Here is a 57,671-nt window from a genome sequence, read left to right on the forward strand (position 1 = left end):
TGTCGTCGTCGTAGTTGCCGTAGTCGTCGGAGACCGAGCCGTAGAGGAAGTTGGCGCCGAGCCACCACAGCCGTCCGTCCTGGAAGGCGACGTCGCGCGGGAACTCGCGCAGCGCCGACCATGCGCCCTCGCGCCAGTTCGCGGTGGCGATGGTGTCGCCGAGCTGGTCGACCACCTCGGCCGAGACCTGCGTCTTGCTCGTGAAGCCGGTGATGCGCACCACGCCCACGGTCGAGCCGTTGGCGTAGTCGAGCCCGACCTCGGCCGCCCCGGACGTGTAGTCGCCCGCCTTGAAGCCGATGCGCCAGTAGACGATGGCATTGTCGTTGGTGTCGTGCACGATCTCGACGGCGTTGGCCGCGAAGGCCTTGAAGTCGGCCCAGCCCTCGGGATTGCCGAAGGCGCGCTGCAGCCGGACCGTGCCGGTCCAGGTGCCGGAGACGCTGACGATGAAGGAGCGCTGGCCGGTATGGGCGTTGGAATTGTCCGTGCCCTGCTTGTCGACGCCGGTGACGCGGATCGGCTGGGTCCACTGGTCGGCGCCGGAGACCGTGGCGGTGACGGTCTGGCCGGTATGGGTCAGCTCCCACAGCGCCCCGACATGGCCGGGCTTGAACAGGGCGCGCGCCGCGGTGAGGGTGATGCCGCCGGTGCGGGCCGAGGGCGTGAGGCCCGGCGGGTTGCGGCCGGGCAGCTGGCGGAACGGACCCTTGACCGCCCGGTACTCCACCACCGACCAGGAGCGCCGGCCGCGGCTCTCGATGCGCTGCTGGGGATGGCCGCGGCAGGCGCAGAAGATCACGTCGCCCTGCTGGTCGAAGCGCAGGCGCGGCAGGTCCGCCTCCGCCCAGGGCGCCGGCACGCTGACCACGCCGGCCGGGTCGAACGAGACCGGGCCGACCTCGCGGCGATACTCGTCCGCCGCCGCGAACTCGAGATGCGCCGTGCCGGCCAGCGCCACGGCCAGCTTGTGCGTGCCGGTGCCGAGCGCGGTCTCGCCGACGATGTCGTCGTCGCCGGCTGAGGAGCCGATGCGCATGTAGACCGGGCCGTAGGGCACGACGATGGTGAGGCCGTGCTCGAGGCCGGCGGACGGGCCGGGCACCGTGACCGCCTGCGACAGGGTGGAGCGGGTGATGCCGTTGCCGGCGATCAGCGCCGTGCCCGCGCCGGAGGCCGCGACCGAGCCGCCGCCCGGCGCGGCGCCGGCCGTCCAGCCGGTGAGTCCGGCCGAGAAATCGCCGTTGGCGATGACGGTGCCGACGGCCGTGCGCCGCACCGGATCGCCGTCGTTCCAGATGCGCAGCGCCCGGTCCGTCACCTCGATCAGCGAGCATTGCGCCGCCGTGCCGACGAAGGGGATCAGCCGGGCCGGCCTGTCGGCCAGCGTCCGGCCGCAATACTCGGAACCGGGCCGGATGCCCATCCAGCCGAGCGTCGAGCACAGCCAGTTGCGCACGGTCTCGCCGCAGACGGCCAGCCGCGGCAGGTCGACGCGGCCGAGCGCCAGGCGCGAGACCTGGCCGCCGTTGAAGGCATAGACGGGGAAATTGCCGCGGCTCATCGGTCATACCCTCGTTCGCGGGAGTGGCCGCCGCGGGCGCGCGTCAGCCGCCCGGGTGCGTGCCAGGCGAAGGGCGTCTCGCTGGCGTCGGCGGTCCGGGCCTGGTCGAGCGCCGCCTCGAAGCCGAGGCGCAGCTCGTTGGCGTCGGCCGCCGGCCGCAGCCGCGCCCCGCGCCGCCAGGCGAGATAGGCCGCCACCGCCTTGGCGAAGAGCGGCGTCCAGGTCTCGGGCGGGCGGTACTGGTGCGAGACGTAGGAGGCGAACAGCCGCTCGGTGTTGGTGTGCCAGAACCCGTCCTGCAGCAGGAAATCGACCGGCAGGGCATCGGCCTGCGGCCGGTCGCGCAGCCAGTTGGTGCGCAGGTGGTCGGCGGGGATGGCGAAGGCGCGGGAATAGCCGGGCGCGGCGTAGAGGGCGGGATCGTCGCCCGAGCCCAGCCCTTCCGCCGTCAGGGCCTGCACCCGCGAGGCGAAGCGCCAGGCCGCCAGGGACAGGCAGGCGTCGACCGCGCCCGGCCAGGCCGAGGCCATGACGCGGGCCGGCTCGTTCGCGCCGGCGGCCAGTTCCTGCGCCGTGACCTCGCGCTCGGCCAGCAGCGCCAGGGCGTCGTTGACGACGAGGACCTGGTCGGGCATCAGGCGGCGTCCCGGAGCTCGCCGGCGAGGTAGCGGCGCAGCCACTCCATCGCCTCGCCCTTGTCGTCGAAGCCGTGCTTGAGCACGTCGCCGGCCGGGGTGATGACGCGGTGCTTGTGGGCCGGGCCGCCCCACGCGATGCTGTAGTCGCCGCGCGGCGGCAGCGGCTCGGCCGCCTCCTCCGGACGCTGCCAGGCGTAGAGCTCGCGGAACCAGACCTCGCCCGCGCCCTTGCGCACGACGCGGCCGTGCCATTCGAAGGAGCCGTCGTCGGCGATGATCTCGAGGACGTCGCGGATGCGGAAGGCCTTGGCGCACTGCACCCAGAAGGCCGGCTTCAGCACGGCCTCCAGGTCCTCGCCCTCGCCGGTCTTGGCGAGATAGACGCGCGTGACATAGGCGTGCTCGCGCAGCTGCACGTCGGCGGGCAGGGCATAGCGTTCGGTCATGGGGGGATCCTTTCGGGAAGGGAGGGGGCTCGGCCCGTCGCGGCAGGCTCGCCCATGCGCGCGAAGGCGGGGCGAGGCTGCGCGGTCGTGGGGACGGGACGGCGCCGGTCCGGCCGCCGCGCGGGGCGTGCGGCCTTGCGGCGGGAGCGGGGCGGGATGCCGACGGGCGGCGTTGCGCCGTCCGTCGGCCGTGTCCCGGTTCAGTCGGTGTTGGTCGCCGTGATGGCGAGGCCGTCGCTGAGGTCGGCCGAGCCGTTGGCGTTGATCGCCGAGACGATCAGGATCTGCGTGGCGATCGGGACGGCGTCGGTCTTGGTGTACTCGACGATGTCGCCCTTCTTCAGGCCGAGGTCGCGCGCATTCGCGACGTAGCCGGTGACGCGCACCGTGGTGACGGCGTCGGTGCCGCGCAGGAGCCAGCGGGCCGGTCCCTGGTTGCCGATGTCCTGGACGACGAGGGCCGGCGGGTTGGCGGGGGAGTAGGGCATGCTCGGATCCTCCTCAGTTCAGGCCGGTGTCGTCATGGACGACCTTGACCACGCCGGGACCCTGCAGCAGGGCGGCGCCGTGGTAGTAGGTCGTGCGCGCCCAGGAATAGTCGTCCTCCTCGTTGTAGCCGGAGAAGACCTGCATGCCCTTGGCGTCGATGGCGTGGCCCACGGCCGACTTGTGCCAGAGGAAGCAGGCGGCGCTCGCCGTGCCGACGCCCGGCAGTTCCGGCGACATCATCCAGGTGACGTTGAGCCAGCGCCGCTTCTCCGGGCCGACCACCAGCGGCTGGTCGCCGACATAGTCGCGCGAGGAGAAGCTGGTCACGTCGGAGAGGTAGAGCCAGGCCGCCGGGGTCAGGAGCCCGTAGACGTGGCCGTCATTCGGGATCTTGGCCTTCCACAGGGCGTTGAGCGCCTTGTTGATCAGCGTCTTGGACATCGCCGCCGCGGCGCCGGTGTTCACCGCCGTGGTGGCGAGGGTGGCCAGGATCATCAGGTCGATGTCGCGGTTGATCACGCCGATGGATTCCATCTGCATGATGCGCCGCTGGTCGGACTGGCCGGCGAAGATGTTGAAGTTGGTCTTCTGCGGCTTGTCATGCTTCTCCTGCAGCGTGACCTGCACCTGGGTGAGGTCCTCCACCGCGGAGGGGATGAGGCCGTTGGCGCCGCGCGTCACGGCGGTGCGGTTGGGCTTGGTGACGAGGAAGTAGGTCGAGCCTCCCTTCGTCATGGTCTCGGTGGTGACGGTGTCGCGCAGGATGGACTGCCGGGTTTCGAAGCCGGCAATGTACTCATCCCGGTACATCGTCTGCTGGGCGATTGTCGCCATGCGATGTGTCCTTTGGGAGCGTTGGGGGATCGTGCCGCGGAGCGGTAGGCCGGGGCGCCCCGCCGCCCGAGTGCTCGGGAGGCTGGCGGACCGGAGCGTCCTGCGGTTCGGGTGATCCGTCGCGGTGGATCAGGCCGATCGCCGAGTGCTCGGCGGAATGGGGTGTTGGGAGCCTGGCCGCGCGGCGAATGATCGTCCGCGGCGGCTTCTTCGGCTGGTTATGCCGAGCCCGTCGGCAAGGCCTGCGGCAGCGGTCATGAACGGTTTGGAGGCGGTCCGCGGTTCACCACGTCCGGGCACGGCGCCCCACGATCAGACCCTGCCGAAACGGTGCGGCGGGGTCACCGGGACGGGGCGAGGCGGAAAAGCAAGGCGTGGCGCAGCAACGATGCCCGCCGTCGTCCAGGGTGTTTCAATCCACGCCCGATCGCATCAGGCCGCGATGCCCGGAACTGTCGGGGTAGCATGAGGCGGCTCGCGTCATTCGATGTATCGAGATCGCTTGTTGGATAATAATCAGCGAAGAGAATTTTTACTTCATGAGAGTGTCTCTGTAAATAGATAAACTGCTTTCAAGCGATCTGTTTGATGGGAGAATGTATAAATCTCCACCATTCTTAGTAACTAAAATTGGACCATTCCCCGCAAGGGCTGTCAGGGGATCTCTTGTTCTCCAATACTCCAGTGTATTGTAAAAAAATACATATCCAATATCAATATTTCTGGTCTCTTTATGGTTTATTTCAATAATAAATCTTTCATCTTCTGGCAAATTGGAATTTTTGCTGTTAAGTTCGGATATGTACGTCTCTGCCAACGCTGTTGCGTCTTTTTTGTTCATTTTTTTGCTCCTTTTTCCGTTACAACAAACATGAAGTGGGTGAAGTGGGTAAAATTAAACGCGCCATCTCCCGCTTTTTTCCCGGCTGGCTGTCGATGAAGCGAACAACGCCTTTGTCTAATCGGACATTCCAGACATGTCCATAAGCAGTATTGGGATTCGATCCATAGACAATTCCTCTCGCACCATCACCACTTGTGTGAAGAATGTCTTCAATTTCCTCAGAGTCCGATTCATAAGGATCTCTCCGCAGCCAGGCGTCGCAGGTGCGGAGGAGACGGGGGGCGCCAGTCCAGGCGCAACACCGCACGATCGAAATCTGCCAACGCCCAGCCGTCCGGTCAATCCGGTGGGGGCGGTATCGGGTGGGGCGGCGCTTCGGTCCGAACCCGGACCGCTATCCGGGAGGCCGTCCGAGCCGCCTGCCTGCACCACCCGCGCGGCCCGGGCCACCCCGACGGCCGAGGCGGTGTGTCAAGCTGGTCGCCGTCTGCTCGGCAAGACCCGATCAGGGCGTGTGGCTGCGCTCGCCGGTGATGCGCCGGGACGGGTCAGCCGGCCTTGGCGGCGCGCCCGGCGGCCTTGGCCTCGCGGTCATAGACGGCGCCGATGCGCCGCTCATAGTCGGGGTCGGCCAGCTTGGCCCGCGCCGCCCGGTCGCCGGCGCCGGCCCTGCCGACCAGCTCCGCATGCGCCTTCTTCATCTCGGCGTCCGAGACGCCGCCGGTGATGGTGCCGGCCTCGTAGGGCGCGCCGTCGCCGCGCTCCAGGGCGCTGCCGGCCAGCAGACGGATGAAGCCGGGCTGGTCGCCGAGATAGGTGCCGTCGGCCATGCGGGCATTGACCAGGCTCTCCCAGGCCTCGGCGCCGACCTCGTCGCGGCCGAACCGGGCCACCAGGTTGACGGTGCGCTCGAAGTCGCGGCCGTATTCGGCCTTGAGCGTCTTCTCGGTCTCGCGGGCGAAGCCGTGCAGGGCCACCGCCTGCTGCTGGGCCCGGGCGATCTGGTCGTCGACATACCAGCGCGCCGCGTCGGCGACCTGCTCCTGCGACCAGTTCCTGGCATGGGCGAACCTGGTGAAGGCGTCGAGAGCGGCCTGGTCCTCTTCGCTCCAGGTCATGCCCTCGGGCGGGGCGACCTCGTAGGCGTCGGGCGTCTGCGGAATGCCGCGGGCCTGGCGCCACGCGGCCTTCTCGTCCTCGCCCGCATCCTCGGGCAGGGCGGCGAGCCCCTTCGACACCTGGGCGCGGGTCTCCTTGAGGGCGCGGGCCACGGCCTTGACGCTGCCGAAGCGTTTCAGCAGCCGGGCGATGTCCTCGTCGCCGTCGGCGGCCCGCTCGCGCCAGTCGTCCGGGAAGTCCGGCCGTGCCTCCTGGCCGTCGCCGACCGGCGGCGTGGCCTCCGGCTGGGGGGCACGACCGTCGGCGAGCGGGCGCGGCGCCGGCTCGCTGCCGGCCTGGGGCGCCGGCGCGGACGTGCCCGCGCCGGCATCCGCGCCCATATCCGAGCCGGGCGGGGCCTTGGCGTGGCTCTCGGCGTTTGCGGGGACAGCGTCCTCAATCATGATCGACCTCCGGGAACTGCTCGAGGGGGCATTGGATGGCGCGGCGGATCTGGGCGCCGACGAAGCGGCGGCCTTCGGCGAAGCAGCTGGCGCGCTCGGCCTCCGGCCCGCCGGGGACATAGGACGTCTCGTCGATCCGGCAGGCCTTCTGGCCGATCGCGGCGAGGGCGAGCCGCTGCTGCTCGGGCGAGGCGGTGCCGGCGGCCACGGCACGGATGGCGGCCGCCTCCGGCCGGGCGAAGGCCGCGGCCGCATGGGGATGGCTCATGGGGTGGGGTCTCGATGCGCGGGCGCCGCCGGCAGGGCGCGGCGGCGGATAGGCGGTGAGTGTGCGAGGGGGGGCGGTGCGGCTCGGGGATCACGGCGTCCGGGCACAGCACCGCACGGTCGGAATCTGCCAAAACAGGGCGGCAGGGTCAACGGGATGGGGGCACGGGTCGGGGTGTTGGCGGAGAGATGGGAGCAGCGGTCGTGTGCGCGGCCCCCTCGACCTGTGACGAGAGGCCCAGCCCACCTCAATTCTTGGAAATAGGTTTATTTGCGTCTCAAATCGTATAGGCGTCTTTTGAATCTAAAAATGGCATCGTGCAATGTAATTTCGATGCCTGATTCGTTCTTTAATTCAAAATTTGCATTCAGATGTATCGTAATTCTGTCGATATTGGATTTTTTTGAGATAGTCAATGTAAATTCTATAATAATTATCGTTTCATCATTTTCAATTATATTTTCAATTATATTATACCCATCTAAATTCTTTATGCTTGTTTCGATATGGATACCTTCCATTCCAAGGGATATGTCTTGCTCGTCCGGTGTGTTGCTCATGTTCATTATGATATATGTTTGGGGGTTGTCGCGACTGTCAGAGAATCCAAGCAGGGTTACATCTCCGTTGTCGTCGAAATAAACGAAATTCGCCAAAATTTTCATTGGATGTTTCCTACTTTTCGAGGTGAGGCTTTCCAGGTCATCGTTTTTCCATTTTGACGCCAGCGATAAGTGATATTAGCTCCCGTTTTGGTTGCAGCATCATTCATTGCTCCCTTACAAGAGGGGCACGGAGGCTTCTGGCCTAATATTATCATACTTTGACCCTGTTGGATGTTCGTGTAGCGGACCGCGCGCGCTTCGGTGTGAGAGGCGAGGCTACCTTTTGGGAAGGGAAGCGCTTTCTCCTCTGGAGTCATGTTGCCGCTGACGATGCGCTGATGGCTTATAACTTCTCCGTTTGGACCTCGCACCATTACGTTCGCATTGTGATGATCAGGGTCAACGCCTTTAGGGCCAGAACGGCCGCCGCTTCTCTCAAATATCGGGTTTGAAGGCGCCGACTTTGGGGGCGGTGTCTGAGCGTCGTTTGGACCTTTGACCGCAGCCGCCCTCCTGGCGGCGATGCCGCCAAGCATCCCAACGCGCATCGTCGCCTGGGGGTCGGACAGCAGTGCCTGAGCGAGGATGTCGTACTTCCGGATGACGGCCCATCGCTCGCTGGGCCCTTTGGCGGCATCCAGTTCGGTTTTGAAGGCGAACTGTTGCTCCCGGTCGAGATTCCCCTTCATCTCGGAGTGGGCCGACAGGGCGGCATCGACATACGGTTCGGACGCCAGGCCCTTCAGCCCGGAGGGGAGGAGCGCGAGTGCGACGCCTGGGGTATCAAAGGCAGGGATGATGCTGCGGGCCAGTTGTTGCGCCCGTTCGGCGTCGCCGTGCCGGGCCGCGTATTCCATCGCGACCATCGACGGGCCGAGAGACTGCCCGTCGAGAGTGCGGAGATCGATCAATTGGGCCAGCGTGCTGCCGTACCGGCTGCCGGCGCCGATCATCGTATCGGCGATGGCCTTGATCTCCTTGATCTTGGCGGCGTCGCGCGGGTCGAGATCGGACCTTTGCGCCAGCAGGTCGATGTACTTCGTGTCGCGTCGGATGAAGGCGGCGGTGACCGCATAGGCGATCGCCTTGTCGAGCCGCGGGGGCGCCCCTTTGGCCGCATCACCGAGCTTGCCCACGTCGTCCTGGAGCACGGCGTCCGGGGTAATGCGGAAATCCTTGACCGGCTTGCCTGCCACCAGGCCCGGTGCGGCTTCGGAGTCGTCGGGGTCCGCCGCTGAAGTATCCGAAGGTGGGAGTGGCTGGCCAGCCGGGCTCGGTGGCGCTTCGAGCGGCGTGCTTGTCGAGGCGTTGGCAGGAGGCTGCGGATGGGAGCGCCGTTCGTCGGCGAGCCGGAGCTGCTGCATGAACGCATCGACGGGATCGCTCGGCGGCAGGCCCGCTGCGAGCGGCGGGCCGGGAGGTGTTGGCGCAACCGGGGCGGGGGCGGGTGGAGGTGGGCGCCTTCCGACGGGCGACCCATCGGCCGCAGCCGCCTTTGCCGGCCCCTCGGCCTGCGACGAGAGGCCCGGTGGTGCAGGGCCGGTCGGGGAAGCGGGCGGGGCGCCGTCCCAATATTTCCAGTTTTCGGCAGAGGCCTCGGCCGGATCATTGCCGGCCGGTCGGCCCCACGTCGCCAGGGTCTTCGCGGCCGCAGCCGGTTGGCCGGTCGCGAGGGAGAGGGCGTTGGCGATGTGGTCGGCGCGGGCCTGGTCGCGGCCCTGGCGGACATGGGCGGCAATGGCGGGCCCGAAATGGGCCAGGACCTCGTCGAGATCGAGGTCGGGGTTCTCCCGGCCGGTGTCGCGGATCGAGACGGCGTCCTGGCCGATCAGCCGGGCGAGCCTGGCGCCCGTGTCGGCGGCGCGGCGGATGTCGTCCTGTCGGGTGAGCGCGGCCTTGGCGGCGAGCTGCTCGATCACGGGGAAGGAGGCGGAGGGGTGCAGTCCGCGGAAATAGTCCTTGGCCACGGCCTGCCCGCCGTCGGCGAGCGGGGGGAGGCCGCGCATCGACAGCGGGGTGACGAGGTCGCCGGCCCCGCCAACCGCGTCGGGTACGCCGCCGTCTGCCGGCCCCGTCTGCCAGATCGCCTGGCGCCGGCGGGGATCGGCGAGCAGGGCGTTGCCCTGGGCCAGGGCGATCCTGTCGGGCAGGCCGGCGACGCGGCTCTGCCGGATGGCCGGCGGCAGGTCGGGATTGCTGCGGTTGGCGTTGTAGAGCGCTTCGACCGCCGCATCGCGCTGGGCCGGGTCGATGTGCCAGGCGGCGGTGTCGAGCAGGTCGGCGTCCCGGGCGTCCTGCAGGGCGCCGTGATGGCGCAGCTTCTCCGTGGTCTCGACCTGGCTGAGGGGGCCGGCGAGCCGGTGTTCCAGGGCGAAGATCTGCGGCGACAGGCGCAGCCTCGCCTCGGGCGGCCAGGCGCCGGCCATGGCCTGGGCGTCGGCGCGGTATCGGTTGCGGAAGGCGGTGGTGACGCCGCCGCCGGGCGGGATGGCGTCGGCGGCGGCCCGGGCCCGGGCCCGGGCTTCCTGGGCGGCGGCGAAGCGCCGGAAGTCGGCCTCGGCCCGCGCCAGCCGCTCGGGCGGGGTGAAGTCGGGAATGCGGGGCATGGGGGACTCACGAGGACGGGCGGCCCGGCCGGGCGCCGGCATGGCGCGAGCGCGGCGGGCGCATGGGCGAGCGGATGGCGACGCCCGGATGCGGGCGCGCCGGTGCGGCCTCGGGACGGCGGTCCGGAGGGTGGGATGGGGCAGCGGCGGAGAAGGGAGAGAGGGAGGAGAGGCCCGATGGCGGGCGGGATCAGGCGGCGCCGCGGCGGCAGCGCCACCTGTCGAGGGCAGGGACGGTCATCGTCGCGATGAGGGCGGGATGGGCCGCCATGCGGGCCTCTCCCGGCATCGGGATGCGGCCCCGCTTAGGGGCTGATCGGGGTCACGATGACGGACGGGCGAGGGGCCGCATGCAACGGACCCTTGCTGCGGGTGGTGGGGTCGGCAGATCGCAGGGGCGGAGGGGGATCGATGTCGGGCCGATCCGGGCGCAACACCGCACGGTCGGAATATGACAAATACCGGGCGGTGGGATCAACGGGGTGGGAGCACCACGCGGAGCGTCGTCGGGGAGACGGGGCAACTGGTTGACAAGGATTGGGTCACACAGGCCCAATCGCCTCCAGGAGGCATAGTGCGGTCTAGGCGCTCTCAGGTTGAGAGAATGATCGGCCGGCAAAGTTTCTATCGACGAATATCTCCGCAAACTGTTGAGGATGCAGCGTTACGTTATTGGCACGAGCGATTTCGAGATTTTTCGTCCATATCTCGCGTATAGCGGCTGGCATATCAGCCGGCATACGCACGGCGGCAGCTACCGCTTCATGCCATTCCCCATTGCCTCCATAGACTGCTCGCAATTTGGGAGATAGTCTCTCCAATGTCTGCCGCTCTTGTTCAGGGAGTTCATCAATGACTTGCAGCACATAGAATTCAAGAAGCCGAAGCAGAGGCTTGCCATCATGGCGCGGATTGGTAGCCATCGTGTCTCCTACGCATCATTGATCGCATAATCTATCACCCGTTGGCAGATTGCCGAAGATGTCGGTTGCCCTTCCTGCGAATCAAGCCAATCCTCCACAACTTCCCGCGCGATAAAGACTTCCAGAAAATACGCCAAACCGGCATCCGCCGCTTCCGGCGGGAGGCCACCTATGTCCGGCTCGCGAGCCACGATTGCTTCGGACTGCTCCGTCCACGGCTCGGCGGCGTAGATGGTCTCCTCGCTGTCGAGCTCGGCAAGCCTTTTGATCAAGTCGCCGAGACTTGCTACTTGCCCCATATCGAATATCCTCCTCGGCCATTGGGATGCAACGCACGGTCAGGATCTGCCAACACCGCGCGGTGCGGTCAATCCGTTGGGGGGCGTGCTTCAGGTCTCTCCGTTGCCGCGTTGAGGCGATTTGCCCATGTGGCATTTCCGCGTCAGGTCGCCCGTTCGCGCGCCCTGAATATCCTCGAGGACGGGGTTGTGCTGCTCGCCGCAGATGGTGGCGCCGGACGTCGCAAAGTACTGCAGCGGCAGATGGTACTGGCCGCCCGTGTCCTTGGGCGTGGGCTTCTGCATCGCAAAAAAGCCGCCCGAGTGGGGCGGCTGAATGGGGTGTTGCGTGCTTTTTGCGGGTTAGTTGCGGGCTACTGGCGGCGAGGCGCCATCACGTCCAGCAGAGGGCTGGAAGGCTCATCCTGGTCGGTGTTCAGGCCGAGGATGGCACCGAGCGGCGGGGGCGCTGCGCTGTTGAACTGGAGGTAGGGCGAGAGCCGTGGGTTCGTGTTCACGGCCTTCCGAATGAGCGCCGCCGTCTGGGGGGCAACCGTCTTGAGATAGTTCGGATCGGCCAGGTAGGCTCGGATGGCCTCGGCGATCAGCTCCGAGGGCACCTCTCGTTTTGGATAGTCCATCGTCTCCGGAGAGGTGCGATACTTGTTCGCGACCGGCTCTCCGGTCCTCTCCTGCCGCACCATGCGCCAGTCGTCCGGAGGCGTGTTCAGGTCGTTATAAATGCGCCGAAGATCGTCCTGCTTCCCGAGGTTGGCGATCCGCCTCATATAAGGGGCGTCCGGGATCGTTCCGGCCAGGTCGTTGACGCCGTGCGAAAGCTCGTGCGCGATGACCTTGATGATCTGGTCCAGCGTCAGGTCGTCGGCGTAGCGGGCTCGCTTGATAACATCTCCGCCCTCTCGGATGGCGAGGTACTGGCCCGAATTGCCAGACAATGCCCCGCGCGAAGCGCTCTTAGGGAGCGCGCCCATGATCGCCTCTGTGAGGGCGTCCAGGTCTTCGGGTCGAGCCGCCTCATCAAGGCCACCAGCTGTTCTTCTTCCGATGACAAGGGCCCCTGGATTGATTTGACGTCCTTCAATGTCAGCGAGGAGATTTCCGGCCGTATCAACTGGCGCTCCATTGGGGTAATCCGCCTCGAAAGGACGGAGAGGCTTCACGGGTGGATCATACAAGGTCCCCCTTCCGGCCGCCAGTTCTCCCTCGATATTTCCAGAAAGAACACGTTCCGCTTCCGGGGCGACCGCGCGCCGCGCCAGCGCGCCCATGGTCTGCCGCCCGGCAGCTACCATCGGGGCACCGCCGCCCGCGAAGCCGGCGAGGTTGGTGGCGTCCTCGATGTCCTGCTGCTGGCGTCTCGCCAACTCGTCGTAGCCATAGCCGTCCGTCAGGTCCACGGGCTCCCTGCTGTAGACCCGGCCCGGCAGGGTCAGAGCATTGCCGATGCCGGTGATGAAGCGCCCCGTCGGGGTCTTGGCGAATGCCTCCTTGTACTCTTCCCAGTTGTCCTTCGGCGGCGGTGCGTCCCCGATATGATAGACAAGGCGTTGTCGATCCTGGGCCTCGTCTCCGGGCTCATACGGGAAGGGCTGGTCTGGGATGGCGGGGGAACTGCCGGCCGCGGTATCCGGTTTGGCTGGAGCGGCTGCGTCTCCGTGGCCGGCCGGCCAATGGGTGGCTGTGGCTGCCAATGCGCTGACGTCGTTGAGCGGAATGGCGTCGGGTGGCGTCCCGTCTTGCGCCGAAGCGGATGGGGCGCCGCCCTGGTGTCCGGCAGAGGCCTTGGCCGCATCGTCGGCGGCCGGCCGGCCCCACGTCGCCAGGGCCTGCGCGGCCGCAGCCGGTTGGCCGGTCGCAAGGGAGAGGGCGTTGGCGATGTGGTCGGCGCGGGCCTGGTCGCGGCCCTGGCGGACATGGGCGGCAATGGCGGGCCCGAAATGGGCCAGGATCTCGTCGAGATCGAGGTCGGGGTTCTCCCGGCCGGTGTCGCGGATCGAGACGGCGTCCTGGCCGATCAGCCGGGCGAGCCTGGCGCTGGTGTCGGCGGCGCGGCGGATGTCGTCCTGGCGGGTGAGCGCGGCCGTGCCGGCGAGTTGGTCGTGCACGGGGGAGGAGGCGAATGGGCACAACTGGCGAAAATGGTCTTTCGCTATGGCGTGCCCGTCATCGGCGAGAGGTACGAAGCCGGGCAGGGCGTGCAGCGGCGGATGGTCAAGGGGTAGGGCGGTATTGGAGGTGCGGCACGGCTCTCGGTGGGTACCGGGCGGGAAGCGTCGCCGGCGAAGCGGCTCGTCCGCTACGGCGCTATTGAGAAGCGACGCGCGATCGGCCTTGCTCCGTCGAGCTGCATGATTCATCAGGGTACGATCCTCATGCCGATTTTCCAATCGTGGGGTCTGGTGGCTCCGGTTGCTCTTCGGTCCAGTTCCAGCCGGTCTCGCGAGCGATGAGATCCTCAAAGATGCACGAGGCTATGACAACACGGTCGCCATCTCTCAAGGTGCTGACCAAGGTTGCCACTCCGGATTGGAAGGACGCCAAGTGTGACTCGTAGTCGTCATCCAACCCGACGTCCAAATAATATCTCGAGCAATCGATGAAATTGGCATTCTTTCCCCATATGGCGGATGGTGTGAAATCTTCGTTCCTATAAACATATGCGCCCACCGCCATTCCATAAAAAATGTCGGAAACTATTGAATCGACATAGGTTTGTAAGTCATCTATATTTTCGTTGCTCATGATATATAGTTTGCAAAAGCCCGGATCTATCATTGTTGGCTCCTAGAATTCAAAGGATAGGGACGTTTGTGGGCCGTTGTCGAATGGGCCATTTTCCTTGATAATTGAAATTTGTATTTTATTTTCTGACACTCCAAGTGTATCTGATATTATCTTTCTTACGTCTCTTACTCCCGCTTCTCCTGTGTGTATTCTGCCTTGTTCTATTGATTTGTCGCGGGTTCCAATGCCACTCCCTTTTGCACGCGCAAACCTCTCTGTAATCAATTCATCAAATCGTTCAGCTGACACGCGAACTCCAAAGTCGAAGTCGCTGCCCGGCTTGGCTGTCCCTCCCGCCCTAGATCCCATTAGGAAAATGTCGTCACCATAGCCCTTTGCTCCGATCGCTGCACGTATCTTGGCAGATAACCGATCGAAGGTCGTGCTAGTGAAGCCTTGCGGGACCGGCAGGCCAGGCCGACGAGGACCAAAGGTACGAAGAGCTTCTTCTGTCGGATCGCCAGAGACTGGTGTGGTTTCCGGCTCAGGCTTTGGCTCAGGTTCAGGCTTTGGCTCAGGGTCCGGCGGCGATGTTTTATTCTCTACCTTTGGTTGTTCGATCTCTGGTGGGGGGCTTTTGCCGGGAACCCTGGGTGGTCGCAGCAGCCTAGGGGCTTCGGCGACGATGCCGCCGAGGGCCATACCGGCGATGTCGGCGTGGTAGCGGTCGGCCTTGGCGACGAAGTCGTCCTGGAGGACGCGGCCATCCTCCAGGATGGCGGCGATCTCGTTCTGGGTGAGAGGCGGGCCGGGATGCCTCTGGATGAGGGTTGTGACGTCGGCGGCGAGCGCCTTGTAGGCGGCGACGCTGCCCCGGACCGGGATGCGGGTGATCTCGGCCTGGAGGTAGTCGATCGCATCGGTGTTGCCGGTGGCGGCGCTCCAGGCGATCGCGGCGGCGTAGCCCGTGGCGAGGCTTTCCTCGAACTCCGGGGTCTGGCCGAGGGCTCGTCCGCCGCCTTGGGCGAAGCCCGGCTCGTAGCGCTGCTTGATCTGGCCGAGGGCTGTGTCGATGGTGGAGTAGACATCGCCGGCATACTGCGTCGGGTTGGTGCGTCCCTGCTGGACGAGATAGGGTAGATTGGTGCCGTTCGGCGCGGAGAAGCCGACTGCGCGCAGGCCGTTGTTGGGCGGGCGGTTGTCGAGGGGAGCGTCCGGTGCAGCCTTGATGGGCTGGCCCGCCGCCCGACCCGGGGCAGCTTCCGAACCACTTGGCTCCGCGGCCGGCCCGTCCGAAGGCGGAAGCGGCTGGCCCGCCGGGCTCGGCGACGCTTCGAGCGGCGTGCTTGTCGAGGCGTTGCCGGGAGGGCGTTGGGAGGATGCCCGTTCGTCGACGCGCTGCAGTTGCTCCATGAACGCGGCTTCGGGCGAACGCTGCGGCGGCAGGCCCGATACGAGCAGCGAGCCGGGAGGTGTTGGCGCAACCGGCTCGGGTGCGGGCGGAGGTGGGCGCCTTGCGACGGGCGGCGCCTCGGCCGCTGCCGGCTTTGTCAGCCCCCCGGCCCGTGGCGAGAGGCCCGGTGGCGCAGGGCCTGATGGGGAAGCGGATGGGGCGCCGCCGAGGCGTCCCGCGGAGGCCCCGGCCGGATCGTCGCCGGCCGGTCGGCCCCACCTCGCCAGGGTCTGCGCGGCCGCAGCCGGCTGGCCGGTCGCGAGGGAGAGGGCGTTGGCGATGTGGTCGGCGCGGGCCTGGTCGCGGCCCTGGCGGACATGGGCGGCAATGGCGGGCCCGAAATGGACCAGGACCTCGTCGAGATCGAGGTCGGGGTTCTCCCGGCCGGTGTCGCGGATCGAGACGGCGTCCTGGCCGATCAGCCGGGCGAGCCTGGCGCTGGTGTCGGCGTTATGAGGAGGACGGGGAGGCCGGGCTTTCGGACCGTCGGCTCGGCAAGGTGTCGAGCAAGCGGGTTCCGCGGGATTGGGAGGACGAGGTCGAGGCGCTTTATCGCCATCGCGACAGCGGCTTCACGGCGAAGCGTTTTCACGAGCACCTGGTGCGCGACCACCAGTTCACCTGGGGCTACACCTGGACGAAGACGTTCCTGCATTCGCGGGGGTTGCTGGAGCAGGCGAAGCGGCGCGGGGCGCATCGGCGCAAGCGTCCGCGCCGGCCGCTGCCTGGGATGCTGCTGCATCAGGACGGCTCGCGGCATGAATGGCTTGGCGGGCAGCCGGCGCTCGACCTGATCGTGACGATGGACGATGCGACGAGCGCGATCTATTCGGCGTTTCTGGTGGAGGAGGAAGGGACGGCCTCGACGTTTCGGGCGCTGGAGGAGGTTTTTGGCCGGCATGGCCTGCCGCTGAGCCTCTACACGGATCGGGGCAGCCACTACTTCCACACGCCCGAGGCCGGCGGGGCGGTGGACAGGGCTTGCCTGACGCAGGTCGGACGGGCCCTGGCTCATCTGGGCGTGGAGCATATCGCGGCCTATTCGCCGCAGGCGCGCGACCGCTCGGAACGCCTGTTCCACACGTTGCAGGATCGGCTGACGAAAGAACTGGCCCTGGCCGGGATCACGACGGTGGAGGCTGCCAACCGGTTTCTTCGCGATGTCTATCGCCGGCCCACAATGCGCGTTTCGCCGTGAAGCCCGAGCAGGAGGGGAGCGCCTTCGTGGTGATCACCGGGATCGATCTGGGCGAGGTCCTCTGCGTTCAAGAGGAGCGCCAGGTCGGCAACGACAATTGCGTGTCGTTCAACCGGCTGAAATTGCAAATTCCCGAGAGCCCTCTACGGGCACACTTCGTCAAGGCACGGGTCAAGGTCCGCTACTATCATGACGGGAGCCACGCCATCTTCCACGGCCCGCGTTGCCTCGGTCGCTACGACCGCAAAGGCCTCGCCCTGGACATGTCAAACGCTGCTTGCATCCGCTCGGCGGCCGGCCTGTGGACGGCGTGGACAAGTCCGCGACTTGCCCACCCCGACCACAGGAGAACAAAACAAGAAGTAGCGGACATTTCATGTGCTACCAAATCCGGCCAAGTTAGAGCGGTTTGCGACCCATCCGATTCGGGTCTGGATTCCCAAATCGGCGAATAGCTGCTTGATATGAGAGGGTGGGCAGGAGATCGTCGTCGTCATGGCTTTGTCGGCAGATCTGCGTCGACGCGTTATTGAATGTGTGACAATTGAGGGATTGTCCCGGCGCGCGGCGGCGTCTCGGATGCGTGTGGGTCTTTCAACGGAGATCCGTTGGGTCAAGGAGCACGAGATGAATGGAGTGACGTGCGGGCGGTCGCCGGGCGGCGACCGCCGCTCGGGCGCCATTGAGAAACACGCAGACTATATTCTTGGGGTGGTGCAGCGGACCCCGGATATCACCCTGTTCGAACTGCGGGAGCGGTTGATCCGGACCGGATCGGGGAAATTTGCGATTTCGACCCTGTGGCGTTTCTTCGAGCGCCACGGCGTGACCTATAAAAAAACGGCGCACGCCGACGAACAGCAGCGGCCGGACGTGAAAGAAAAGCGTCGGCGCTGGTTTGAGCACTTGCTGGACCTCGCCCCCGACAAGCTGGTCTTCGTGGACGAGACGGCGGTGACAACCGCGATGGCGCGCCGCCACGGCCGGCGCCGGCGCGGCAAGCGGCTGCGGGCCAGTGTCCCGCACGGCCACCGCAAGACACTGACGACAGTGGCGGCCCTGCGCTCGGATGCCTTCCTGGCGCAGCAGACCATCGACCGCGCCATAAACACCGAACGCTTCGAAGCCTGGGTCCGCAATGACCTTGCGCCGACCCTCAGCCCCAGCGATGTCGTCGTGATGGACAATGTCCGTTTCCATAAAGCCGAAGGCGTACGCAAGCTCATCGAGGACTGCGGCGCCAGCCTGGAATTCCTGCCGCCCTACAGCCCTGATATGAACCCGATTGAAAAATCCTTCTCCAAACTCAAGGCATATTTACGAAAGATTGCCGCCCGCACCGTCAGTGCCCTGCTCGACGCCTTGCGGACATGCCACACGCACTTCACCCCACAAGACTGCTTGAACGACTTCATCGCCTGTGGATATCAGTCCTGCGAGGCCGATCCATAACGATCGGAAAGCGCTCTAACAGCCGAATTGTCGAGTCCGTTGCGCTCTTCATTGAGATGCCATTGCTTTTGTCCGATGAATGTCTGGAGAGATTATCGGATTTTGGTCCATGAAGATGAAATTGAAAGTTTAATTATAAGTTATAAGCTTACCATAAGGTGGGCTGACTTTGTTATTTCGTTTACAATTACAACCATTGGTCCATCGATTAAGTTTCCGTTTGGGCTGAAAACATCATAGACGACAGACCACTCGTCAGGAAAATCTGGACTCTTTCTTGTATCCACGGGAATGGCCGTGTATCCTTTCATATCCAGCGTGGACATATATTTTTCTGCAATGAGGTTGGCTTCATTTGAAGTCATCTAATGCCTCCGATTTTTAGAATATACCATATAGCATGTTGTTTTTGTTCTGGTGTTAGTGATTCCTATCTCTTATTTGAATTCTCAAGCATGTCGAAGACATATTGTTCTCTCTGGATTCTTGTTTGCTCTATATATGCTTTTATTCCAAGTTTTTTGATTGCATATAATGGAAAAGCTCGTGCCAAACTTCGTATTCCGTAGGGTTTTTGTTGAAAATAATCCTGCCTTCAATTACATCAAACGCGGCAGCTGCGTTTGGTGGTAGCAGGCCATCTCCCACCTCCAGGGTTACTCCTCGTCGGCTGAGATAGCCTCTGAGGCGCTTAAGTTTCACTGTATCATACAGCCGGCCTCCCAATCGAGGAGTAACGAAATCCATGGTCCCCTTACTGGCAGCCTTGAGCCCCCTGGCAACGATGCCGCCCGCGAATTTGCTGGCGAGGTAGCCGATGCCCTTGCCGAGCACAGGACCCGCCGCGCCGCCCGCCAGTCCGAATCCCGTCCCCTTGACCACTGCCCCGACATCGCCGGGATAGCGGACGGCCGCGTCGACGCCGCCGATGCCGGCCCCGGTGAGCGCTCCCGCAAGCATCCGTCCGGCGATCGGCGCCACGCTGACGCCGAAGGCGGCCGGCGCCGCCATCACGGCGGGGATGGTGCCGGCGACGGCCCCGTTGATGTTGGCGCCGGCATTCACGACGGGGTGCTCTGCGGCGAACCCGACGTCCTTCTGCTCCTGCTGCTTGAGCGAATTGGCGTAGCGCTCGGCCCAGGTCTCGCCCTGAAGCTGGTCCTCGGGTGAGAACCAGCCGTTCAGGACCGGGGCCAGCGTCGCGTTCGTCGCGGCGTCGGCGCGGTTGAGCGCACCGCCGACGATGGGCACGCCGGTCGCCACGGCGCGGACGAGCCCGTTGAGGAGTCCAGGTGCCTCAGGTGGAGGGGATGGGGAAGGGGATGCCTCGTTGATATGGTTGACCAGGTGCTGTCGATCGAGGAACTGATCTGCTGGCTCGCGCGGGAACAGCGAGCCCGATACGGAGAGCGGCGGGCCGGGAGGTGTTGGCGCGACCGGGCCGGGTGCGGGCGGAGATGGGCGCCTTGCAACGGGCGACACATCGGCCGTTGCCGGCTTTGCCGGCCCCTCGGCCTGCGGCGAAAGGCCCGGTGGCGCAGGGCCGGTCGGGGAAGCGGGCGGGGCGCCGCCCAGGTGTCCGGCGGAGGCCTTGGCCGGATCGTCGGCGGCCGGTCGGCCCCACGTCGCCAGGGCCTGCGCGGCCGCAGCCGGCTGGCCGGTCGCGAGGGAGAGGGCGTTGGCGATGTGGTCGGCGCGGGCCTGGTCGCGGCCCTGGCGGACATGGGCGGCAATGGCGGGCCCGAAATGGGCCAGGACCTCGTCGAGATCGAGGTCGGGGTTCTCCCGGCCGGTGTCGCGGATCGAGACGGCGTCCTGGCCGATCAGCCGGGCGAGCCTGGCGCTGGTGTCGGCGGCGCGGCGGATGTCGTCCTGGCGGGTGAGCGCGGCCTTGGCGGCGAGCTGCTCGATCACGGGGAAGGAGGCGGAGGGGTGCAGCCCGCGGAAATAGTCCGTCGCCACGGCGTGTCCGCCGTCGGCGAGCGGGGGGAGGCCGCGCATCGACAGCGGGGTGAGGCGGTCGCCGCCGGCCCCGTCGGCCAAGACGGGTGCGCCGGCCCCGCCGGCCAGGCTGGGCGCGCCGGGCGCGCCGCCATTGGTCGCTGGCGCAGTCGACTGCCAGATCGCCTGGCGCCGGCGGGTATCGGCGAGCAGGGCGTTGCCCTGGGCCAGGGCGATCCTGTCGGGCAGGCCGGCGACGCGGCTCTGCCGGATGGCCGGCGGCAGGTCGGGATTGCTGCGGTTGGCGCCGTAAAGCGCTTCGACCGCCGCATCGCGCTGGGCCGGGTCGATGTGCCAGGCGGCGGTGTCGAGCAGGTCGGCATCCTCGGCATCCTGCAGGGCGCCGTGATGGCGCAGCTTCTCCGTGGTCTCGACCTGGCTGAGGGGGCCGGCGAGCCGGTGTTCCAGGGCGAAGATCTGCGGCGACAGGCGCAGCCTTGCCTCGGGCGGCCAGGCGCCGGCCATGGCCTGGGCGTCGGCGCGGTATCGGTTGCGGAAGGCGGTGGTGACGCCGCCGCCGCCGGGCGGGATGGCGTCGGCGGCGTCCCGGGCCTGGGCTTCCTGGGCGACGGCGAAGCGCCGGAAGTCGGCCTCGGCCCGCGCCAGCCGCTCGGGCGGGGTGAAGTCGGGAATGCGGGGCATGGGGGCTCACGAGGACGGGCGGCCCGGCCGGGCGCCGGCATGGCGCGAGCGCGGCGGGCGCGTGGGCGGGCGGATGGCGGCGCCCGGATGCGGGCGCGCCGGTGCGGCCTCGGGATGGTGGTCCGGAGGGTGGGATGGGGCAGCGGCGGAGCGTGTCAGTGGCTGAGCGGGGAAGGCGGGCTCGCCCGGCGAAGGGCGGAGGTCAGGCGGGCCTGCGGCGGCAGCGCCGCATGTCGCGGGCAGGGACGGTCATCGTCGCGATGAGGGCGGGATGGGCTGCCATGCGGGCCTCTCCCGGCATCGGGATGCGGGCCCGCTCAGAGCCTGATCGAGGTCACGTCGGAATGGCTGGGTCCGCATGCCGCGGACGCTCAAGCGGGTGGTGGGGTCGGCAGATCGCAGGGATGCTCCCCTCATAGCTCAGCAAAAAAGCGACTCGCTTTCGTTAAGCATGCTCTCATACCAGTGTCCCAGTTTGAATCGCCCCCCGGGGCGAGCTTCAGGCCTCTCCGTCGCCGCGTTGAGGCGATTTGCCCATGTGGCATTTCCGCGGCAGGTCGCCCGTCAGCGCGCCCTGAATAGCCTCGAGGGCGGGGTTGTGCTGCTCGGCGCGGATGGTGGTGCTGGACGTCGCAAAGCACTGCGGCGGCAGATGGTACTGGCCGCCCGTGTCCTTGGGCTTCTGCAACGCGAAAAAGCCGCCCGGGTGGGGCGGCTGAATGGGGTGTTGCGTACTTTTTGCGGGTTAGTTGCGGGGCTACTGCCGGCGAGGCGCCATCACGTCCAGCAGAGGGCTGGAGGGCTCATCTTGGTCGGTGTTCAGGCCGAGGACAGCGCCGAGCGGCGGGGGAGCCGCGCTGTTGAACTGGATGTACTTGTTGACGCGCGGGTTGCTGTTGAGGTTCTTGCGGAGGCGCTTCGCCACATCCGGGAACGTGGCCTTTAGATAGTTCGGGTTTTCCATGTAGGCGCGGATCGCCTCGGCCACCAGTTCGCGCTCGATGTCGGCGCCCTTGTAGCCAAAATGTTGAGGCCCGGTCAGTGCCCTATCCCGGACCTGACCGGTGTTCATCGTGTTGTAGATTTTGCGGAACTGGTCCGTGAGCCCCTTGGTCGAGATGTCGCCGGTCATGGCGTCGAGGTAGTGGGAGAATTCATGGCCGAGGACTCGGTACAGGTTTTTGGGCTCCATCCCATTCTTGACGAGGATGCTGTATTCCGGGGCGTCGGGGCCGGCTACCTTCTCAAATCTCCCTACTTCTCCTTTTCGAAGCGCCGACGCCGGGACGCTCTGATAGCCCGTGCGAGTTGGTCCCTTGACCGTTGCGACAAGTTCCTCTGGCGAAATGGCTTCGTCTGGTCCGCCATATGATCTGCGGCCGACCACGGTCTGATCACCCAGGGGTCGTCCGTCGATGTCTCGCAGAAGTTTTCCGGCTTCGTCTGCGACATTCTGGAGCGCTCCTGGTTTGTAATCGTCCTCGAAAGCGCGCTGCGCCATCTGCGGAGCACTATACTGTCTTTCGTTTCTGCTTGCCAGAACTCGTTCCACTTCCGGGGTTGCCGCGCGCCGCGCCAGCGCGCCCATGGTCTGCCGCCCGGCAGCTACTATCGGGGCGCCGCCGCCCGCGAAGCCGGCGAGGTTGGTGGCGTCCTTGATGTCCTGCTGCTGGCGCATGGCCAACTCGTCGTAGCCATAGCCGTCCGTCAGATCGACGGGCCCCCTGCTGTAGACCCGGCCCGGCAGAGTCAGGGCGTTGCCGATGTCGGTGATGAAGCGCCCCGTCGGGGTCTTGGCGAATGCCTCCTTGTACTCTTCCCAGTTGTCCTTCGGCGGTGACGGCGCTTCATTGATGTAGTCGATCAGCGGTTGTCGATCCTGGGCCTCGTCTCCGGGCTCATGCGGGAAGGGCTGGTCTGGGATGGCGGGGGAACTGCCGGCCGCGGTATCTGGCTTGGCTGGAGCGGCCATGTCCCCGTGGCCGGCCGGCCAATGGGTGGCTGTGGCTGCCAATGCGCTGACGTCGTTGAGCGGAATGGCGTCGGGCGGCGTCCCGTCTTGCGCCGAAGCGGGCGGGGCGCCGCCCAGGTGTCCGGCGGAGGCCTCGGCCGGATCGTCGGCGGCCGGTCGGCCCTACCTCGCCAGGGTCTGCGCGGCCGCAGCCGGCTGGCCGGTCGCGAGGGCGAGGGCGTTGGCGATGTGGTCGGCGCGGGCCTGGTCGCGGCCCTGGCGGACATGGGCGGCAATGGCGGGCCCGAAATGGGCCAGGACCTCGTCGAGATCGAGGTCGGGGTTCTCCCGGCCGGTGTCGCGGATCGAGACGGCGTCCTGGCCGATCAGCCGGGCGAGCCTGGCGCCCGTGTCGGCGGCGCGGCGGATGTCGTCCTGGCGGGTGAGCGCGGCCTTGGCGGCGAGCTGCTCGATCACGGGGAAGGAGGCGGAGGGGTGCAGTCCGCGGAAATAGTCCTTGGCCACGGCGTGCCCGCCGTCGGCGAGCGGGGGGAGGCCGCGCATCGACAGCGGGGTGAGGCGGTCGTCGCCGGCCTCGCCGGCCAAGACGGTTGCGCCAGCCCCGCCGACCAGGCCGGGGGCGTCGGGCGCGCCGCCATCGGTCGTCGGCCCCGTCTGCCAGATCGCCTGGCGCCGGCGGGGATCGGTGAGCAGGGCGTTGCCCTGGGCCAGGGCGATCCTGTCGGGCAGGCCGGCGACGCGGCTCTGCCGGATGGCCGGCGGCAGGTTGGGATTGCTGCGGTTGGCGCCGTAAAGCGCTTCGATCGCCGCATCGCGCCGAGCCGGATCGATGTGCCGGGCGGCGGTGTCGAGCAGCTCCGCGTCCTCGGCATCCTGCAGGGCGCCGTGATACCGCAGCTTCTCCGTGGTCTCGGCCTGGCCGAGGGGGCCGGCGAGCCGGTGTTCCAGGGCGAAGATCTGCGGCGACAGGCGCAGCCTTGCCTCGGGCGGCCAGGCGCCGGCCATGGCCTGGGCGTCGGCGCGGTACTGGTCGCGGAAGGCGGTGGTGACGCCGCCGCCGCCGGGCGGGATGGCGTCGGCGGCGTCCCGGGCCTGGGCTTCCTGGGCGGCGGCGAAGCGCCGGAAGTCGGCCTCGGCCCGCGCCAGCCGCTCGGGCGGGGTGAAGTCGGGAATGCGGGGCATGGGGGCTCACGAGGACGGGCGGCCCGGCCGGGCGCCGGCATGGCGCGAGCGCGGCGGGCGCGTGGGCGGGCGGATGGCGACGCCCGGATGCGGGCGCGCCGGTGCGGCCTCGGGACGGTGGTCCGGAGGGTGGGATGGGGCAGCGGCGGAGCGTGTCAGTGGCTGAGCGGGGAAGGCGGGCTCGCCCGGCGAAGGGCGGAGGTCAGGCGGGCCTGCGGCGGCAGCGCCGCATGTCGAGGGCAGGGACGGTCATCGTCGCGATGAGGGCGGGATGGGCCGCCATGCGGGCCTCTCCCGGCATCGGGATGCGGGCCCGCCCAGAGCCTGATCGAGGTCACGATGAGGGAGCGCACGGCATCCCGCGGACCTTGCCGCGGATGACGACATCGCCGGATCGCAGGGATGGGGAAGGCGGATGCCGGCGCCGGTCCGGGCGCAGCACCGCACGGTCGGAATATGACAAACACCGGGCGGCACGGTCAACGGAATGGGGGCGGCTCTTCGATCCGAACTCGAGCGGACGTTCGCCGCCGTCCGCGCCGATGGGCGCGGAGTGGGGGCGGCCGGACCGGAGCCGTGCACCGTCCGGCGACGCGGGATGCGTCCGGGAGCCTACTTGATCCCCGATCCCGCGGCGCTGTCGATGAAGTAGCGCTGGAAGAAGGCGAAGAGCAGGGCCATCGGCACGGTGCCGAGCACCGAGACCGCCATGATCTCGCTGTAGCGCGTGTTCAGCGTCATCTGGAACGCCGCCATGCCGAGCGGCAGGGTGCGCATCGTGTCGGTGCTGGTGATGACCAGCGGCCACAGATAGCTGTTCCAGCTCAGGCTGAAGGTCAGCACCGCCACCACCACCAGGCTGGGGCCGATCAGCGGTGTGACGATGCGCCAGAGGATGGTCGCTTCGCTGGCGCCGTCGATCCGGCCGGCCTCCAGCAGCTCGTTCGGCACCGCCTGGATCGCCTGGCGCAGGATGAAGATGCCCGCCGCGTTGAGGGCGGTCGGCAGGGCGATGCCGGCATAGGTGTCGTGCCAGCCGAAGGCGTGGATCTGCAGGAACAGCGGGATGACGATGGATTCCAGCGGCACCATGATCGAGGCGAGCACCGCGATCCACAGGATCTCGCTGAACCGGCTTTTCAGCTTGGCGAAGCCGTAGCCTGCCATCACGCCGAGGACGAGCGTCACCACCACCGAGATCCCCGCCGCGATCAGCGAGTTCAGGAGGTAGCGCAGGAACGGCCGCTCGTTGAAGGACTTGACGTAGTTGAGCAGGCCGGCGCTGCCGATGTCGAGCAGCGGCCCGTCGAGCAGCTCCCGGTCGGTCTTGAACGAGGACGCCACCATCCACGCGATCGGGAACAGCGCGATGGCGGCGAAGATCGCCAGGAAGGCGATGACGGCGATGGAGCGGGTCCGGTTCCTAGTCATCGCGGCGCCCCGCGATCAGCCAGATCTGGATGAGGCTGAGCAGCATGATGCCGCCGAACAGCACGATCGAATAGGTGCTGGCGCGGCCCATGTCGAGATAGCTGAACGCCGTCTTGTAGATCAGGATGGTGAGGATCTGCGTGGCGTTGGCGGGGCCGCCGTCGGTCAGCACCTGGTGGAAGACGAAGGCCTTGAGGCCGTTCACCGTCGCCAGCACCACCACCAGCACGATGGTCGGCTTCATCAGCGGGATGGTGACGTGGTGCAGCAGCTGCCAGAAGCCGGCGCCGTCCAGGCGCGCCGCCTCGAAGCTTTCGCGCGGCAGCGTCAGGAAGCCGGCCAGGAAGATGATGGTGTAGTAGCTGGTGGCGTGCCACCAGCTCATGCCGATCAGCGCCCAGGGCGCATAGGCGCTGTTGGTAAGCCAGGGGATGGAGGCGATGCCAAGCGTGTTCAAGGCGTCGTTGATCGGCCCGCGCTGGTTGAACATCAGCTTCCAGACCAGCGCCACCGACACGAAGGGCAGCACCGAGGGCAGGTAGATGAGGAAGCGCCACAGGCTGCGGCTGCGGCCCAGCGTGCTCAGGAGGCCGCCGAGCACGAAGGACAGGCCGATCACCGGCACGATGGTCCAGAACACGTAGAATGCGGTGATCCACAGCGAGCGCAGGAACTGCTCGTCCGAGACCAGGCGCAGATAATTCGCCAGGCCGACGAACTCCGGCGGCGACATCAGGTCGTATTTGTGGAAGCTGACATAGGCCGCGTAGAGGACGGGATAGAGCTGGAACAGCGCCAGGTAGAGCAGTGCCGGCGCGAGGAAGGCCGCCGACCAGAATTTTCTCGAGGGTTCCACGCGCTCGCCTTCCGCATCGGAAAATCGCCCGGCGAAGGCCGGGCGATCGTCTTGCCGGTCCAGCCTATTTCTGGCTGCGGATGAAGTCGATCTGCTTAGCCGCCTGGTCGAGCGCGTCCTTCACCGGCGTGCCCTGGGCGAACTGCTCGATCGCGTCCTTGATCGCCTTGCCTTCCTCGTTCCAGGTCAGCGAGCGCCAGTAATAGGCGCCGTAGTTGAGCTGCTCGGCGAAGATGTCGGCGCCGATCGTCTCCTTGGCGGCGGGCGACTTCTCCCAGTCCTTCAGGCCGGTGACATAGCCGGTCTTGCGCAGATAGCCGTCGCCGTCGGAGGTGAGGAAGCGCAGGAAGCTCCAGGCCGCCTCCTGGTTCTTCGAGGCGGCGGTCACCGTCATCGAATAGTTGTAGGCCAGCGTGTGCGGCTTGGCCGGATCCTTCTGCGGGATCGGCGCAACCACGTAGTTCTTCTTGACGTCCTCGCCGAACAGTGGTGGCGACCAGATGCCGGCCATCATCATCGACTGGCGGCCGTCGGAAAAGTCCTGCAGCGCGTTGACCGGGTTCACGGTGGCGAAGTCCGGCCCGCCGATGCCCTCGGTCACCACCCGCTGCCAGGTGTCGGTGAAGGCCTGCACGCATTCGGGCGAGTTGATCGCCGCCTTGCCGGCGTCGTCGAGCACCTTGCAGCCGTACTGGTTCAGGATCGGCCAATATTCCATGGCGTACCAGAAGCCGTCGAGGCCCCAGACCCAGTTGAAGCCCAGGCGGGTGAAGTTGCCGTTCGCATCCTTCTTCTGCACCTTCTTGGCCAGGGCGAACAGCTCGTCCCAGGTCTTGGGCCAGTTGGCCTTGTCGGTGACGTCGATGCCGACCTCGGCGAAATGCGCCTTGTTCATGAACAGGGCGAAGGTGTTGAGCTCCTCCGGCAGGCCGTAGAGCTTGCCGTCGATGGTCAGGCCCTTGAGCGCGCCGGGGGCATAGAGCGCCTCCAGCTCCGGCAGCGTCTTCACGCCCATCGCCGGCAGGTCGGCCTCGGCGAGCATGCCCTTGCTGACGAACTTGGGATAGAGATAGTCGAGCACGTTGATGAGGTCGGGCGCCTCGCCCGCGGCGATGGCCGCCAGCAGCTTCACCTCATAGTCGCCGTGCGGGTCTGACTGGAACTGGAAGGTCACGTCCGGATGCAGCTTGGCGTATTCGGCGGCCTTCTGCTTGATGAACTCTTCCGCCGGCGGATAGGTGTGGTGCCAGATCTTCAGCTCCACCGCGTTCGCCGCGGTCGAGAGACCGAAGGCGGCCAGGGCCGCCGCCAGCACCGTTCTGGTTCTGCTCAATGCTTTCACGTCGCGTTCCTCCCTCATGCCCGGCCCTGCTTCAGCCGGCTCAGCTGACAATCCGCTGCTCGACAGGTTCTGATCGGGTGGGGGCGGGGGATCGCCGTGCAGACGCCCCGCGCGGGCCGCGTGGCCGCCTCGCCGGGCGCCGATGAGCTGGTCCACCGAGACAACTGCGCCTCCTCCGTCCCCATTCCATCCGCGCACCGGATGTGATGTTGTCCGGACAACATATCTACTATGTCGCGGACGTCAAGACATCGCCGAGGCCGGAGGGCGAAGAATCGCTGGCGGCGGCATTTGGGGGAGGGCTCGATTACCCCGCATTCGAGTTGGATTCGCGCCTCCAGGGGAATCCCTCTCGCCCCATCCGAGTAAATTCACCGCCGGAGTGAGTGATTGCCGATCAAATTATCGACTTACTGTTTATGTCAAAAACATCCGCTTCGTTCTTTTGTAAGATGTCTTCGAGCGCTTCGCTGCCGTAGGATTGTGAGAGTTCGTATTCGGCATCAGATATGGGGATGGCAAGGAGCCATGCAATTTTCTTGTGATCTCCTCCGTCGGTGAGGCCCTCGTCGTCGGCCTGCTGCTTTGTTCCGGTCGCTGATCGGGGACGGATGACGGCCGCCGCCCACGGTCCAATATCCTGAGTGAGGTAGCCACCTTCGGCCAGCCCCCTGTACCTGTGTAACGGCGGATCGCGGTGCATCATGATCCGTATCGGGCCGGTCGGTTGAGAGCCGCCTTTTGCCCCCTGTGCCTTCGAGCACCTGGGGGGGACGTGCGCCTCGACTGATCGACCGTGTTGCATGTCCGGTGGGGAGTCGCGCCCTGGCTATTCGTACCCTTGAGCGCCAGTACAGGGAAAGACGAAGCAATACGGCGGCCCGACAACGGAAGGAGGAGGCCATGGACACAGAGCCGCTCGTCTTCGTCGGCATCGATTGGGCGAGCATCGAACACCAAGTCTGTCTGATCAGCGCGGACGGTCCCGTCCAGCGGGCATTCGCACACGACGCCGATGGGATCGGCACGATGGTCGAATGGCTTGTCGCGAAAGCCGAACAGCCGGGTCAGGTTGCCGTCGCTATCGAGACGCCGCACGGGCCGGTCGTCGAGGCGCTCATGGACCGCGGCATCGCTGTGTTCGCCATCAATCCCAAGCAACTCGACCGCTTCCGAGACCGCTTCTCTCCGGCGGGAGCCAAAGACGACCGTCGGGACGCCCTTGTCCTGGCCTCTTCCTTGCGCACGGACCGCCACTGCTTTCGTCGTGTGGAAGCTCTCGATCCGGTGGTGGTGGAACTGCGGGAGTGGTCGCGTATGGCCGAAGAGCTGAAGCAGGAGCGCGTCAGGCTGACGAACCGCGTACGGCAGCAGCTCTGGCGCTACTATCCTCAGATGCTTGATCTGACCGAGGATATTGGTGCGGACTGGCTCTTGGCGCTCTGGACCAAGGCGCCAACACCAGCCGAAGCGGCGCGCCTGACCGAAACAAGAATGGCGAAGCTCTTGGCTGCCCATCGTATCCGACGCATCACCGCACACGATGCCCTGGCCATTTTGCATCGGCCTGCGCTGACTGTCGCCCCGGGGACCGCCGATGCGGCCCGCGCCCACATCACGGCCGTGGCCGAGCGCCTTAACCTGGTCAATCGCCAAATCAAGACTGTCACGCGGCGGATCGACGGCCTGGTCGAGCAACTTGCCGGACCGGAGACCGAGCCGGGGCAAAATACCGAGCAGCGCGACGCGGCAATCCTGCGCTCCTTGCCGGGGGTGGGAAGGATCGTCCTCGCCACGCTGCTCGCGGAGGCCCATCAAGCCCTCCAGGCGCGAGATTACCACGCCTTGCGCACCTTGACCGGAGTGGCACCGGTCACCAAGCGGAGCGGCAAATCCTGCCGTGTGGAGATGCGTCAGGCATGCTCCGGCCGCCTGTGAACCGCCGTCTATCACTGGGCGCGCGTCGCTACCCAACACGACGCCCGCAGTCGCAGCCGCTACGCAGCACTCCGAGCGCGAGGCCATTCTCATGGCCGAGCCCTCAGAACCGTTGCCGATCGCCTGCTTGGGATCGCGTGCGTCATGCTCACAAACCGAACAATGTTCGATCCCGAAAAACGGCCCGCCAACTGCCCGAAATCCGCTTGATCATTGGTGGGGAGTCCCCCCCCATCTGAGCGGTCTTGTCCGTCCGGGGAGACAACAGAAATCAGTCGATATCATTGAGGAATAGATATAATTCTGATAATTCAATCTGAATATGACGACAATAAATGCTTCAATGATTCAATTATTTGGGATTTCTGGTGATTAAATTTTGTGTATATTCGAAATATATTTCTTACGTATTTCAATATTTCTTGCCTGTTACAAAAAAATTCTGGATAATTCATGCGATAGTATTCTGGATCAACGAATGTACGAAAGACTGCGGTTGGTGGCCAATCTTCGTATCCTGCAATGTCGCCTGGGTCTCGTCGTTCGATGAGCCAGCCTGGTTGACCTTCGATGCACCCGATCTCAGAATTTTCTGGGAGGAGGACTGCGACGTCGTCGAGCCGATGATCTGAGAAGAGTGAGTCTAGTATTAACTTAAGGGAGGCGTCTTTGTCTTTCTGTGGGTTGAAGCCTCCAAAGGCTTCATTAAAGTAATTCATGTATGATCCTCTAGGGTATTGGGTGGGCGTTTCCTACAAACGGGTTGCCCGTTGTGGGGTCAAAGTTTATGTAGACGCGAATGTTAATGTTATTTTGTGTAATGTCAAATTTCGTCTGTGCTGGGTCCTTTAGGTGCAATTCGAACGCTTGCTTTCCTGCAGCGAGGCACATGTCGAGCATTTCGCTGTCAGGATAAACAAGGGGATCATACACGGTTTTGACGCCGGATGTCGACTTGCCTTTTGCGTTGACATGTGTGTATTTTAATTCCATAATTCCTTTTACTTTTGTTTTTATTATAGAAAAATTCGAATTTGCTGTTTTCAATTGTTTAATTGCGTTGCTGATATTATGTGTTCCGCTCAGGAGTCCGGATTTGGTGAAGCCATCGGGACCAAATAGATGCTGAGGTAAATTTGCACGATACGATAGGTTGTCGGGAAAGGATTCGTTAGCCGGACTTGGCTCGGAGTTGCTCGCTGGTGTCTGGCCGCCGCCTTCCTGGGAGCCGCCGCGCTTGCCAGGATGCGTAGCGCCGAGGACCCCCGAGGCGAGGACGGCCAGATCGAGGCCGTATTTGCGGGCGATGGCCATGCGCTCGCCGAAGCTCTGGGCGGTATCCCACTCGGTGGCGAAGGCCAGCCGCTGCTCCGTTTCGGTGCGTGCCTGTGCCTTGGCGTGGGCGAGGCCGGCGGATCGCATGAACGGTTCCGCCGCCATGCCGCGCAGGCCCGACAGAAGTGTCAGCATCTCGGAGGTGGTGGGGTCGTCGAAGGTCGCGGCGATGCCGTTCGCCAGCTCCGTTGCTTGCCCGGCATCGCCGCGCCGGGCCGCGGACTCCATGGCGACCAGTTGTGCTGCGAGCGGGATGCCACGTTCGGCCCGGCTGTCGACGAGTGTCTTGAGCGGGCTGGGCGCCACGCCCTGCCGCGCGAGCATCCTGTCGGCGATCGCCTTGATCTCCTTGATCCTGGCGGTATCGTGCGGATCGAGATCGGATCTTTGCGCCAGCAAGTCGATGTACTTGGTGTCGCCCTTGGTGAAGGCGGCGGTGACCGCATAGGCGATCGCCTTGTCGAGTAGCGGGAGCACCCCTTTGGCCGCATCGGCGAGCTTGCCCACGTCGTCCTGAAGCACGGCGTCCGGTGTTCTGCGGAAATCCTGGACCGGCTTGCCTGCAACCAGGCCCGGTGCGGCTTCGGAGTCGTCGGGGGCCGCCGCTGAAGTATCCGAGGGCGGGAGCGGCTGGCCCGTCGGGCTCGGCGGCGCTTCGAGCGGCGTGCTTGCCGAGGCGTTGCCGGGAGGGTGTTGGGAGGAGCCCCGTTCGTCGACTCGCTGCAGTTGCTCCATGAACGCGGCTTCGGGCGAACGCTGCGGCGGCAGGCCCGATACGAGCGGCGAGCCGGGAGGCATTGGCGCGACTGGGCCGGGGGAGGGCGGAGAGGGCGATGACAGCTTGGCGGCAGGCGGCCCTTCGACCGTTGCCGGTTTCGTCAGCCCCTCGACCTGCGGCGCGAGGCCCGGTGGCGCAGGGCTGGTCGCGGGATCGGGCGGGGTGGCGTCCCAATATTTCCAGTTTTCGGCAGAGGCCTCGGCCGGATCATTGCCGGCCGGCCGGCCCCATGTTGCCAGGGTCTTCGCGGCCGCGGCCGGTTGGCCGATCGCGAGGGAGAGGGCGTTGGCGATGTGGTCGGCGCGGGCCTGGTCGCGGCCCTGGCGGACATGGGCGGCAATGGCGGGCCCGAAATGGGCCAGGACCTCGTCGAGATCGAGGTCGGGGTTCTCCCGGCCGGTGTCGCGGATCGAGACGGCGTCCTGGCCGATCAGCCGGGCGAGCCTGGCGCTGGTGTCGGCGGCGCGGCGGATGTCGTCCTGGCGGGTGAGCGCGGCCTTGGCGGCGAGCTGCTCGATCACGGGGAAGGAGGCGGAGGGGTGCAGTCCGCGGAAATAGTCCTTGGCCACGGCCTGCCCGCCGTCGGCGAGCGGGGGGAGGCCGCGCATCGACGGCGGGGTGAGGCGGTCGTCGCCGGCCCCGCCGGCCAAGACGGGTGCGCCGGCCCCGCCGGCCAGGCTGGACGCGCCGGGTGTGCCGCCATCGGTCGTCGGCCCCGTCTGCCAGATCGCCTGACGCCGGCGGGTATCGGCGAGCAGGGCATTGCCTTGCGCCAGGGCGATCTTGTCGGGCAGGCCGGCGACGCGGCTCTGCCGGATGGCCGGCGGCAAATTGGGATTGCTGCGGTTGGCGCCGTAGAGCGCCTCGACCGCCGCGTCGCGCCGGGCCGGATCGATGTGCCGGGCGGCGGTGTCGAGCAACTCCGCGTCCTCGGCATCCTGCAGGGCGCCGTGATACCGCAGCTTCTCCGTGGTCTCGGCCTGGCCGAGGGGGCCGGCGAGCCGGTGTTCCAGGGCGAGGATCTGCGGCGACAGGCGCAGCTTCGCTTCGGGCGGCCAGGCGCCGGCCATGGCCTGGGCGTCGGCGCGGTACTGGTCGCGGAAGGCATTGGTGACGCCGCCGCCGCCGGGCGGGATGGCGCCGGCGGCGTCCCGGGCCTGGGCTTCCTGGGCGGCGGCGAAGCGCCGGAGGTCGGCCTCGGCCCGCGCCAGCCGCTCGGGCGGGGTGAAGTCGGGAATACGGGGCATGGGGGCTCACGAGAAAGGGCGGCCCGGCCGGGCGCCGGCACGGCGCGAGCGCGGCGGGCGCATGGGCGAGCGGATGGCGGCGCCCGGATGCGGGCGCGCCGGTGCGGCCTCGGGACGGTGGTCCGGAGGGTGGGATGGGGTAGCGGCTGAGAGGGGGAGGCGGGGCAGTGGCCGCAAGGGGCGGCGTGTTGATCAGAGGAGGCTATGCATGGAGGTCAGGGGCTTCGTAGGAAGGGGGTGGAGCGGCCGCTCTGTCAGGCGGACAGCGAGCAGCCTGAGGCCCGGCGCTCCCATCGACGCATGCGGCTGTGTGGGTTTTGGCCTTCGGGGGAAACCGGCGCCGCTCCGCCCCCACCCGAGAGCGTGTCAAGGATACGTCAGACGATGGTGGCCTGCGCGGGCGCGGCGCCCACCAATGCTCCCTCGCTCAGGGCATGAAACGATTGGATTGCCGTTGCCTACGGATGGAACGGTGACCCCGATCCTCGTTCAGGCAGAACGCCACATCATCAGAATTTGCCGACGCAAGGTGCTGGGGGGCAACGGGATGGGCGCGTCCGGGTCGAGACGGGGCCTTCGACGCAATGAGCGACATGAGCGGCCGAACCGGGACCTGTCGTCCTAAGGGGGATACCAGAGAGTGCGTGCAAAAGCGTCCACTCGACCAGTCTTCGGGCCGATCACTCTTTACGAAGGATCGTCAAGCCGTTGCATAGCAGATGTCAATCAAGGATGCGTGTGTGCAATCGATATTATTCGTCACTTCCCTATCGAATATCTTGTTGAGAATTTCCGGATCTACGGCGTAAACATCCTTCTTGTAATCCACAAAGACGACCAGAATGAGCTCCACGCCATCGATGGGTTTGCGCAGCAGCGGAGCGTAGGCGGCCTGGATCAGCACAATCGGAGCATGTGCACACACGGAGGCGATCGAAACGTCGGGCAGCAAGATCTGTCCCCATCCCTCTCCCTCCTCCCAATCGACCGTCGATCCGGCAATCGACGATTGCAGGGTTTGAAGGCAGTGGCGGACGTGGTGGTCGCGCCATGCCTCTCGGCCGGCCAGGGCCGCTTGAAACTCCGGCGACAGATCCCGTGGCGTCGCCCTGCGCCACAATTCCCACTCCGATGGCGCGAATGCCCATCCGGGCTGCGACGGCTGCTCTTCGCTGCAGTTCCATCCGGTCTCGCGGGCGACGAGGTCTTCGAAGCTGCAGGAGGCAACGACGGTGCGGCCGCCGCCGCGAAGCTCCTCCACCAGGATCGCCACACCGGACTGAAAGGCCGACAGATATCGGGGATAGTCGTCGTCCAGCCCGACATCCAGGCAGTATGGCGAGTTTGCGATGAAATCGAAGCGGCTGCCCGCCTGCACCAATGCCACGAAGTCCTCATTGTCATAGGCCGGGATTTCCAGCGCCATGCCCTGGAATATCTCTGCATAGATCATGTCGATCGCGGCTTGCAGTTCGGCGATGCTTTCCCGTGTCGCGATATACAGCTTGCAGTAACCGGGGTCTTGCATGGCCCTTTCCTCGATGCCGGAGGATCGAGGCGTCCGTCGCCCGTTGCCCGGCGGCGGTGCAACTCCCGTCCGGATGCAGCACCGCACGATCCGAATCTGCCAATGCAGGGCGGCCGGGTCAACGGGACGGGATCGGCCCTTCCGTCTGGCCGGGCGCCGCAGGTCCGCCGCTCTCGCCCCCTTGCGCCTGCGTCGCCGCCTGCACGGCCTGTGCCGCGTTGACGGTCGAGGTGGTGGCGTCGGCGATCTGCTTGACGCCGCCGGCGGTCTGGACGATCTGCGCGAAGGTGCCGGCGATGTCGGCCGGACCGGCCTCGGCCTGCGCCGTTTCCTCCTGCGGCTGCGGGTCGGTCCACCAGGCGGCCGGCGTGGTTGCCATGCCGGCGTCGCGGAACATGCGCACGACGTCGAGCTGCCGGCCGGACTGCAGCTGCTGCGCCGCCTGCTCCATCTGCGCCGCAATGCCGAGCAGCGCGCCGAGGTTTTGCATCCGCGTCGCCTTCTGCGCCTCGATCGTCTCCTGCAGCGGGTTGGAGAACTGGAACTCGACGTCGGCGCCGCGCAACTCCTCGGGCAGGCTCTCGGGCGGCCCGAAGGCGCCGAGTGCCATCAGCTCGGCGAAGGAGGCGTCGAGCACCGGCTGGGTGTATTCGGTCTCCAGCGGCTCGAACAGCGGGATAGCGGCGCGGATATATTCCTCCACCAGCCGGGCGGTCTCGTAGGCCGTCTTGCCGCCCTGCGGCAGCGACAGCTTGTTGAGGTAGAAGGCGTCGGCGATGGCGGCCCGGACATTGGCGAGCATGGTCTCGCCGAAGCCGATGTCGCCCGACATGTCGAGGGTGCGCAGCGCCGCGCCGAGGCGCTCGTCATAGATCTTGTCGACCCAGGTGGTGCCGCCGGCGAAGATGTTGACGTCGGACAGCACCGCCCCCTTGGTCGCGATGGTCGGCGGATCGATGCGCTTCTCGCCCGCCTCCAGGAGGATCATGGCCAGCTTCTGGATCATGCGCGCATCCGGCAGCGCCACCACCGTGGCCGGACTGAGCGCATAGGGGGACCCCGACAGCGTCTGCCAGCGCGGGATGACGTAGCGCTTCGACGTGGCGCCTTCGACCCGCAGCAGCGTCTCCGGCTCCTTCAGCACATAGGCCGAGACCCAGGGCTGCCTGATCGGGCGGTCGGAGTAGTTGCGCCACTGATCCGACGGCATGACCACGTGCAGCACGTCGAACTCGGTGTCCTCCCGGGCATGGTCGCCGGCGCATTCGCGCACCCGCTGCGGCACGTCGTTGGCCGGGTTCATCATCAGCTGGCGCGCCGTGATCCGATCCTTGCGGACCACGGGGGAGGGGAAGCCGTTCTCGTCCTCGCCCCAGGCCACGTGCGCCAGGTGCCAGTTGCGGTAGATCAGCGAGGCGCGGTCGCGCGTCGGCTCGCAGGTAAGCACGCCGTTGCCGAAGGCGGCGTAGTCCTGGTCGGTTTCCTTCATGGTGCGCACGAAGCGCGTGCGCGCATCGTAGAACACGCGGCGCATCACGTCGGCCGCGCCTTCCAGCCAGGCCTTGCCATAGGCGGAGACGTCGTCGACGCCGGCGGCCTTGAGGGCGAACCAGTCCTGGCCGCGCGGCCGCAGCATGGCCGAGAAGGCGTTGCCGAGATCGCGGCGGGCGCGCACGGTGAAGCTGTCGAAGAGATGGGCCGAGAGATCCTGGCCGATGCACTGCTCGCGCGTGAACGTGGCGCGTTCGGGAAAGAACAGGTCGGCGATCTCCTGGTTGAGGCTGTCGAAGGAGGCCTTCTGCGAGAACAGCCGCTCGGAGAGCTTCAGCAGGGCTTGGACGGTCTGGGGCAAGGGAAAACTCCATCTGGGAGGGATGTCCGGCCCCGCCGAAGGCACGGGGCTCCCGCCGCTGCCCCGGAAGGCCGCTCACGGATCGGACACGCTGTTGTGATCGCCGGTGCGCCGTTCGAGGGCGGGCCGGCATGGTCGGGGCGGCAAAAATCGCCACTGCCACGTTTCCGACGTTCGCGTCCGGCCGTTGTGCCGGAAATGTGACGCGAACTGTTGAATCAGCGAGGGGGGCGGGCTCATGCCTCGGTCGGGACCGTCGGAGTTCGGAACACGGGCGTGCGCCTGCCCGTTCGGGCGGCCGGTCGGTCGCCTGACGGCGCACGGTCGTCCGACGTCCGCGCTCCAGGATGATCCCATGCCGACAGGCCGCGATGCATTGCTGACCTTGCTCGGCCCCGCCGCCTGCACGCTGCTTTCAGGATTTGCGATGTCTTCCGCCTTTGTTCGGCCGCATGACGCCGAAGCCGAACGGCGGCGGCGCCTCGCGCGGCCATATCCTCGACCAGGCCAAGGCCAGCCTGAAGCGCCTCCAGCTCGACCATATCGACCTCTACCAGATCCACGGCTTCGACAGCCTGACGCCGATCGAGGAGACGCTGGAGGCGCTCGACACCCTCGTGCGCCAGGGGCATGTGCGCCATGTCGGCGTCTCGAACTGGACGGCCTGGCATGTCGCCAGGGGGCAGGGCATCGCCGAGCGCCGCCGGTTCGCGCCGATCCGCTCGCTGCAGGCCTATTACACCCTGGCCGGCCGCGACCTCGAGCGCGAGATCGTGCCGATGCTGTCCGCCGAGAAGATCGGGCTGATGGTCTGGAGCCCGATCGCCGGCGGCCTGCTCAGCGGCAAGTATGATCGCAGCAACGCCGCCGCCGACAGCCGCCGCACCACCTTCGACTTTCCGCCGGTCGACCGCGGCCGGGCCGGCGCCGTGATCGAGGCGATGCGCCCGATCGCCCAGGCGCGTGATTGCACGCTGGCCCAGGTCGCGCTCGCCTGGCTGCTGCACCAGCCGGTGGTCACCAGCCGGTGGTCACCAGCGCCATCGTCGGCGCCAGGCGCAGCGCCCAGTTGCGCGAGAACATCGCTGCCGCGGACGTCACCCTCTCGGCCGGGGATCTCGAGGCGCTCGATGCGGTGAGCGCCCTGCCGAGGGAGTATGCCGGCTGGATGCTGGAGCGCCAGGGCCTGTCCCGAGCCTGGCCGGACGAGCGACGCTGAGCGGCTGTCCGCGAGCCCGGCAAGCCGGGGGCCTCGCCGGGCTCGACGGCTTTCACCGCAGGCCCCCCGGTGCGTCGCCCAGCGCCGTGTTCTGGCTCGGCTGCGCCAGGATCGTCGAGGCGCGCCCGCCGCGCTCCTGCGCCGACAGCATCGACAGGCGCTTGGCCCGCAGCGCTGTCGGGTCGTTCTCGTCGGGCAGCGGCACCACGGGCTGCGGCTTGGGTGGCTTCGGCTTGGAAAAGATACCCATCAGTTCTCCCTCCTTTGGGGTTGGCGGCGCGTGACGGCGCGGCCGGGCAGGCCGCCCTTGTGGTCGGCATAGCCGCGGTTGGCGAAGGCCGGCATCGGCGCCGGCAGTGCGTCGGTTTCGGCGAAGCGCAGCATCATCAGGCCGTAGCGCGTCGCGCTCATCAGGTCGTCGCGCTCCTTGACGACCCGGCCGTCCTTGCGGTGGTAGAGGCGGAACTCCTCCCACCATTCGTTGAGGTGGCGCAGCACCTTGAGCCGGCCGGTCTGCATCCGCTCGAGCATGTCCATCAGCCCGGCCTCGACGCCGGCCGAGCCGTCGGGGTACTGCGCCCGCTCCGGCAGCATGGCGAGCCCCTGACGGCGGTACTGCTCGGCCAGGGGCTCGCCGCTGTCCTTGGAATGCTGCAGGCCGTCATGCGGCCAGGCCCAGGGCAGGCGCTCGCCCCAGGGCCGCAGCGCCCCCGCATGCAGCACCGGCGTCTGCTCGCGGGCGCGGTGGGCGCGGGTGACGTAGACCACGTCGTCGTCGCGGTTCCAGGCGAGGTGGACGGCGGCGAAGGGGTGGTCCCAGCCGAAATCCATGGCGCCGAGCCGCGGCCAGTGCGGCCTAAGCTGGATGTCGTCGATGGCGATGTCGTCCTCCGGCACCGGGAAGATGCGTCCGGAGCCGAGCACGGGGATGCCGCGGGCCCGGGCCTCGCGCTCATGCGCCGGGAAGGAGGCGATGACGCGCGCCCGCTCCGCTGGCGGGATGTGTTCGGCGTCGTCGATGGTCATGTTGGTGTCGTGCCGGTCGGGCGAGGCGCCGGAGAGGAAGCGGTGGACCACGTCGGACATGCCCTCCAGCGGCGTGAACGTCATGAAGGCGCAGCCGCCGGTGGCGATGGTGCGGGCCAGGCCCTCGTCATAGATGTCGGCGGGCGGCTCCTCGTCGAACCAGACGATGTCGACCGGCGGGCCCTGCCATTTGCGCCGGCCCTGCTCGTAATGCTTGAAGCGCAGGGTGGAATGCGAGCCGCAGGCATGGGCGACCTGCACATAGTCCAGGAGGTCGGCGGCGCCGCGCGCCAGGGCGGTGTCGACGATGCGGCCGGCCGGCAGGGCGCCCGAGCCCCACTCGCCCGGCAGGCCCATCAGGGCGCGCTGGGCATTGTCGCGCGTGGTTTCGGCGGTGATGCCGCTGGCCCAGGCGATCACCGGCCGGCTCCAGCGCCGCCCCTGCCACCAGGGCGGATAGTCGCCGGTGAGGTGGTAGGCAAGCTCGGCCGCGCCGCAGAAGGTCTTGCCGTTCTGGTTGCCGGCGCGTAGCAGCCGCTCGCGGAAGGCGAGGCCGGCGGCGTGGAAGCGCTGTTGCGGGGCGTAGGGGCGATAGAGGGCCAGCCGGGAGAGGCGCAGGGCGTCGAGCTCGCGCAGGACGTCGTCAAGTCGATCCGTCGGCAGGGCCGAGACGGTCGAGGCCAAGTTGTCTTGCCAGGGCAATGGCGCGTTCCCGCTTCTGTTCGAGATCGAGGTCGGCGAAGTCGCCGGGCTTGCCGATCTCGGCGCGGTCGACGAACATGCCGAGGTGGCGGGCGATGTCGACCAGCGCCGCGCGCTTGTCGTGCATCTTGACCTTGAGGCCGGTGGTGGTCTGCGAGATTTCTGCGATCGCCGCCGCGGTGTCGTCGTCGAGGGCGCTGCTGTCGACGAGACGGATGCCGGCGCCGGCCGGGCGCCGGGCGCGGCCGCCCTCGCTCGCCTCGCCCTCGGGCGCCGGGGCCTCGGCCCAGGCCGCCACCTTGCGGATGTCGGCAAAGCCGATGCGGGCGAGTTCCAGCAACACCCTGTCGGCGGTGACGGCGGTGCGCCGCGACCGGGCGGCGCGGGCCGCCTCGACGGCCCGGAACAGGCGCGGCTTGGCCTTGTCGCTGGCCACCCAGCGCGAGGCGGTGGCGGCGGTCCCGGGGCTGTAGCCGGCGGCGAGGGCCGCGCGGCGCGGCGACAGGTCGATCAGATATTCCTCGACGAAACGGGCCTCGCGGTCGCTGAGGGCCTTGCGCACGCGTCAGCCGACCATGGCGGCCGTCGCCACGAGGGGCAGCACGGTGATGCCGGCGCACAGGAGGGCTGCGAGGATGGTGATGGGGTGGGGCATGGGGTCGTCTCCAGATGAAACAAAACCGTCCCGATCTGCAACGAACGCCCGGGGCATCGCGGCATGGCCGCCGATGCACAGCAGGATCCGTGCCGGCCGCGCCCGTCGTCGCAGCGCCGTCATGCTAGGATCGGGATATTGATAAAATTGTAACGAAGGGCCGCCGGCTGGCCGGCTCGAGGCCGCAACGATGGTTCCGGGCGGTTCCGGCCGTGGAGCCCGGGCAAGGCGCATCATGCTGGATAGTGGCTCGCCGGCGCTCTGCTTCCGGCTAGGTGGCAAGCGCCGCAAGGGGCGCTCCTTACTGCGCCTTTGATGGATCTTCCAGCAAGAAGGGCTTTCCAATCGACAGATACGACGCGGCCTTTCAGCTTCCGTAGACCGACGCCGCAAGTAGCATTTGAGCTGCCATACGCCAGGTCACCGTTTCCACATCGACAGTTTCGCCCATGTTCCGATAGAAGCCAGCCATACTGTCCGCGAAGCCAGCCAGTCCTCCAAGGAAGCTCTCGAGATTGTCATTCTGCCATTCATCTTTGCGCTTGCGATAGTCGGCATTCAAGTATTCGACGAATTTAATAAATTCTCGCCTTGATTTTACTTTTTCAGCATAATCAAAGAGATCGTCTCTAGTCATGATCATTGTCCTTGACGAACGAGGGCGGATGTTCCGTTGTTAATGGTTGTAAATTTAAAACATTCACTTTTCGGAATTGTGTCCAACTTTTGATAGTGTATCTCTATTTTGGCTTTCTGAAAAGCGTATAGTCGCCGATTATCCAATGTGAAAAATCATTCCATCCTTCTCCACGATCCGGATGGGCGTGATCGAAGCAGGGTCGATGGTCTTGTTAGCGAGGTCAGCGGCGAAGTCATCAACCGAGCCGAACGGGGGCTTGAAGGTTGCCTTTACGCTGTCCTGGCTGAAGCGAATGACGTGAGGATCAATTGTTCCCGTCTTGGGCAGGCTTGCAAACTCATCTAGAGATAGGAATACTCTCTTTGCGGCAATCGACGACCCTTCCGGTCTCGTCCGGACCACCATTCGGGCCGGAGGCAGAGGAGCCATTCGATGGCCGACGCCGTCGAGTATCGCCTGGGCGAGGATGTCGTACTTCCGGATGACGGCCCATCGCTCGCTGGGCCCCTTGGCCGCTTCCAGTTCGGTTCTAAGGGTGGACTGTTGTTCCTGGTCGAGTTCCGCCCGCATCTGGGCGTGGGCCAACTGAGCGGCATCGAAATACGGCCTGGACGCCATACCCTTCAGCACGAAGGGGAGAAGTGTAAGCTCGGCGGAGCCCGGGTTGTCGAAGGCGGGGATGATGCTCCGCGCCAGTTGCTGGGCCCGTTCGGCGTCGCCGTGCCGGGCCGCGTATTCCATCGCGACGATCGACGGGCCGAGAGACTGCCCGTCGAGAGTGCGGAGATCGATCAATTGGGCCAGCGTGCTGCCGTACCGGCTGCCGGCACCGATCATCGTATCGGCGATGGCCTTGATCTCCTTGATCTTGGCGGCGTCGCGCGGGTCGAGATCGGACCTTTGCGCCAGCAGGTCGATGTACTTCGTGTCGCGTCGGATGAAGGCGGCGGTGACCGCATAGGCGATCGCCTTGTCGAGCAGCGGGGGCGAGCCTTTGGCCGCATCACCGAGCTTGCCCACGTCGTCCTGGAGCACGGCGTCCGGGGTAATGCGGAAATCCTTGACCGGCTTGCCTGCCACCAGGCCCGGCTCGGCTTCGGAATCGTCGGGGTCCGCCGCTGAAGTATCCGAAGGTGGGAGTGGCTGGCCGGCCGGGCTCGGTGGCGGCGACGCTTCGAGCGGCGGGCCGGGAGGTGTTGGCGCAACCGGGGCGGGTGCGGGCGGAGGTGGGCGCCTTCCGACGGGCGACCCATCGGCCGCTGCCGGCTTTGCCAGCCCCTCGGCCTGCGGTGAGAGGCCCGGTGGTGCAGGGCCGGTCGGGGAGGCGGGCGGGGCGCCGTCCCAATACTTCCAGTATCCGGCAGAGGCCTCGGCCGGATCGTCGGCGGCCGGCCGGCCCCGCGTCGCCAGGGCCTGCGCGGCCGCTGCCGGTTGGCCGATCGCGAGAGAGAGGGCGTTGGCGATGTGGTCGGCGCGGGCCTTGTCGCGGCCGGCGCCGGGCTGGACAAACAGCGGTGCTGACGGCGGATGGCCGTGCGGTCAGGGCAGCGATGTCGGATCTTCTGGTGGCTGGTCGGGGTGGGCTGGGCCGCGCTCAGGCGGCGGTCTGGCGTAATCGGGCGTGGGCGAGCGCATATTCGAGCCGGTAGGGGCAGGCCGAGGTCATGGCGACCTTGATCCGACGCACCGAGACGGGCACCAGCGCGCCGATCTTGAGCAGCTTCAGCCGGATCGTGCCGCAACTGGCCTGGGCGAACTGGGTGTGCTTGAGGCCGATGCGGCGCAGCGCGCAGATGAGCACATAGGCCATCGCGGCGAACCACAGGCGCAGCTGATTGGCGCGCATGGTGCCCGACGAGGTGCGGTCGGCGAACAGATCGCCCTGACATTCCTTGATCCGGTTTTCCATCTCGCCCCTGGCGCAATAGAGGGTCTCGTAGAGATGACGAGCGCCGGCCTCGGCGCGCTTGAACGAGGTCACGACGAAGCGCGGATTGGCCTCGCCGCGCGTAGGTTCGGCCTTGCCGACGACCCGGCGCCGACGGCGCCAGCTGTCGAGCGTCGTCCACAGGAAGTCCTTGAAGCGCCGTGCCGGCTGGCCGGGTCCTGCGGCTGTCTTCGGCGGCCTGCGCCAATTCGGCCGCGATCTCGCCGGCCAGCCGCTCGTTCCTGGCCAGGCCGAACAGGTAATCGACCCGGTTGGCCTCGCACCAGGTCATCAGGGCGTCCCGCGCGAAGCCGGAATCGGCGCGCAGCAGAATCCTCACCCGCGGCCATTGCGCGCGGATCTGGGCCACGATGCGCGCAATCTCCTCGACCGATCCGGCCGCGGCGTCGATGTTGGAACGCCGCAGCTTGGCGGCCGGCAGATGGCGGCCGCAGAAGATGTAGAGCGGCAGGTAGCAGTAGCAGTCGTAATAGCCGTGGAAGAACCGCCCTTCCTGATGGCCGTGCAGCGGATCGTCGGTGGCGTCGAGGTCGAGGGTGATCTGCCTGGGCTTGTGGGCATGCGCCTGCAGGAACAAGGTGACGAACAGCGCTTCGATCGCCGCCGGATCGTGGCTGATCTTGCGGTACGTGCTCGGCTGCGGCCGGCTCAGTTCCAGCCGGTTCAGCGTGCTCTTGCCGGCGACCGGAGCGCAGTCGGCGCGCTTGGCCTTCAGCTTGCCGGCCAGCGTCGCCATCATCGGATCGAAGCGCAGCTCGTCATGGTCGTTCAGGTCCTCGTAGCCAAGCGCGATGCCGTGGACCCTCTGACCGACCAGCGTGCGGACCGCATGTTCGATCAGATCCTGCCGGCGCCGGTCGGAAAAGCACGCCGCGAAGCGGTCGACCAAACCGATGGCGCGATCCCTCGCCCCAGCAGCAGCGCCCCGGCATCCGACGTCACCGCGCCACCGTCGAACGCCGCCACGACGGCCCGCCCTTCGAAGGGGGCAAATCCAAACAGATCCGGGTTACACTCCGCCTGCATCGGGGACCTCCTCTGCTATCGGTTAAGTCTTTGTGGTAGAAGAATTTTCGCCGATTCAGAGCCCCGATGCACCTATAAAGTTTGAGAAATCCGGGCTAGCCCGGATTTCTCACCCAATCTTGGGCGGAGGTGACTGGGGTGTAATTTGGTTGGACTGCAATGATAGCGAGTCTTGAGCCCGGGCTCAGGCAGCCCCGCTGCTGCGGGTTGGGCGGGTTTGCTTGGGCTCATGCGGTTGCGGTTTTCTCCTGTGGGCCGCGGGTTCAGCGGGCCGCCCGGTCGAGGGCGGCCCAGGCTGTTCGGAAGACGTCGGTGTAGGGGAAGGCCGAGGCCATCGAGAACTTGATCCGGCGGACGCTGATGCGGACGAGGGCGCCGATTTTGAGCAATTTCAGGCGGATCGTGCCGCAGGTGGCGTCGGCGAGGCCGGTCGTGGCCAGCCCGATGCGGCGCAGGGCGCTGACCAGGACGTAGGCCATCGCGGCCAGCCGGAGCCGCAACTGGTTGGCGCGCATGGTGTGGGCGGAGGTCCTGTCGGCGAACAGGTCGAGTTGACATTCCTTGATGCGGTTTTCCATCTCGCCGCGGGCACAATAGAGCTTTTCGTATAGCGCCCGGGCTTCGTGCTCGGCAGCGGGCAGCGAGGTGACGATGAAGCGCGGGTTGGCGCGGCCCTCCAGGGTGGCCAAATCGACGTCGCCGGCCTTGACGGCTTTCTTCTTTGGCTTCTTGCGCGGGCGCTTCGTCGTGGCCTCGGTCTCGGCGAGGGAGGGCAACATCCATTCGGCCTTGCCGATGACGCGGCGCTGGCGGCTCCAGCTCTTGTGCGTCTGGTAAGTGAAGTCCTTGAAGCGCCGGGCCGGCTTGCCGGTCAGGCGGTTCTCCTCCCCCGCTTGGGCCAGCTCGGCCGCGATCTCGGCGATCAGCCTCTCGTTCCTGGCCAGGCCGAACAGATAATGGACGCGGTTGGCCTCGCACCAGGCCATCAGCCCCTCGCGGGCAAAGCCGGAATCGGCTCGCAAGATGATCCGCACCTGGGGCCAGCGGGCCCGGATCTGTTCGACGAGCCGCGCCACTTCCTCGACCGACCCGGCGCTGGCGTCGATGTTCGCCCGGCGCAGCTTGGCCACCAGAAGCTGGCGGCCACAGAAGATGTAGAGCGGCAGATAACAAGAGCTGTCGTAATAGCCATGGAAGAACCGCCCTTCCTGCTCGCCATGCAGCGGATCGTCCGTGGCATCGAGGTCGAGCACGATCTCCTCGGGCGCGGCCCGATACGCCTCCAGGAACAGGTCGACGAACAGCGTCTCGATCGCCTCGGGCTTGCAGCTGACCTTGTGATAGCGCGTCGGGTCCGGCTTCGACAGCTCCAGCCGGTTCAGCGTCGACTTGCCGGCCACCGCCGCACAAGCGCGGCGCCGGGCCTGCAACTTGCCGGCCAGTACGCCAAACAGCGGGTCATGGCGCAGATGATCATGGTCGTTCAGGTCTTCATAGCCCAGCGCCAGGCCGTAGATCCGTTGCCCGACCAGCGTGGCGACCGAGTGCTCGATCCACTCCGGCCGCCGATGATCGACAAAGCAGCCCGCCAGCCGCTCGATCAGCCGCAATGCCCGATCCGCTTGCCCGAGCAAAAGAGCGCCCGCGTCCGACGTGACCTGGCCGCCATCAAAACTGGCCACAACTTTGTGGCCCTCCACCGGCGTGAATTCGAACAGCTCCGTGCTACACTCTGTCGGCATCGGGGACATCCTGGAGCCAGCGTAAGTCGTTCTCGCAAAACAACTTTTGCTAATTCTCAGCCCCGATGCACCTCCTTCCGTGAGATATCCGGGCTAGGATCGGGGTATTGATAAAATTGTAACGAAGCGCCGCCGGCGGGTCGGCGCGAGGTCGCTGCCGCAACGGCGGCCCCGGGCGGCTCCGGCCGCGGTGTCCGGGCAGGGCGCGTCATGCTGGACGGTGGCTCGCCGAGGTTTCGCTTCCGGCAAGGCGACAAGCGCTGCGGCGGCGGAGAGGCGGTGCCGTTGTACGCGCCGCATGCTGGTTGGCCGGGCGCCTTCGACAAGGTTCCTGCGACGGGGCCGGCAGGCGAGGCTGTTGCCGCGACCGGAAGAGCAGAGACCCGCGCGGGCCCGAACGCAAGACCTCGTCGCCTGAACTCGCCTGTGCGAAGGCCCACGGGCAACGGGCTGGGAGCAAGCTCCCGCTCTACCCGTCGACTGCGTCGAGGCCATTGGCCCACCTGGCATGCACGGCATGGGCTATGGGTACGGTGCCACTCGAGGCGGGGCGAGCCCGCCTCGAGTGTCGGGGCTTACTCTCTCTTATAGATTATCGCTTGTTTGTCGATGCCGTCCTTGAACAATATTAATCTTCCGCACTTGGGGCAGATGTAGGTAATGATACCATGTTGGCTGACGACGAATTCGGCTTGAGCCTCGACGTCTTCGCCGGCCCGGGTCAGCTTGATAACCTCGTCCAGGGCGTCTCCCAGTTTTCGTCCGATATCAGGGTCCAGGCATGCGGTGAGGGGATTTCTCCATCTGAGAAGGAGTGCCCTACACATGTGATTTTTCCCATTTCTCTACCTCATCGCTCGATATAGAATCTTCCTATTATTGACGATTATAATTTCTTTTATCGGTCTGGATATATTTGGAATTTTGCTGATTCTGTATATTATATTATGAAAATCAGATGCTGTAACAGAGGTGTTGTCGATATTTATTATTAGTCGATCTGCTTGGGTTAAGTTTTTTGATGCTATCGAAACAATTCGATCAACACTATTCGTCTTTGGTGTGAATGTGTCAAATGGGATTCCATTTTTTCCTGTGTTTTTTCTCCTCCAATGAGAACGTCAGCGGCCCGGCCGTGTTGGCGGAGCCGCCACCCCCGGCGCGGGTCTTCTGGGGAGAGCGGACGGCGGCTTGACCTGCGGAGCTGGTACCGTGGTTACTGCTGGTGATTTTCCCGGTGCTGTCGGTAGTATCGCGCCAGGAACCTTTGCCGCCCCAAAGAGCTTCGGCGCTTCAGCGACGATGCCGCCGAGGACCATGCCGGCGACATCGGCGTGGTAGCGGTTGGCCTTGGCGACGAAGTCGTCCTGGAGGACGCGGCCATCCTCCAGGATGGAGTAAGCTCATTCTGGCTCGGCAAGGCCGATCAATCGGAGTTCCTGCAATCCCTTTAAAAGTGGATCACGTTTTGCCTTTGCTGCGCCAAGAGGGGCCACCAGCACGATATCGGGGGCTCGGCCAGCTAGAAATTGGTTGATGACGAATGGCCAAAGCTTGATCGATGAACCGAGGCGCTCCTCCCAGCCCGGCGTCGCTACCTGCAGGGCACGTTCGCGCGTCACCACGACCTGGGATTCTGGGTCGCGTCTTACAAGAGGCGCAGGAACACTCTCAAGATCGAATTCCTTGAAACGAGCCCGACTGATGTCGAGCGCCCAGTCTACAGTTGAGTAAAACTTCTTTCTGTAATCGTCAAATGGCTTCTGCTTAGGATTTTCGAAAGTTGATATATCAGCTGCAGTGTTGATTTTTATCTTTCCAATATCTCCAGACAGTACCACGCGATCCAAATACGGACTCCATACGATGAGCAGATCATTTGTTCTGAGATTGTTTATTGTGACATTCGACAGAATCGTTGGTCCGGTCTCGCATCCATTGACGGAACAATTTTCCAGAACGACATTGCGAACCGTTGTCATTCGATCGATTCGCTCGGTGAGCGAGATGGCGCAATGCGTAAATTCGCACCCCTCAAACCGCATGTTTTGCAACAGAAGCTTGTCGCCCCTGTCGAACAGTCCAAAAAATCTCTTGTCCTTGAATTCATTCATGGCGGAAACACCAGGTTGGGAGGCAAGCCAGGATGTATCACGTACTCCGTATGCGATCCATATGGCCGTGCCAAATGGTTTGCCTTCGAGGCTTCGGTGGTGATGTCTAGAAGATGAATATTCTGCCCCTCATAGCCGAAGAAGTTCGGTGTTGAAACAAAAGGACGAGATTGGTAAGAGAATAAATTACTGAGAGTGGAATCTTTTCGAATATAGCGAGCTACTAAACGTTCCACAGCTTTACCGTAGCTGGCTGGCGCTAAATTGGTCCCCTTAACTAGGTGTTCATAGCTGCCATTGCTCATCACAGCTTTAGCCAGATAGGGGGTGATCGCGAGGTCGGACACGACTTGGTCTGCGACACTTTGGAGGACGGCTCTGGTGTCAAGAGGTATGCTTTCCGACGGTACCGAGTCGGAAATTTTTACCGATCCAAGGAGCTTGGGGGTCTTGGTAAAGATGTCGCCGAGGTAGCCGACGCCCTTGCCGAGCACAGGACCCGCCGCGCCACCCGCCAGTCCGAATCCCGTCCCCTTGACCACTGCCCCGACATCGCCGGGATAGCGGACGGCCGCGTCGACGCCGCCGATGCCGGCCCCGGTGAGCGCTCCCGCAAGCATCCGTCCGGCGATCGGCGCCACGCTGACGCCGAAGGCGGCCGGCGCCGCCATCACGGCGGGGATGGTGCCGGCGACGGCCCCGGTGATGTTGGCGCCGGCGTTGACGACGGGGTGCTCTGCGGCGAACCCGGCGTCCTTCCGCTCCTGCTGCTTGAGCGAGTTGGCGTAGCGCTCGGCCCAGGTCTCGCCCTGAAGCTGGTCCTCGGGTGAGAACCAGCCGTTCATGACCGGGGCCAGCGTCGCGTTCGTCGCGGCGTCGGCGCGGTTGAGCGCGCCGCCGACGATGGGCACGCCGGTCGCCACGGCGCGGACGAGCCCGTTGAGGAGTCCAGGTGCCTCAGGTGGAGGGGAAGGGGATGCCTCGTTGACATGGTCGACCAGGTGCTGCCGATCGAGGAACTGACCTGCCGGCTCGCGCGGGAACAGCGAGCCCGATACGGAGAGCGGCGGGCCGGGAGGCTTTGACGCGGTTGGGAGCGGCGAGGGCTTGGCGACGGGCGGCGCCTCGGCCGCTGCTGGCTTTGCCAGCCCCTCGGCCCGTGGCGAGAGGCGCCGGTGGCGCAGGGCCGGTCGGGGAAGCGGGCGGGGCGCCGCCGAGGCGTCCCGCGGAGGCCCCGGCCGGATCATTGCCGTCCGGTCGGCCCCACCTCGCCAGGGCCTGCGCGGCCGCTGCCGGCTGGCCGATCGCGAGGGAGAGGGCGTTGGCGATGTGGTCGGCGCGGGCCTGGTCGCGGCCCTGGCGGACATGGGCGGCAATGGCGGGTCCGAAATGGGCCAGGACCTCGTCGAGATCGAGGTCGGGGTTCTCCCGGCCGGTGTCGCGGATCGAGACGGCGTCCTGGCCGATCAGCCGGGCGAGATGGCGTCGGCGGCGTCCCGGGCCTGGGCTTCCTGGGCGGCGGCGAAGCGCCGGAAGTCGGCCTCGGCCCGCGCCAGCCGCTCGGGCGGGGTGAAGTCGGGAATGCGGGGCATGGGGGGCTCACGAGGACGGGCGGCCCGGCCGGGCGCCGGCATGGCGCCAGCGCGGCGGGCGCGTGGGCGAGCGGATGGCGGCGCCCGGATGCGGGCGCGCCGGTGCGGCCTCGGGACGGCGGTCCGGAGGGTGGGGGGCAGTGGCGGCGGAGCGTGGTCAGTGGCTGAGCGGGGAAGGCGGGCTCGCCCGGCGAAGGGCGGAGGTCAGGTGAGCCTGCGGCGGCAGCGCCGCATGTCGAGGGCAGGGGCGGTCATCGTCGCGATGGAGGCGGGATCGGGCTGCAGGCGAGGGGCCGCATGCCATGGAGCCGCGCCGCGGGTGATAAGGTCGGCAGATCGCAAGGGAGGAGGATGGATGCTGGCGCCGGTCCGGGCGCAACACCGCATGGTCCGAATTTGCCGATGCGAAGGCCGGGGGCAACGGTGCGGGGGCAAGCTCCCGGTCTCCCCGTTGTCAGCGTCGAGTCGATTGCCCACATGGCATTCGCGATGGGCATGCACGGCGTGGGCCGTGGGTACTGCGCCACCCGAGGCGGGGCGAGCCCGCCTCGGGCGTCGGAGCTTAGGGCGTCGACTCATAAACTTTGGCACCATATTTTTGCTGCGATGAGCTTTACGGCTGCGAGAAAGTTCTCGGGCCGCTTGTCATATCGGGTTGCGATGCCTCGGAACTGCTTGATCCTGTTAAAGAAGCGCTCCACGAGGTTGCGCTGCCGATAGACCCAGGGCGAGAAGACAAAGGAGGCCTTGCGGTTTGACTTCGGCGGGATGTTGGCCCAGGCCTTGCGCTCGGCGGCCTTGGCCCGAATGGCATTGTTATCATACCCCTTGTCGGCCAAGAGGATGGTTCCCTCGCCGAGTTGATCCGTCAACGCGTCGGCCTCGGTGCAGTCGGCGATCTGCCCGCCGGTCAGACGGAGGGTGACGGGACGGCCTTCGGCGTCCACGAGCGCGTGGATTTTGCTCGTAAGTCCGCCGCGGGAACGTCCCATGCCGCCATCCTCGCCATCCCCCTTTTTCCCGTGGCCGCATGCTGGTGAACGCGGACACAGCTGGAGTCGATCATGACGATGTCACCATCGTAAGCTTCCGAAACCGCTTCCAGAAGCCGGTCCCAGACCCCGGCTTTCCGCCAGCGGACGAAGCGGTTGTAGCAGGTGGTTGGTGGACCGTAGCGCTCCGGGATTTCTGACCAGGGCGAACCAGTCCGAAACCGCCAGAGAATGCCATTCAGCACACGCCGGTCATCCACACGGGGAACACCGCGCGGTTTGTTCGGCAGTCGCGGCGAAAGAATTGACCATTCATGGTCCGTGAGTTCGTGGCGACGGCGCGTCATCAAAGACTTCCCTGTTCGGAAACCTTGAATCACGCCTCGCCATAAACACCAAACCATTTTATGAGTTTACGCCCTAGTCTCTCTTATAGCATATCGCTGGCTTGTCGATGCCGTCCTTGAACAATATCAATTTTCCACATTCGAGATAGATGTAGGTGTCATACACATGTGATTTTTCCCATTGTTTTATCTAAATATTTACAGTTCTTTGGGGAATATTGAATTTTGCATTATATATTAGTTACACTCTTTAGAAACGCAAGATACTTTGGGTTTTCTGATTCAAATATGTCATATCCATCGCCCATGTAAGCTCGAATCAGTTCATTGGCTGCGGCGTCCTTCTCCCCGGCATCGAGTAAAACTTGACCATAACGCAGGTGTAGAAAAGGATTCCCAATCGCGTTAGGGCAAGTCATTGCATATTCTAAAGCTTTCCTTGCCGAAATGTGTCTTCCGGAGAGAAAGAATGCGTCTGCAATTGCCGCGAGAATCCAGGTTGAGGCATTCCATTTGTTTTTCGGATTGGGAATAAGTTTCCATGCGTTGTTGTATTCGATAATGGATTTATTTAGATTTCCTTTGTTAAAATAATGTTGTCCACTTTCGCAATATTCCTTTATGCGATCGAATGTTGCGTCGTCTATTTCGTTGTTTTCTTCCATAGAGATTATTCCTCTGTTGATTCAAAGTTTGGGGTCGGTAATAAATATTTTTGACGAAGCTTTGCCCCGGAGGATCGATTGATGGAGCTTGGCTGTAGAGTGTAATTGCTTGGATCTGGCATAAATTTTCGAACTTCTGGCGTTTTAGATCCATAAGTAATTCCGATTTTATTCCACCATGTAACAGCGTCGACTTGATGCGCCATGTCGATTTTTCTGTCAATAGGAATCCACGTTCCATCTGGGAGAGCCGGCTCGGGAAATTTGGACAGGCCAGATAAGTGGAGTTCGGCCCTGGACGTGGCATAAGATGCCAAGGGCAGGAGCGATGATGACGAGACGAGCACGCCGCAACCATACGCCGGCGTTCAAGGCGAAAGTAGCCTTTGCGGCGATCAAGGGTGACAAGACGCTGAACGAACTGGGCCAGCAGTTCGACGTTCACGCCAACCAGATCGCGCAATGGAAGGCCCAGCTTCTTGAAGGGGCTACCGGGGTATTCGGCGGGAGCGGCATGGTCGCGCCTGCTTCGCCCGCCGTTGATGTGAAGACGCTCCATGCCAAGAGCGGGGAGCTGACGCTGGACAATGATTTTTTGGAAGGAGCGCTCACCAAGGCCGGCCTGCTGAGCGCAAGGAAATGATCGACCGCAAGCACGCTCTGCCGATCAGCCGCCAAGCCACGGCTTTGGGGCTCAGCCGGAGCAGTGTCTACCATCTGCCCCGGCCGGTTCCACCGGGCGATCTTGCTCTGATGCGGCGGCTCGACGCGTTGCATCTTGAGTATCCCTTCGCCGGCTCTCGCATGCTGCAAGGCCTTTTGGCTGCCGATGGATTGAGAGCGGGGCGCCTTCACGTCTCGACGTTGATGAAGCGGATGGGGATTGAAGCGATCGACCGGCGGCCAAACACCTCGAAGCCGGCAGAAGGACACAAGATCTATCCCTATCTCTTGCGCAAGCTACCTGTGACCCGGCCGAACCAGGTCTGGGCGATGGACATCACCTATATCCCGATGCGCCGGGGCTTTGTCTACCTGGCGGCCGTGGTGGACTGGTTCAGCCGCCGCGTCCTGTCCTGGCGGCTCTCGATGACGATGGAGGCGGACTTCTGTATCGAGGCGGTCGAGGAAGCTCTGGCGCGCCATGGCAAGCCGGACATCTTCAAGACCGATCAGGGCAGCCAGTTCACCAGCGAGGCCTTCACCAGCCTGCTGATCGAAAATGGCGTCAGGATCAGCATGGATGGCAAGGGCGCCTGGCGCGATAACGTCTTTGTCGAACGGATCTGGAAGTCGGTCAAATACGAGGAAGTCTATCTGCACGCCTACGACACCGTGCCCGACGCCCGCGCCTCGATCGGCCGATACCTGACCTTCGACAATACCCGCAGACCCCATTCGAGCCTTGACCGGAAGACACCTGATCAGGCCTACTTCAACAAGCCAACCCCAATCCCGGCGGCGGCATAATACGGGCCGAAACCCACTTATCCGGCAGCTTCAGCTGTCCAAACAAACCGAGCCGGCACTTCCTCGGCGGGAGCGTGGTCGCGCGAAACGATGGTCGGTGGAAGCGACGAGGTGATCGAAGCGTGGATTGGGGGGCAGGGCTGTTCAGTTCTCAACACAGGCCTTTGATTTCGAGCAATTGTCCAGTTAATCTTGCTTCGGCTGTGGAATCTTCGGTCCTGTTTAGCGCATCCCATTTGGTTCGCGGTACACCAGCTTGTGTTGAGAATGAGAGTGTTCCCATCGCGAGCTGTCTGCTTGATTGGGATGTCGAAGGGTATTGAAATATCAGATATAAGTTATGTTGCAGATCATTCGGTGAATTTTTCTATAAATATTATTCTAAAGCTGGGCGAGGATTTGCGCTCTTGTGTCTTTTGTAGAATATAGAAAATCAATTAGATGATCAATGTTCTTTGTGATGTCGGAGTTGCTAATGGAGCATTCAAAAGTCTTCCCGTCTGGAGTCCAGGCATAGGCAAATGTGTGCTGATTGGTTTCGTTGTTCAGGTATATTTTCTTAGTTTGATTTAAATAATTAATGATTGTGTCAATCCATTCTGGATAAATTATATCATCTTCATACTGATTGAAGTCTGATTGCAAATTATTGTTGATTTGATTCCAGAAATCAACGAAAAACAGCCATTCTGACACGCCAGGATCGAGCGCCAAATCACTCTCGATGTTGCCCTCAACAGTGTCCAAGATACGAAAGTAGGAGCCATGCATGACTAATCCGTATTGTTGAAGTGGGTCAATGCTCGCCGTATGTCTGCGGGAACCCCAGTTTGCGTCGAGCCGCGAGATTTAACAAGTGGGACATTTGTGGGGATTGGTTTCCCGAATTGATCGAGATAGGTTGTTGGGCCTTTGATATTGGTGTCCTCAATCCTGAAGTAGTTTCCCGAATTGTCGTAGACAACCTGTCTGCCTGTGACGGGATTATAGTATATCGTTTTGCCGGAATTCGTGTATCGGATGGAAGGTGTTGGGCCGGCGATGAGAGCGATTGTCTCTTTAAGTGATGCGCTCCCATGCATCGTTCCGAATCGTGTTGCTCTATTTGCACCTGCAGGATTGAAGACAGGTGCTTGAGGCGCGACTTGGGGGGCGCCTGACCCACTGACCGTTGTCGAGGCCGGCGGTGCGTTCGTTTGATGACTCTGCGTTGGCGAGGGGGCCGACGCTGGAGGCGGCGGCGCGGCTGCTGCTCGCGAGCCGGCAGGTGCTCCAATTGCTCTCCTGGCGGCGATGCCGCCAAGCATCCCAACGCGCATCGTCGCCTGGGGTCGGACAGCAGTGCCTGAGCGAGGATGTCGTACTTCCGGATGACGGCCCATCGCTCGCCAGGGCCCTTGGCGGCATCCAGCTCGGTTTTGAAGGCGAACTGTTGCTCCCGGTCGAGATTCCCCTTCATCTCGGAGTGGGCCGACAGGGCGGCATCGACATACGGTTCGGACGCCAGGCCCTTCAGCCCGGAGGGGAGGAGCGCGAGTGTGACGCCTGGGGTATCAAAGGCAGGGATGATGCTCCGCGCCAGTTGCGACGCCCGGTCGGCGTCACCGTGCCGGGCCGCGTATTCCATCGCGATCATCGATGGGCCGAAAGACCGCCCGTCGAGAGTGCGGAGATTGATCAATTGGGCCAGCGTGCTGCCGTGCCGGCTGCCGACGCCGATCATCGTGTCGGCGATGGCCTTGAACTCCTTGATTTCGGCGGCGTCGCGCGGGTCGAGATCGGACCTTTGCGCCAGCAGGTCGATGTACTTGGTGTCGCGCTTGATGAAGGTGGCGGTGACCGCATAGTCGATCGCCTTGTCGAGCAGCGGGCGCGATCCCTTGGCTGCATCGCCGAGCTTGCGCGTGTCGTCCTGGAGCACGGCGTCCGGAGTTCTGCTGAAATCCTTGACCGGCTTACCCGCCACCAGGCCCGGCGCGACCTCGGAGTCGCCCGGCTCCGCCGCCGGGGGGCCGGGGGCGGGACCGACTGGCCGGTTGGGCTCTGTTGCGGTGCTGCCTCGCGTGGCGTGTCCGCGGTGGCGCTGCCAGTGGAGTGTTGGGAGGATTCCCGTTCGTCGACGCGCCGCAGTTGCTTCATGAACGCGGCTTCGAGCGAACGCTGCGGCGGCAGGCCCGCTGCGAGCGGCGGGCCGGGAGGTGTTGGCGCGGTTGGGAGCGGCGAGGGCTTGGCGACGGGCGGCGCCTCGGCCGCAGCCGGTTGGCCGGTCGCGAGGGAGAGGGCGTTGGCGATGTGGTCGGCGCGGGCCTGGTCGCGGCCCTGGCGGACATGGGCGGCAATGGCGGGCCCGAAATGGGCCAGGACCTCGTCGAGATCGAGGTCGGGGTTCTCCCGGCCGGTGTCGCGGATCGAGACGGCGTCCTGGCCGATCAGCCGGGCGAGCCTGGCGCTGGTGTCGGCGGCGCGACGGATGTCGTCCTGGCGGGTGAGCGCGGCCTTGGCGGCGAGCTGCTCGATCACGGGGAAGGAGGCGGAGGGGTGCAGCCCGCGGAAATAGTCCATCGCCACGGCCTGCCCGCCGTCGGCGAGCGGGGGGAGGCCGCGCATCGACAGTGGGGTGATAGGGTCGTCGCCAGCCCCGCCGACCAAGACGGGTGCGCCGGCCAGGCCGGGGGCGTCGGGCGCGCCGCCATCGGTCGTCGGCCCCGTCTGCCAGATCGCCTGGCGCCGGTGGGGATCGGCGAGCAGGGCATTGCCCTGGGCCAGGGCGATTCTGTCGGGCAGGCCGGCGACGCGGCTCTGCCGGATGGCCGGCGGCAGGTTGGGATTGCTGCGGTTGGCGCCGTAGAGCGCCTCGATCGCCGCGTCGCGCCGAGCCGGATCGCTGTGCCGGGCGGCGGTGTCGAGCAGCTCCGCGTCCTCGGCATCCTGCAGGGCGCCGTGATGGCGCAGCTTCTCCGTGGTCTCGGCCTGGCCGAGGGGGCCGGCGAGCCGGTGTTCCAGGGCGAAGATCTGCGGCGACAGGCGCAGCCTTGCCTCGGGCGGCCAGGCGCCGGCCATGGCCTGGGCGTCGGCGCGGTATCGGTTGCGGAAGGCGGTGGTGACGCCGCCGCCGCCGGGCGGGATGGCGTCGGCGGCGTCCCGGGCCTGGGCTTCCTGGGCGGCGGCGAAGCGCCGGAAGTCGGCCTCGGCCCGCGCCAGCCGCTCGGGCGGGGTGAAGTCGGGAATGCGGGGCATGCGGGCTCACGAGGACGGGCGGCCCGGCCGGGCGCCGGCATGGCGCGAGCGCGGCGGGCGCGTGGGCGGGCGGATGGCGGCGCCCGGATGCGGGCGCGCCGGTGCGGCCTCGGGACGGTGGTCCGGAGGGTGGGATGGGGCAGCGGCGGAGCGTGTCAGTGGCTGAGCGGGGAAGGCGGGCTCGCCCGGCGAAGGGCGGAGGTCAGGCGGGCCTGCGGCGGCAGCGCCGCATGTCGCGGGCAGGGACGGTCATCGTCGCGATGAGGGCGGGATGGGCCGCCATGCGGGCCTCTCCCGGCATCGGGATGCGGGCCCGCCCAGAGCCTGATCGAGGTCACGTTGGAATGGCTGGGTCCGCATGCCGCGGACGCTCAAGCGGGGGGCAGATCGCAGGGGGGAGGAGGATGGATGTGGGGCCGGACGCAGCACCGCACGGTCGGAATATGACAAACACCGGGCGGTGCGGTCAACGGGATGGGGGCGAGCTTCAGGTCTCTCCGTTGCCGCGTTGAGGCGATTTGCCCATGCTGGCGCCACAGTCGCCAGCGCTACACGCATCGCCATCGAAATCGTGCCCAAGCTGCCCAATCAGGTCGGCTTTGTCGTCTCCCAACAGTCTTCTCCCATGCCAAATTTATCATGCTCCTCACAAGGAAGCTCCTACGTTTGTCGTAGGCCTCAATTCAGACTCAAAATTTGTAAATTAATGGAATTCGTCTCTGGCAACTATATTTTATTATAAATATTTATTTTTTAAATCATCTAGGGTCAATTGATCATATGCACGCATTGATTGAAAGAATTCCAGAAAGCTTTCGTATTCATCAACCAAATCATCTTGAAACAAAAATACACGAGATTTTCCGGAGACATGATGTTTTCTCATAACGTATAGAACTGGGTCGTCGGGGGTGGCGCAAATTGGGAAAATATCCTCGAGATTTAGTGAGTATTTTCTCAGAATATTGTTGTCATCAAGTTTATGTATTGTTTTCAGGGCGCTGAGATAGCGTTCTGAGCCAATATAATCTCTCGTTCCGAATAGATCTGCGAGTTCTGCGCTGGTGAATAGATTCCATCCATCCGCGTGTGTGAGGAAATTGGCATAATCATTATCAAATTTAAATCCAATTTCATTCTCGGTTTCAATTATATCTGATAGTTTTGCTGAAACGTTTGGAAATTTATATGGGAATAAATTGGTTTTATCTAAGCTATCAATTTGTTGCTTGATGACAACGGTTTGAACGATCTCAAGTTTCCAGTCGGTCATATTCAATTCTCCTCTGTGTCTCCAAACTCAAATCGAGTCGGTTTGTAACCGAGAGGATACTGCCTGGCGCTATTTCATGAACAGATGCCCCAGCTTTAGGGGCCGTGAACACAACCGGCCCTTCGAGGAGTAGTGCTGATTTTGGAGAAGCAGAAGGCGAAGAGAACTCAGCGGAGGATAGGGGGAGGACGTCAGGCGTTTCCCTAGCCAGCGCAACTCTCGTTGGCTGCCTGCCGCTTTGTTCCAGTCGCTGGCCAGGGACGGATGATGGCGGATCGTTAAGTGGTGAAACTGGACCGGGCTTGGAGTCGTTCGCTGGCGGCTCGCCGCCGCCATCCTGCGAGGCTCCTCGCTTGCCAAGCTGCGCAGCGGTCAGAAAGCTCGAGGCGAGGACGGCCAGATCGAGACCGTATTTGCGGGCGATGGCCATGCGCTCGCCGAAGCTCTGGGCCGTATCCCACTCGGTGGTGAAGGCCAGCCGCTGCTCTGTTTCGGCGCGTGCCTGTGCCTTGGCGTGGGCGAGGTCGGCGGATCGCATGAACGGTTCCGCCGTCATGCCGCGCAGGCCCGACAGAAGTGTCAGCATCTCGGAGGTGGTGGGGTCGTCGAAGGTCGCGGCGATGCCGTTCGCCAGCTCCGTTGCTTGCCCGACATCGCCGTGCCGGGCCGCGGCCCCCAATGGCGACCAGTTGCGCCGCGAGCGGGATGCCACGTTCGGCCCGGCTGTCTACAAGCGTCTTGAGCGGACTGGGCGCCATGCCTTGTCGCGCGAGCATCCTGTCGGCGATGGCCTTGATCTCTCTGATCCTGGCGGCGTCGCGCCGGCCATGGCCTGGGCGTCGGCGCGGTACTGGTCGCGGAAGGCGGTGGTGACGCCGCCGCCGCCGGGCGGGATGGCGTCGGCGGCGTCCCGGGCCTGGGCTTCCTGGGCGGCGGCGAAGCGCCGGAAGTCGGCCTCGGCCCGCGCCAGCCGCTCGGGCGGGGTGAAGTCGGGAATGCGGGGCATGGGGGCTC

At 65.1% G+C, this 57,671-nt stretch carries 49 protein-coding genes and 3 pseudogenes (1 of these 52 running past the window's edge); 6 read left to right on the plus strand and 46 right to left on the minus strand.

Going from position 1 to position 57,671, the window contains the following annotated elements:
- The 16 genes from AC27L4_RS04190 to AC27L4_RS04265 form a co-directional block, all read right to left on the minus strand.
- Positions 1-1,564: the 5' portion of a phage tail protein gene (locus AC27L4_RS04190; RefSeq protein WP_487140686.1), read on the minus strand. The gene continues 1,139 nt to the left of window position 1, outside the view; 1,564 of the gene's 2,703 nt are visible here — the first part of the coding sequence; it begins with the start codon at positions 1,562-1,564; the stop codon falls past the left edge of the window.
- Positions 1,561-2,199 carry a phage connector family protein gene (locus AC27L4_RS04195; RefSeq protein WP_487140687.1) on the minus strand — a complete coding sequence of 213 codons (639 nt, stop codon included), beginning with the start codon at positions 2,197-2,199 and terminating at the stop codon, positions 1,561-1,563. The genes AC27L4_RS04190 and AC27L4_RS04195 overlap by 4 nt, the downstream gene beginning before the upstream one ends.
- Positions 2,199-2,648: a hypothetical protein gene (locus AC27L4_RS04200; protein ID WP_487140688.1), complete on the minus strand. Its 450-nt coding sequence runs from the start codon at positions 2,646-2,648 to the stop codon at positions 2,199-2,201. Before AC27L4_RS04200 ends, AC27L4_RS04195 begins: the two co-directional genes overlap by 1 nt.
- 200 nt (positions 2,649-2,848) lie before the next feature.
- Positions 2,849-3,136 (minus strand): hypothetical protein, encoded by a 288-nt coding sequence (locus tag AC27L4_RS04205; protein WP_487140689.1) that lies wholly within the window; start codon positions 3,134-3,136, stop codon positions 2,849-2,851.
- Positions 3,137-3,149: 13 nt separating this feature from the next.
- A complete protein-coding gene (locus AC27L4_RS04210) occupies positions 3,150-3,971 on the minus strand; it encodes a phage capsid protein (protein ID WP_487140690.1) in 822 nt (273 codons plus the stop codon).
- Positions 3,972-4,503: 532 nt separating this feature from the next.
- On the minus strand, positions 4,504-4,812 hold the full coding sequence (locus AC27L4_RS04215) for a YrhB domain-containing protein (RefSeq protein ID WP_487140691.1): 309 nt from the start codon (positions 4,810-4,812) through the stop codon (positions 4,504-4,506).
- A 19-nt stretch (positions 4,813-4,831) separates the two neighbouring features.
- Complete coding sequence (locus AC27L4_RS04220) at positions 4,832-5,122, minus strand: toxin glutamine deamidase domain-containing protein (protein WP_487140692.1); 291 nt, start codon at positions 5,120-5,122, stop codon at positions 4,832-4,834.
- A gap of 241 nt (positions 5,123-5,363) precedes the next feature.
- Complete coding sequence (locus AC27L4_RS04225) at positions 5,364-6,377, minus strand: hypothetical protein (protein WP_487140693.1); 1,014 nt, start codon at positions 6,375-6,377, stop codon at positions 5,364-5,366.
- Positions 6,370-6,645: a hypothetical protein gene (locus tag AC27L4_RS04230; RefSeq protein WP_487140694.1), complete on the minus strand. Its 276-nt coding sequence runs from the start codon at positions 6,643-6,645 to the stop codon at positions 6,370-6,372. The genes AC27L4_RS04225 and AC27L4_RS04230 overlap by 8 nt, the downstream gene beginning before the upstream one ends.
- 661 nt (positions 6,646-7,306) lie before the next feature.
- A complete protein-coding gene (locus AC27L4_RS04235; RefSeq protein ID WP_487140695.1) occupies positions 7,307-9,856 on the minus strand; it encodes a hypothetical protein in 2,550 nt (849 codons plus the stop codon).
- Between the two features lie 581 nt (positions 9,857-10,437).
- On the minus strand, positions 10,438-10,779 hold the full coding sequence (locus tag AC27L4_RS04240; RefSeq protein ID WP_487140696.1) for a hypothetical protein: 342 nt from the start codon (positions 10,777-10,779) through the stop codon (positions 10,438-10,440).
- Between the two features lie 8 nt (positions 10,780-10,787).
- Positions 10,788-11,078 carry a hypothetical protein gene (locus tag AC27L4_RS04245; RefSeq protein WP_487140697.1) on the minus strand — a complete coding sequence of 97 codons (291 nt, stop codon included), beginning with the start codon at positions 11,076-11,078 and terminating at the stop codon, positions 10,788-10,790.
- A 90-nt stretch (positions 11,079-11,168) separates the two neighbouring features.
- Positions 11,169-11,363: a hypothetical protein gene (locus AC27L4_RS04250; RefSeq protein WP_487140698.1), complete on the minus strand. Its 195-nt coding sequence runs from the start codon at positions 11,361-11,363 to the stop codon at positions 11,169-11,171.
- 68 nt (positions 11,364-11,431) lie between these two features.
- Complete coding sequence (locus AC27L4_RS04255; RefSeq protein ID WP_487140699.1) at positions 11,432-13,435, minus strand: hypothetical protein; 2,004 nt, start codon at positions 13,433-13,435, stop codon at positions 11,432-11,434.
- A 13-nt stretch (positions 13,436-13,448) separates the two neighbouring features.
- Positions 13,449-13,820, minus strand: a complete 372-nt coding sequence (locus AC27L4_RS04260) for a hypothetical protein (protein ID WP_487140700.1) — start codon at positions 13,818-13,820, stop codon at positions 13,449-13,451.
- Between the two features lie 42 nt (positions 13,821-13,862).
- Positions 13,863-15,215 (minus strand): nucleotidyltransferase domain-containing protein, encoded by a 1,353-nt coding sequence (locus AC27L4_RS04265; protein ID WP_487140701.1) that lies wholly within the window; start codon positions 15,213-15,215, stop codon positions 13,863-13,865.
- Positions 15,216-15,409: 194 nt separating this feature from the next.
- On the opposite strand from AC27L4_RS04265, the gene AC27L4_RS04270 reads away from it, so the two are divergent.
- Genes AC27L4_RS04270 through AC27L4_RS04280 form a run of 3 tightly spaced genes read left to right on the plus strand, consistent with a single transcriptional unit; the run spans position 15,410 to position 17,905 of the window.
- Positions 15,410-16,453 carry an ISNCY family transposase gene (locus tag AC27L4_RS04270; protein WP_487140977.1) on the plus strand — a complete coding sequence of 348 codons (1,044 nt, stop codon included), beginning with the start codon at positions 15,410-15,412 and terminating at the stop codon, positions 16,451-16,453.
- Positions 16,454-16,479: 26 nt separating this feature from the next.
- Positions 16,480-16,908: a hypothetical protein gene (locus tag AC27L4_RS04275; RefSeq protein ID WP_487140702.1), complete on the plus strand. Its 429-nt coding sequence runs from the start codon at positions 16,480-16,482 to the stop codon at positions 16,906-16,908.
- 40 nt (positions 16,909-16,948) lie between these two features.
- Positions 16,949-17,905: an IS630 family transposase gene (locus AC27L4_RS04280; RefSeq protein WP_487140703.1), complete on the plus strand. Its 957-nt coding sequence runs from the start codon at positions 16,949-16,951 to the stop codon at positions 17,903-17,905.
- A gap of 140 nt (positions 17,906-18,045) precedes the next feature.
- On the opposite strand, the gene AC27L4_RS04285 is transcribed toward AC27L4_RS04280, so the two are convergent.
- From AC27L4_RS04285 to AC27L4_RS04325, 9 genes are all read right to left on the minus strand, one after another.
- On the minus strand, positions 18,046-18,270 hold the full coding sequence (locus AC27L4_RS04285; RefSeq protein ID WP_487140704.1) for a hypothetical protein: 225 nt from the start codon (positions 18,268-18,270) through the stop codon (positions 18,046-18,048).
- Positions 18,271-18,412: 142 nt separating this feature from the next.
- Entirely contained in the window at positions 18,413-20,548 is a 2,136-nt protein-coding gene (locus AC27L4_RS04290) for a zincin-like metallopeptidase toxin domain-containing protein (protein ID WP_487140705.1), read from the minus strand.
- Between the two features lie 499 nt (positions 20,549-21,047).
- Entirely contained in the window at positions 21,048-21,236 is a 189-nt protein-coding gene (locus tag AC27L4_RS04295; RefSeq protein ID WP_487140706.1) for a hypothetical protein, read from the minus strand.
- Positions 21,237-21,305: 69 nt separating this feature from the next.
- Positions 21,306-22,520, minus strand: a complete 1,215-nt coding sequence (locus AC27L4_RS04300) for a hypothetical protein (RefSeq protein WP_487140707.1) — start codon at positions 22,518-22,520, stop codon at positions 21,306-21,308.
- A gap of 162 nt (positions 22,521-22,682) precedes the next feature.
- Positions 22,683-23,702 (minus strand): hypothetical protein, encoded by a 1,020-nt coding sequence (locus AC27L4_RS04305; protein WP_487140708.1) that lies wholly within the window; start codon positions 23,700-23,702, stop codon positions 22,683-22,685.
- Between the two features lie 612 nt (positions 23,703-24,314).
- On the minus strand, positions 24,315-25,133 hold the full coding sequence (locus tag AC27L4_RS04310; protein WP_487140709.1) for a carbohydrate ABC transporter permease: 819 nt from the start codon (positions 25,131-25,133) through the stop codon (positions 24,315-24,317).
- On the minus strand, positions 25,126-25,989 hold the full coding sequence (locus AC27L4_RS04315) for a carbohydrate ABC transporter permease (RefSeq protein ID WP_487140710.1): 864 nt from the start codon (positions 25,987-25,989) through the stop codon (positions 25,126-25,128). Before AC27L4_RS04315 ends, AC27L4_RS04310 begins: the two co-directional genes overlap by 8 nt.
- 64 nt (positions 25,990-26,053) lie before the next feature.
- Positions 26,054-27,322 carry an ABC transporter substrate-binding protein gene (locus AC27L4_RS04320; protein WP_487140712.1) on the minus strand — a complete coding sequence of 423 codons (1,269 nt, stop codon included), beginning with the start codon at positions 27,320-27,322 and terminating at the stop codon, positions 26,054-26,056.
- Between the two features lie 406 nt (positions 27,323-27,728).
- Positions 27,729-28,037 carry a suppressor of fused domain protein gene (locus AC27L4_RS04325; protein WP_487140713.1) on the minus strand — a complete coding sequence of 103 codons (309 nt, stop codon included), beginning with the start codon at positions 28,035-28,037 and terminating at the stop codon, positions 27,729-27,731.
- Between the two features lie 197 nt (positions 28,038-28,234).
- Between AC27L4_RS04325 and AC27L4_RS04330 the strand changes: the two genes are divergently transcribed.
- Positions 28,235-29,269 carry an IS110 family RNA-guided transposase gene (locus AC27L4_RS04330; protein WP_487140715.1) on the plus strand — a complete coding sequence of 345 codons (1,035 nt, stop codon included), beginning with the start codon at positions 28,235-28,237 and terminating at the stop codon, positions 29,267-29,269.
- A gap of 729 nt (positions 29,270-29,998) precedes the next feature.
- Here AC27L4_RS04330 and AC27L4_RS04335 read toward each other — a convergent pair.
- The 3 genes from AC27L4_RS04335 to AC27L4_RS04345 form a co-directional block, all read right to left on the minus strand.
- The gene (locus AC27L4_RS04335; RefSeq protein WP_487140716.1) at positions 29,999-32,629 is read right to left on the minus strand and encodes a CdiA family toxin C-terminal domain-containing protein; all 2,631 of its coding nucleotides are present in this window, start codon (positions 32,627-32,629) and stop codon (positions 29,999-30,001) included.
- A gap of 700 nt (positions 32,630-33,329) precedes the next feature.
- Positions 33,330-34,157 (minus strand): hypothetical protein, encoded by an 828-nt coding sequence (locus AC27L4_RS04340; RefSeq protein ID WP_487140717.1) that lies wholly within the window; start codon positions 34,155-34,157, stop codon positions 33,330-33,332.
- Between the two features lie 118 nt (positions 34,158-34,275).
- Positions 34,276-36,009, minus strand: a complete 1,734-nt coding sequence (locus tag AC27L4_RS04345; protein WP_487140718.1) for a portal protein — start codon at positions 36,007-36,009, stop codon at positions 34,276-34,278.
- A 443-nt stretch (positions 36,010-36,452) separates the two neighbouring features.
- Between AC27L4_RS04345 and AC27L4_RS04350 the strand changes: the two are divergent.
- A pseudogene (locus AC27L4_RS04350) lies at positions 36,453-37,228 on the plus strand (aldo/keto reductase); the annotation flags it as partial.
- A gap of 52 nt (positions 37,229-37,280) precedes the next feature.
- Here the strand turns inward: AC27L4_RS04350 and AC27L4_RS04355 are convergent.
- From AC27L4_RS04355 to AC27L4_RS04415, 13 genes and pseudogenes are all read right to left on the minus strand, one after another.
- The gene (locus AC27L4_RS04355; protein ID WP_487140719.1) at positions 37,281-37,478 is read right to left on the minus strand and encodes a hypothetical protein; all 198 of its coding nucleotides are present in this window, start codon (positions 37,476-37,478) and stop codon (positions 37,281-37,283) included.
- Positions 37,478-38,938 carry a terminase large subunit domain-containing protein gene (locus AC27L4_RS04360; protein WP_487140720.1) on the minus strand — a complete coding sequence of 487 codons (1,461 nt, stop codon included), beginning with the start codon at positions 38,936-38,938 and terminating at the stop codon, positions 37,478-37,480. The genes AC27L4_RS04355 and AC27L4_RS04360 overlap by 1 nt, the downstream gene beginning before the upstream one ends.
- A complete protein-coding gene (locus AC27L4_RS04365; RefSeq protein ID WP_487140722.1) occupies positions 38,898-39,518 on the minus strand; it encodes a terminase small subunit in 621 nt (206 codons plus the stop codon). The genes AC27L4_RS04360 and AC27L4_RS04365 overlap by 41 nt, the downstream gene beginning before the upstream one ends.
- A gap of 460 nt (positions 39,519-39,978) precedes the next feature.
- On the minus strand, positions 39,979-40,248 hold the full coding sequence (locus tag AC27L4_RS04370) for a DUF7660 family protein (protein ID WP_487140723.1): 270 nt from the start codon (positions 40,246-40,248) through the stop codon (positions 39,979-39,981).
- A 138-nt stretch (positions 40,249-40,386) separates the two neighbouring features.
- Positions 40,387-41,331 (minus strand): hypothetical protein, encoded by a 945-nt coding sequence (locus tag AC27L4_RS04375; protein WP_487140725.1) that lies wholly within the window; start codon positions 41,329-41,331, stop codon positions 40,387-40,389.
- A 514-nt stretch (positions 41,332-41,845) separates the two neighbouring features.
- Positions 41,846-43,225: pseudogene (locus AC27L4_RS04380) on the minus strand (IS1380 family transposase).
- A 263-nt stretch (positions 43,226-43,488) separates the two neighbouring features.
- Positions 43,489-44,967 (minus strand): IS1380 family transposase, encoded by a 1,479-nt coding sequence (locus tag AC27L4_RS04385; protein ID WP_487140726.1) that lies wholly within the window; start codon positions 44,965-44,967, stop codon positions 43,489-43,491.
- Positions 44,968-45,812: 845 nt separating this feature from the next.
- Positions 45,813-46,049, minus strand: a complete 237-nt coding sequence (locus tag AC27L4_RS04390; protein ID WP_487140978.1) for a CdiA C-terminal domain-containing protein — start codon at positions 46,047-46,049, stop codon at positions 45,813-45,815.
- Positions 46,050-46,370: 321 nt separating this feature from the next.
- Positions 46,371-47,081 (minus strand): hypothetical protein, encoded by a 711-nt coding sequence (locus AC27L4_RS04395; protein ID WP_487140727.1) that lies wholly within the window; start codon positions 47,079-47,081, stop codon positions 46,371-46,373.
- On the minus strand, positions 47,078-47,992 hold the full coding sequence (locus AC27L4_RS04400; protein WP_487140728.1) for a hypothetical protein: 915 nt from the start codon (positions 47,990-47,992) through the stop codon (positions 47,078-47,080). The genes AC27L4_RS04395 and AC27L4_RS04400 overlap by 4 nt, the downstream gene beginning before the upstream one ends.
- Before the next feature lie 555 nt (positions 47,993-48,547).
- Positions 48,548-48,673: a hypothetical protein gene (locus AC27L4_RS04405; RefSeq protein WP_487140730.1), complete on the minus strand. Its 126-nt coding sequence runs from the start codon at positions 48,671-48,673 to the stop codon at positions 48,548-48,550.
- 562 nt (positions 48,674-49,235) lie between these two features.
- A pseudogene (locus tag AC27L4_RS04410) lies at positions 49,236-50,012 on the minus strand (IS5 family transposase).
- Positions 50,013-50,242: 230 nt separating this feature from the next.
- The gene (locus AC27L4_RS04415; RefSeq protein ID WP_487140731.1) at positions 50,243-50,677 is read right to left on the minus strand and encodes a tetratricopeptide repeat protein; all 435 of its coding nucleotides are present in this window, start codon (positions 50,675-50,677) and stop codon (positions 50,243-50,245) included.
- A gap of 331 nt (positions 50,678-51,008) precedes the next feature.
- Here AC27L4_RS04415 and AC27L4_RS04420 point away from each other — a divergent pair.
- Positions 51,009-52,147 (plus strand): IS3 family transposase gene (locus AC27L4_RS04420; RefSeq protein WP_487140732.1). Its coding sequence is split into 2 segments (ribosomal slippage): positions 51,009-51,276 and positions 51,276-52,147, totalling 1,140 coding nucleotides; the frame shifts between segments, so codons are not numbered across the junction.
- A gap of 381 nt (positions 52,148-52,528) precedes the next feature.
- Here the strand turns inward: AC27L4_RS04420 and AC27L4_RS04425 are convergent.
- The 5 genes from AC27L4_RS04425 to AC27L4_RS04445 form a co-directional block, all read right to left on the minus strand.
- On the minus strand, positions 52,529-52,918 hold the full coding sequence (locus AC27L4_RS04425; RefSeq protein ID WP_487140733.1) for a hypothetical protein: 390 nt from the start codon (positions 52,916-52,918) through the stop codon (positions 52,529-52,531).
- A 948-nt stretch (positions 52,919-53,866) separates the two neighbouring features.
- Entirely contained in the window at positions 53,867-55,384 is a 1,518-nt protein-coding gene (locus AC27L4_RS04430; RefSeq protein ID WP_487140734.1) for a hypothetical protein, read from the minus strand.
- 736 nt (positions 55,385-56,120) lie between these two features.
- The gene (locus AC27L4_RS04435) at positions 56,121-56,657 is read right to left on the minus strand and encodes an SMI1/KNR4 family protein (protein ID WP_487140735.1); all 537 of its coding nucleotides are present in this window, start codon (positions 56,655-56,657) and stop codon (positions 56,121-56,123) included.
- Entirely contained in the window at positions 56,638-57,369 is a 732-nt protein-coding gene (locus AC27L4_RS04440; protein ID WP_487140736.1) for a hypothetical protein, read from the minus strand. The genes AC27L4_RS04435 and AC27L4_RS04440 overlap by 20 nt, the downstream gene beginning before the upstream one ends.
- Positions 57,370-57,384: 15 nt before the next feature.
- A complete protein-coding gene (locus AC27L4_RS04445; RefSeq protein ID WP_487140737.1) occupies positions 57,385-57,663 on the minus strand; it encodes a hypothetical protein in 279 nt (92 codons plus the stop codon).
- Between the last annotated feature and the right edge of the window lie 8 nt (positions 57,664-57,671).

Source organism: Labrys sp. Lb11, assembly GCF_057554225.1.

Coding starts and splice junctions, on each gene's coding strand:
- AC27L4_RS04285 (WP_487140704.1), bottom strand. CDS start 18,270: ATGACTTCAAATGAAGCCAACCTCATTGCAGAAAAATATATGTCCACG.
- AC27L4_RS04215 (WP_487140691.1), bottom strand. CDS start 4,812: ATGAACAAAAAAGACGCAACAGCGTTGGCAGAGACGTACATATCCGAA.
- AC27L4_RS04325 (WP_487140713.1), bottom strand. CDS start 28,037: ATGATGCACCGCGATCCGCCGTTACACAGGTACAGGGGGCTGGCCGAA.
- AC27L4_RS04385 (WP_487140726.1), bottom strand. CDS start 44,967: ATGCCGACAGAGTGTAGCACGGAGCTGTTCGAATTCACGCCGGTGGAG.
- AC27L4_RS04335 (WP_487140716.1), bottom strand. CDS start 32,629: ATGCCCCGTATTCCCGACTTCACCCCGCCCGAGCGGCTGGCGCGGGCC.
- AC27L4_RS04305 (WP_487140708.1), bottom strand. CDS start 23,702: ATGCCCCGCATTCCCGACTTCACCCCGCCCGAGCGGCTGGCGCGGGCC.
- AC27L4_RS04240 (WP_487140696.1), bottom strand. CDS start 10,779: ATGGCTACCAATCCGCGCCATGATGGCAAGCCTCTGCTTCGGCTTCTT.
- AC27L4_RS04265 (WP_487140701.1), bottom strand. CDS start 15,215: ATGGAGCAACTGCAGCGCGTCGACGAACGGGCATCCTCCCAACGCCCT.
- AC27L4_RS04200 (WP_487140688.1), bottom strand. CDS start 2,648: ATGACCGAACGCTATGCCCTGCCCGCCGACGTGCAGCTGCGCGAGCAC.
- AC27L4_RS04310 (WP_487140709.1), bottom strand. CDS start 25,133: ATGACTAGGAACCGGACCCGCTCCATCGCCGTCATCGCCTTCCTGGCG.
- AC27L4_RS04340 (WP_487140717.1), bottom strand. CDS start 34,157: ATGCAAGACCCCGGTTACTGCAAGCTGTATATCGCGACACGGGAAAGC.
- AC27L4_RS04260 (WP_487140700.1), bottom strand. CDS start 13,820: ATGAGCAACGAAAATATAGATGACTTACAAACCTATGTCGATTCAATA.
- AC27L4_RS04280 (WP_487140703.1), top strand. CDS start 16,949: ATGGCTTTGTCGGCAGATCTGCGTCGACGCGTTATTGAATGTGTGACA.
- AC27L4_RS04270 (WP_487140977.1), top strand. CDS start 15,410: ATGGGGCGCCGCCGAGGCGTCCCGCGGAGGCCCCGGCCGGATCGTCGC.
- AC27L4_RS04235 (WP_487140695.1), bottom strand. CDS start 9,856: ATGCCCCGCATTCCCGACTTCACCCCGCCCGAGCGGCTGGCGCGGGCC.
- AC27L4_RS04435 (WP_487140735.1), bottom strand. CDS start 56,657: ATGACCGACTGGAAACTTGAGATCGTTCAAACCGTTGTCATCAAGCAA.
- AC27L4_RS04405 (WP_487140730.1), bottom strand. CDS start 48,673: ATGCCCCGCATTCCCGACTTCACCCCGCCCGAGCGGCTGGCGCGGGCC.
- AC27L4_RS04425 (WP_487140733.1), bottom strand. CDS start 52,918: ATGCATGGCTCCTACTTTCGTATCTTGGACACTGTTGAGGGCAACATC.
- AC27L4_RS04355 (WP_487140719.1), bottom strand. CDS start 37,478: ATGGGTATCTTTTCCAAGCCGAAGCCACCCAAGCCGCAGCCCGTGGTG.
- AC27L4_RS04255 (WP_487140699.1), bottom strand. CDS start 13,435: ATGAATCATGCAGCTCGACGGAGCAAGGCCGATCGCGCGTCGCTTCTC.
- AC27L4_RS04415 (WP_487140731.1), bottom strand. CDS start 50,677: ATGGAAGAAAACAACGAAATAGACGACGCAACATTCGATCGCATAAAG.
- AC27L4_RS04230 (WP_487140694.1), bottom strand. CDS start 6,645: ATGAGCCATCCCCATGCGGCCGCGGCCTTCGCCCGGCCGGAGGCGGCC.
- AC27L4_RS04430 (WP_487140734.1), bottom strand. CDS start 55,384: ATGCCCCGCATTCCCGACTTCACCCCGCCCGAGCGGCTGGCGCGGGCC.
- AC27L4_RS04225 (WP_487140693.1), bottom strand. CDS start 6,377: ATGATTGAGGACGCTGTCCCCGCAAACGCCGAGAGCCACGCCAAGGCC.
- AC27L4_RS04245 (WP_487140697.1), bottom strand. CDS start 11,078: ATGGGGCAAGTAGCAAGTCTCGGCGACTTGATCAAAAGGCTTGCCGAG.
- AC27L4_RS04250 (WP_487140698.1), bottom strand. CDS start 11,363: ATGCAGAAGCCCACGCCCAAGGACACGGGCGGCCAGTACCATCTGCCG.
- AC27L4_RS04300 (WP_487140707.1), bottom strand. CDS start 22,520: ATGGCCGCTCCAGCCAAGCCAGATACCGCGGCCGGCAGTTCCCCCGCC.
- AC27L4_RS04210 (WP_487140690.1), bottom strand. CDS start 3,971: ATGGCGACAATCGCCCAGCAGACGATGTACCGGGATGAGTACATTGCC.
- AC27L4_RS04290 (WP_487140705.1), bottom strand. CDS start 20,548: ATGCCCCGCATTCCCGACTTCACCCCGCCCGAGCGGCTGGCGCGGGCC.
- AC27L4_RS04205 (WP_487140689.1), bottom strand. CDS start 3,136: ATGCCCTACTCCCCCGCCAACCCGCCGGCCCTCGTCGTCCAGGACATC.
- AC27L4_RS04195 (WP_487140687.1), bottom strand. CDS start 2,199: ATGCCCGACCAGGTCCTCGTCGTCAACGACGCCCTGGCGCTGCTGGCC.
- AC27L4_RS04330 (WP_487140715.1), top strand. CDS start 28,235: ATGGACACAGAGCCGCTCGTCTTCGTCGGCATCGATTGGGCGAGCATC.
- AC27L4_RS04370 (WP_487140723.1), bottom strand. CDS start 40,248: ATGACTAGAGACGATCTCTTTGATTATGCTGAAAAAGTAAAATCAAGG.
- AC27L4_RS04395 (WP_487140727.1), bottom strand. CDS start 47,081: ATGAATGAATTCAAGGACAAGAGATTTTTTGGACTGTTCGACAGGGGC.
- AC27L4_RS04445 (WP_487140737.1), bottom strand. CDS start 57,663: ATGCCCCGCATTCCCGACTTCACCCCGCCCGAGCGGCTGGCGCGGGCC.